General features: G+C 64.3%; 56 protein-coding genes and 2 pseudogenes (2 of these 58 running past the window's edge). 19 read left to right on the top strand and 39 right to left on the bottom strand.

What is annotated here, in order from left to right:
• The 4 genes in view from hpaH to ABIB00_RS11170 are tightly spaced (at most 45 nt apart) and all read right to left on the bottom strand, a layout consistent with a single transcriptional unit that may run on beyond the window.
• Positions 1-134: the 5' end (the start) of a 2-oxo-hept-4-ene-1,7-dioate hydratase gene (hpaH, locus tag ABIB00_RS11185; RefSeq protein WP_354104362.1), read on the bottom strand. 670 nt of this gene lie to the left of the window's left edge; 134 of the gene's 804 nt are visible here — the first part of the coding sequence; the start codon lies at positions 132-134; the stop codon falls past the left edge of the window.
• Between the two features lie 3 nt (positions 135-137).
• Positions 138-998 (bottom strand): fumarylacetoacetate hydrolase family protein, encoded by an 861-nt coding sequence (locus tag ABIB00_RS11180; RefSeq protein ID WP_354104361.1) that lies wholly within the window; start codon positions 996-998, stop codon positions 138-140.
• 45 nt (positions 999-1,043) lie between these two features.
• Positions 1,044-1,661, bottom strand: coding sequence for a flavin reductase family protein (locus ABIB00_RS11175; protein WP_354104360.1), 618 nt, complete (start codon positions 1,659-1,661; stop codon positions 1,044-1,046).
• 3 nt (positions 1,662-1,664) lie between these two features.
• Positions 1,665-2,630, bottom strand: coding sequence for a Bug family tripartite tricarboxylate transporter substrate binding protein (locus ABIB00_RS11170; RefSeq protein WP_354104359.1), 966 nt, complete (start codon positions 2,628-2,630; stop codon positions 1,665-1,667).
• 196 nt (positions 2,631-2,826) lie between these two features.
• Here ABIB00_RS11170 and ABIB00_RS11165 point away from each other — a divergent pair, with 196 nt between their 5' ends.
• Positions 2,827-3,636, top strand: a complete 810-nt coding sequence (locus tag ABIB00_RS11165) for an IclR family transcriptional regulator (protein WP_354104358.1) — start codon at positions 2,827-2,829, stop codon at positions 3,634-3,636.
• Positions 3,637-3,883: 247 nt separating this feature from the next.
• On the opposite strand, the gene ABIB00_RS11160 is transcribed toward ABIB00_RS11165, so the two are convergent.
• Together ABIB00_RS11160 and ABIB00_RS11155 are read right to left on the bottom strand one after the other, a co-directional pair.
• A complete protein-coding gene (locus ABIB00_RS11160) occupies positions 3,884-5,410 on the bottom strand; it encodes an OpgC domain-containing protein (protein ID WP_354104357.1) in 1,527 nt (508 codons plus the stop codon).
• 96 nt (positions 5,411-5,506) lie between these two features.
• Positions 5,507-5,944 (bottom strand): hypothetical protein, encoded by a 438-nt coding sequence (locus ABIB00_RS11155; RefSeq protein ID WP_354104356.1) that lies wholly within the window; start codon positions 5,942-5,944, stop codon positions 5,507-5,509.
• Between the two features lie 757 nt (positions 5,945-6,701).
• Here ABIB00_RS11155 and ABIB00_RS11150 point away from each other — a divergent pair.
• From ABIB00_RS11150 to ABIB00_RS11140, 3 genes are all read left to right on the top strand, one after another.
• A complete protein-coding gene (locus ABIB00_RS11150; protein ID WP_354104355.1) occupies positions 6,702-7,997 on the top strand; it encodes an O-acetylhomoserine aminocarboxypropyltransferase in 1,296 nt (431 codons plus the stop codon).
• Positions 7,998-8,001: 4 nt separating this feature from the next.
• A complete protein-coding gene (locus tag ABIB00_RS11145; RefSeq protein ID WP_354104354.1) occupies positions 8,002-8,784 on the top strand; it encodes an alpha/beta fold hydrolase in 783 nt (260 codons plus the stop codon).
• Between the two features lie 68 nt (positions 8,785-8,852).
• The gene (locus tag ABIB00_RS11140) at positions 8,853-9,356 is read left to right on the top strand and encodes a DUF6496 domain-containing protein (protein ID WP_354104353.1); all 504 of its coding nucleotides are present in this window, start codon (positions 8,853-8,855) and stop codon (positions 9,354-9,356) included.
• Between the two features lie 12 nt (positions 9,357-9,368).
• Here the strand turns inward: ABIB00_RS11140 and ABIB00_RS11135 are convergent, their stop codons facing one another.
• Positions 9,369-10,322, bottom strand: a complete 954-nt coding sequence (locus tag ABIB00_RS11135; protein WP_354104352.1) for an aliphatic sulfonate ABC transporter substrate-binding protein — start codon at positions 10,320-10,322, stop codon at positions 9,369-9,371.
• A gap of 21 nt (positions 10,323-10,343) precedes the next feature.
• Complete coding sequence (locus ABIB00_RS11130; RefSeq protein ID WP_354104546.1) at positions 10,344-10,565, bottom strand: hypothetical protein; 222 nt, start codon at positions 10,563-10,565, stop codon at positions 10,344-10,346.
• A 391-nt stretch (positions 10,566-10,956) separates the two neighbouring features.
• Here ABIB00_RS11130 and ABIB00_RS11125 point away from each other — a divergent pair, with 391 nt between their 5' ends.
• Positions 10,957-11,688, top strand: coding sequence for an SDR family NAD(P)-dependent oxidoreductase (locus tag ABIB00_RS11125; protein WP_354104351.1), 732 nt, complete (start codon positions 10,957-10,959; stop codon positions 11,686-11,688).
• 274 nt (positions 11,689-11,962) lie between these two features.
• On the opposite strand, the gene ABIB00_RS11120 is transcribed toward ABIB00_RS11125, so the two are convergent.
• Genes ABIB00_RS11120 through phnG form a run of 9 tightly spaced genes read right to left on the bottom strand, consistent with a single transcriptional unit; the run spans position 11,963 to position 18,967 of the window.
• Positions 11,963-12,574, bottom strand: a complete 612-nt coding sequence (locus ABIB00_RS11120) for a pyridoxamine 5'-phosphate oxidase family protein (protein WP_354104350.1) — start codon at positions 12,572-12,574, stop codon at positions 11,963-11,965.
• Between the two features lie 25 nt (positions 12,575-12,599).
• Positions 12,600-13,193, bottom strand: a complete 594-nt coding sequence (gene phnN / locus ABIB00_RS11115) for a phosphonate metabolism protein/1,5-bisphosphokinase (PRPP-forming) PhnN (RefSeq protein WP_354104349.1) — start codon at positions 13,191-13,193, stop codon at positions 12,600-12,602.
• A complete protein-coding gene (locus tag ABIB00_RS11110; protein ID WP_247445287.1) occupies positions 13,190-14,347 on the bottom strand; it encodes an alpha-D-ribose 1-methylphosphonate 5-triphosphate diphosphatase in 1,158 nt (385 codons plus the stop codon). The genes phnN and ABIB00_RS11110 overlap by 4 nt, the downstream gene beginning before the upstream one ends.
• 12 nt (positions 14,348-14,359) lie before the next feature.
• Positions 14,360-15,058: a phosphonate C-P lyase system protein PhnL gene (gene phnL, locus ABIB00_RS11105; RefSeq protein ID WP_247445288.1), complete on the bottom strand. Its 699-nt coding sequence runs from the start codon at positions 15,056-15,058 to the stop codon at positions 14,360-14,362.
• Positions 15,059-15,080: 22 nt separating this feature from the next.
• Positions 15,081-15,893, bottom strand: coding sequence for a phosphonate C-P lyase system protein PhnK (gene phnK / locus ABIB00_RS11100; RefSeq protein ID WP_354104348.1), 813 nt, complete (start codon positions 15,891-15,893; stop codon positions 15,081-15,083).
• Positions 15,886-16,776, bottom strand: coding sequence for an alpha-D-ribose 1-methylphosphonate 5-phosphate C-P-lyase PhnJ (locus ABIB00_RS11095; protein WP_354104347.1), 891 nt, complete (start codon positions 16,774-16,776; stop codon positions 15,886-15,888). Before ABIB00_RS11095 ends, phnK begins: the two co-directional genes overlap by 8 nt.
• A complete protein-coding gene (locus ABIB00_RS11090) occupies positions 16,773-17,885 on the bottom strand; it encodes a carbon-phosphorus lyase complex subunit (protein WP_354104346.1) in 1,113 nt (370 codons plus the stop codon). Before ABIB00_RS11090 ends, ABIB00_RS11095 begins: the two co-directional genes overlap by 4 nt.
• A gap of 4 nt (positions 17,886-17,889) precedes the next feature.
• A complete protein-coding gene (phnH, locus tag ABIB00_RS11085; protein WP_354104345.1) occupies positions 17,890-18,498 on the bottom strand; it encodes a phosphonate C-P lyase system protein PhnH in 609 nt (202 codons plus the stop codon).
• 4 nt (positions 18,499-18,502) lie between these two features.
• The gene (gene phnG / locus ABIB00_RS11080; RefSeq protein ID WP_354104344.1) at positions 18,503-18,967 is read right to left on the bottom strand and encodes a phosphonate C-P lyase system protein PhnG; all 465 of its coding nucleotides are present in this window, start codon (positions 18,965-18,967) and stop codon (positions 18,503-18,505) included.
• Positions 18,968-19,086: 119 nt separating this feature from the next.
• Between phnG and phnF the strand changes: the two genes are divergently transcribed.
• Complete coding sequence (gene phnF / locus ABIB00_RS11075; protein WP_354104343.1) at positions 19,087-19,815, top strand: phosphonate metabolism transcriptional regulator PhnF; 729 nt, start codon at positions 19,087-19,089, stop codon at positions 19,813-19,815.
• Positions 19,816-19,847: 32 nt separating this feature from the next.
• Here the strand turns inward: phnF and phnE (ABIB00_RS11070) are convergent, their stop codons facing one another.
• The 4 genes from phnE (ABIB00_RS11070) to phnC all read right to left on the bottom strand — a co-directional run bounded on the left by phnE (ABIB00_RS11070) (position 19,848) and on the right by phnC (position 23,453).
• Complete coding sequence (phnE, locus tag ABIB00_RS11070) at positions 19,848-20,696, bottom strand: phosphonate ABC transporter, permease protein PhnE (protein WP_354104342.1); 849 nt, start codon at positions 20,694-20,696, stop codon at positions 19,848-19,850.
• Positions 20,693-21,577 carry a phosphonate ABC transporter, permease protein PhnE gene (gene phnE, locus ABIB00_RS11065; protein WP_247445295.1) on the bottom strand — a complete coding sequence of 295 codons (885 nt, stop codon included), beginning with the start codon at positions 21,575-21,577 and terminating at the stop codon, positions 20,693-20,695. The genes phnE (ABIB00_RS11070) and phnE (ABIB00_RS11065) overlap by 4 nt, the downstream gene beginning before the upstream one ends.
• A gap of 75 nt (positions 21,578-21,652) precedes the next feature.
• Positions 21,653-22,582, bottom strand: coding sequence for a phosphonate ABC transporter substrate-binding protein (phnD, locus tag ABIB00_RS11060; RefSeq protein WP_354104341.1), 930 nt, complete (start codon positions 22,580-22,582; stop codon positions 21,653-21,655).
• Between the two features lie 61 nt (positions 22,583-22,643).
• Positions 22,644-23,453, bottom strand: a complete 810-nt coding sequence (phnC, locus tag ABIB00_RS11055; protein ID WP_354104340.1) for a phosphonate ABC transporter ATP-binding protein — start codon at positions 23,451-23,453, stop codon at positions 22,644-22,646.
• A gap of 183 nt (positions 23,454-23,636) precedes the next feature.
• Between phnC and ABIB00_RS11050 the strand changes: the two genes are divergently transcribed.
• Genes ABIB00_RS11050 through ABIB00_RS11040 form a run of 3 tightly spaced genes read left to right on the top strand, consistent with a single transcriptional unit; the run spans position 23,637 to position 26,257 of the window.
• Entirely contained in the window at positions 23,637-24,323 is a 687-nt protein-coding gene (locus ABIB00_RS11050) for an LbetaH domain-containing protein (RefSeq protein WP_354104339.1), read from the top strand.
• Positions 24,320-25,513 carry an alpha-D-ribose 1-methylphosphonate 5-triphosphate diphosphatase gene (locus tag ABIB00_RS11045; RefSeq protein ID WP_354104338.1) on the top strand — a complete coding sequence of 398 codons (1,194 nt, stop codon included), beginning with the start codon at positions 24,320-24,322 and terminating at the stop codon, positions 25,511-25,513. Before ABIB00_RS11050 ends, ABIB00_RS11045 begins: the two co-directional genes overlap by 4 nt.
• Positions 25,514-25,531: 18 nt before the next feature.
• The gene (locus ABIB00_RS11040) at positions 25,532-26,257 is read left to right on the top strand and encodes a DUF1045 domain-containing protein (protein ID WP_354104337.1); all 726 of its coding nucleotides are present in this window, start codon (positions 25,532-25,534) and stop codon (positions 26,255-26,257) included.
• Here the strand turns inward: ABIB00_RS11040 and ABIB00_RS11035 are convergent.
• The 7 genes from ABIB00_RS11035 to ABIB00_RS11005 form a co-directional block, all read right to left on the bottom strand.
• Entirely contained in the window at positions 26,235-26,828 is a 594-nt protein-coding gene (locus ABIB00_RS11035; RefSeq protein WP_247445466.1) for a hypothetical protein, read from the bottom strand. The genes ABIB00_RS11040 and ABIB00_RS11035 overlap by 23 nt on opposite strands.
• A gap of 77 nt (positions 26,829-26,905) precedes the next feature.
• On the bottom strand, positions 26,906-28,306 hold the full coding sequence (locus tag ABIB00_RS11030) for a selenium-binding protein SBP56-related protein (protein WP_247351367.1): 1,401 nt from the start codon (positions 28,304-28,306) through the stop codon (positions 26,906-26,908).
• 242 nt (positions 28,307-28,548) lie between these two features.
• Positions 28,549-29,490 carry a dihydrodipicolinate synthase family protein gene (locus tag ABIB00_RS11025; RefSeq protein WP_354104336.1) on the bottom strand — a complete coding sequence of 314 codons (942 nt, stop codon included), beginning with the start codon at positions 29,488-29,490 and terminating at the stop codon, positions 28,549-28,551.
• A 124-nt stretch (positions 29,491-29,614) separates the two neighbouring features.
• On the bottom strand, positions 29,615-31,696 hold the full coding sequence (locus ABIB00_RS11020; protein WP_354104545.1) for a methyl-accepting chemotaxis protein: 2,082 nt from the start codon (positions 31,694-31,696) through the stop codon (positions 29,615-29,617).
• Positions 31,697-31,817: 121 nt separating this feature from the next.
• On the bottom strand, positions 31,818-32,603 hold the full coding sequence (locus tag ABIB00_RS11015; protein ID WP_354104335.1) for an enoyl-CoA hydratase: 786 nt from the start codon (positions 32,601-32,603) through the stop codon (positions 31,818-31,820).
• Positions 32,604-32,614: 11 nt separating this feature from the next.
• Positions 32,615-33,088 (bottom strand): MarR family winged helix-turn-helix transcriptional regulator, encoded by a 474-nt coding sequence (locus ABIB00_RS11010; protein WP_354104334.1) that lies wholly within the window; start codon positions 33,086-33,088, stop codon positions 32,615-32,617.
• A 44-nt stretch (positions 33,089-33,132) separates the two neighbouring features.
• A complete protein-coding gene (locus tag ABIB00_RS11005) occupies positions 33,133-33,741 on the bottom strand; it encodes a TetR/AcrR family transcriptional regulator (RefSeq protein ID WP_354104333.1) in 609 nt (202 codons plus the stop codon).
• Positions 33,742-33,883: 142 nt separating this feature from the next.
• Here ABIB00_RS11005 and ABIB00_RS11000 point away from each other — a divergent pair, with 142 nt between their 5' ends.
• The 3 genes from ABIB00_RS11000 to ABIB00_RS10990 all read left to right on the top strand — a co-directional run bounded on the left by ABIB00_RS11000 (position 33,884) and on the right by ABIB00_RS10990 (position 38,507).
• Complete coding sequence (locus ABIB00_RS11000; RefSeq protein WP_354104332.1) at positions 33,884-35,131, top strand: HlyD family secretion protein; 1,248 nt, start codon at positions 33,884-33,886, stop codon at positions 35,129-35,131.
• Positions 35,079-36,692 (top strand): DHA2 family efflux MFS transporter permease subunit, encoded by a 1,614-nt coding sequence (locus ABIB00_RS10995; protein WP_354104331.1) that lies wholly within the window; start codon positions 35,079-35,081, stop codon positions 36,690-36,692. The genes ABIB00_RS11000 and ABIB00_RS10995 overlap by 53 nt, the downstream gene beginning before the upstream one ends.
• A 108-nt stretch (positions 36,693-36,800) precedes the next feature.
• Positions 36,801-38,507, top strand: coding sequence for an ATP-dependent Clp protease adaptor ClpS (locus tag ABIB00_RS10990; RefSeq protein WP_354104330.1), 1,707 nt, complete (start codon positions 36,801-36,803; stop codon positions 38,505-38,507).
• 33 nt (positions 38,508-38,540) lie between these two features.
• On the opposite strand, the gene ABIB00_RS10985 is transcribed toward ABIB00_RS10990, so the two are convergent.
• The 5 genes from ABIB00_RS10985 to ABIB00_RS10965 form a co-directional block, all read right to left on the bottom strand.
• Positions 38,541-40,202, bottom strand: coding sequence for a tannase/feruloyl esterase family alpha/beta hydrolase (locus ABIB00_RS10985; RefSeq protein WP_354104329.1), 1,662 nt, complete (start codon positions 40,200-40,202; stop codon positions 38,541-38,543).
• An 89-nt stretch (positions 40,203-40,291) separates the two neighbouring features.
• A complete protein-coding gene (locus ABIB00_RS10980) occupies positions 40,292-41,746 on the bottom strand; it encodes a GntP family permease (RefSeq protein ID WP_354104328.1) in 1,455 nt (484 codons plus the stop codon).
• A 3-nt stretch (positions 41,747-41,749) separates the two neighbouring features.
• Positions 41,750-42,769, bottom strand: a complete 1,020-nt coding sequence (locus tag ABIB00_RS10975) for a patatin-like phospholipase family protein (RefSeq protein WP_354104327.1) — start codon at positions 42,767-42,769, stop codon at positions 41,750-41,752.
• 127 nt (positions 42,770-42,896) lie between these two features.
• The gene (gene serA, locus ABIB00_RS10970) at positions 42,897-44,141 is read right to left on the bottom strand and encodes a phosphoglycerate dehydrogenase (protein WP_354104326.1); all 1,245 of its coding nucleotides are present in this window, start codon (positions 44,139-44,141) and stop codon (positions 42,897-42,899) included.
• 99 nt (positions 44,142-44,240) lie between these two features.
• Positions 44,241-45,473 carry a rhodanese-like domain-containing protein gene (locus ABIB00_RS10965; RefSeq protein WP_354104325.1) on the bottom strand — a complete coding sequence of 411 codons (1,233 nt, stop codon included), beginning with the start codon at positions 45,471-45,473 and terminating at the stop codon, positions 44,241-44,243.
• Between the two features lie 193 nt (positions 45,474-45,666).
• On the opposite strand from ABIB00_RS10965, the gene ABIB00_RS10960 reads away from it, so the two are divergent.
• Together ABIB00_RS10960 and ABIB00_RS10955 are read left to right on the top strand one after the other, a co-directional pair.
• Positions 45,667-45,978: a hypothetical protein gene (locus ABIB00_RS10960; RefSeq protein WP_354104324.1), complete on the top strand. Its 312-nt coding sequence runs from the start codon at positions 45,667-45,669 to the stop codon at positions 45,976-45,978.
• Positions 45,979-46,007: 29 nt separating this feature from the next.
• The gene (locus ABIB00_RS10955; RefSeq protein ID WP_354104323.1) at positions 46,008-46,322 is read left to right on the top strand and encodes a hypothetical protein; all 315 of its coding nucleotides are present in this window, start codon (positions 46,008-46,010) and stop codon (positions 46,320-46,322) included.
• An 86-nt stretch (positions 46,323-46,408) separates the two neighbouring features.
• On the opposite strand, the gene ABIB00_RS10950 is transcribed toward ABIB00_RS10955, so the two are convergent.
• On the bottom strand, positions 46,409-47,293 hold the full coding sequence (locus ABIB00_RS10950) for a dihydrodipicolinate synthase family protein (protein WP_354104322.1): 885 nt from the start codon (positions 47,291-47,293) through the stop codon (positions 46,409-46,411).
• A gap of 180 nt (positions 47,294-47,473) precedes the next feature.
• Between ABIB00_RS10950 and ABIB00_RS10945 the strand changes: the two genes are divergently transcribed.
• Both ABIB00_RS10945 and ABIB00_RS10940 read left to right on the top strand, forming a co-directional pair.
• Positions 47,474-48,886 carry an FAD-binding oxidoreductase gene (locus ABIB00_RS10945; RefSeq protein WP_354104321.1) on the top strand — a complete coding sequence of 471 codons (1,413 nt, stop codon included), beginning with the start codon at positions 47,474-47,476 and terminating at the stop codon, positions 48,884-48,886.
• An 8-nt stretch (positions 48,887-48,894) separates the two neighbouring features.
• A complete protein-coding gene (locus ABIB00_RS10940) occupies positions 48,895-49,560 on the top strand; it encodes a GntR family transcriptional regulator (RefSeq protein WP_354104320.1) in 666 nt (221 codons plus the stop codon).
• A 6-nt stretch (positions 49,561-49,566) separates the two neighbouring features.
• Here ABIB00_RS10940 and ABIB00_RS10935 read toward each other — a convergent pair whose 3' ends face one another.
• Positions 49,567-49,731: a hypothetical protein gene (locus ABIB00_RS10935; RefSeq protein ID WP_354104319.1), complete on the bottom strand. Its 165-nt coding sequence runs from the start codon at positions 49,729-49,731 to the stop codon at positions 49,567-49,569.
• 177 nt (positions 49,732-49,908) lie between these two features.
• On the opposite strand from ABIB00_RS10935, the pseudogene ABIB00_RS10930 reads away from it, so the two are divergent.
• Positions 49,909-50,814: pseudogene (locus ABIB00_RS10930) on the top strand (DUF3362 domain-containing protein); the annotation flags it as partial.
• A gap of 217 nt (positions 50,815-51,031) precedes the next feature.
• Here ABIB00_RS10930 and ABIB00_RS10925 read toward each other — a convergent pair.
• The 3 genes and pseudogenes from ABIB00_RS10925 to ABIB00_RS39070 form a co-directional block, all read right to left on the bottom strand.
• Positions 51,032-51,748 carry an MFS transporter gene (locus tag ABIB00_RS10925; protein ID WP_354104318.1) on the bottom strand — a complete coding sequence of 239 codons (717 nt, stop codon included), beginning with the start codon at positions 51,746-51,748 and terminating at the stop codon, positions 51,032-51,034.
• Positions 51,749-52,072: 324 nt separating this feature from the next.
• Complete coding sequence (locus ABIB00_RS10920) at positions 52,073-52,726, bottom strand: DUF3800 domain-containing protein (protein WP_354104317.1); 654 nt, start codon at positions 52,724-52,726, stop codon at positions 52,073-52,075.
• A 33-nt stretch (positions 52,727-52,759) separates the two neighbouring features.
• Positions 52,760-52,899: pseudogene (locus tag ABIB00_RS39070) on the bottom strand (IS1 family transposase); the annotation flags it as partial.
• 66 nt (positions 52,900-52,965) lie between these two features.
• Here ABIB00_RS39070 and ABIB00_RS10915 point away from each other — a divergent pair.
• Together ABIB00_RS10915 and ABIB00_RS10910 are read left to right on the top strand one after the other, a co-directional pair.
• Positions 52,966-53,424 (top strand): Rrf2 family transcriptional regulator, encoded by a 459-nt coding sequence (locus ABIB00_RS10915; protein WP_247445317.1) that lies wholly within the window; start codon positions 52,966-52,968, stop codon positions 53,422-53,424.
• A 27-nt stretch (positions 53,425-53,451) separates the two neighbouring features.
• Positions 53,452-54,135 (top strand): class I SAM-dependent methyltransferase, encoded by a 684-nt coding sequence (locus ABIB00_RS10910; RefSeq protein ID WP_354104316.1) that lies wholly within the window; start codon positions 53,452-53,454, stop codon positions 54,133-54,135.
• 240 nt (positions 54,136-54,375) lie between these two features.
• Here the strand turns inward: ABIB00_RS10910 and ABIB00_RS10905 are convergent, their stop codons facing one another.
• Positions 54,376-54,526: the 3' portion of a hypothetical protein gene (locus tag ABIB00_RS10905; RefSeq protein ID WP_247445319.1), read on the bottom strand. It continues 125 nt past the right edge of the window; only the last 151 of its 276 coding nucleotides appear in the window; its start codon lies beyond the right edge, outside the window — the gene reads right to left on this strand; the stop codon is at positions 54,376-54,378.

Here is a 54,526-nt window from a genome sequence, read left to right as displayed (position 1 = left end):
GCGCGCTGGACGGCGTAGGCATCCTCGATCGCGAAATCGGGATATTCCTTCGAGAACATCGGGATCAGCGTCTTGGTGCGCTCGGCTTCATCGAGGCGCGCGGCAAGACGTTCGATGGTGGCGGTATCCAGCATGGCTTAACTCTCCGCCGCGACGGTGTTGCGCAGCATGCCGATGCGGCTGGATTCGACCTCGACGACGTCGCCGACTTTAAGCCAGCGCGGCGGGTCGAAACGGGCGCCGGCGCCGGTCGGCGTGCCCGTCACGATCATGTCGCCGGGCTTGAGGGTCGCGAACGTGGAGAGATAGGAGATCAGAAAGTCGAACGGGAACATCAGCCGTTCTGTCGTGTCCTGCTGCCGTACCTCGCCGTTGACGCGCGTGATGATGTCATGGGGCCCGCGCGGGTCGAGCTCGTCCGCGGTGACGATCCACGGGCCGATGCTGCCGGAGCGGTCGAAGTTCTTGCCCTGCGTGACGTTGAACTTGCCGTGGCGCAGCCAGTCGCGGATCGTGCCCTCGTTGCACAGCGTCATGCCGAAGATGTGCGCCCAGGCTTTTTCGCGCGGAATGTGACGGCCGCCCTGGCCGATCACGATGACGAGTTCGCCTTCGTAATCGAGCTGATCCGAAACCTTGGGCTTCTCCAGCGGTTGACCGGAGCCTGTCATCGAGGACATGCTGCGCACGAACAGGCTGGGATATTTGGGCAGGTCCGAGCTGTCCTTGTACTCGGCGTTGCGCTCGGCGTAATTGACACCGATGCACCACAGCTTCTCCGGCGCCAGCACCGGCGGAAGCAGCACGAGATCGTCGAGTGCGTGGTCCGGCTTTTGTCCGGCGATGGCTTCCTGCGCGTCCGCCAGCGCGTTGGCCGCAATCAGCGCCCTCACGTCGGAGAAGTCGCGGCCGATCCGCCTGGTCAGATCGACGACACCGCCTTCAACGGCGGCACCATAGCGCGGCTCTCCGTCCAGAAGATAACTCACGAGTCGCATTGTCGTTCTCCAATGGTCTTGACGGCGCGGCCCAAGGCTGCGCGCTTACTCGGTCGATTTGGGAGTCTGGAACACGCCGCGCAGCGTCACGATCTCGCCGAGCCGGGCGTAACGCGGCCCGCCGATGCGCGCGATCGGGTCGAGCGCCGCTGTCTCGACCTTGCCGTCGTTCACGAGGCCGTCGCGAATGTGGAACATCACGACCTCGCCGACGATGAGCCGGCTGCGGGCATCGCCGAATTCGAGGCATTGCCGGAAACGGCATTCCATCGCGACGGGTGCAACGCTAAGCCGCGGCACCTTGATGCGCTCGCTCGGATGCGTCTCCAGGCCAAGCTCCGCGACCTCGCTGATCTCAGGCGGATGCTCGACGGAGCTGTCGTGCACGGCCTGCATCAGCGGGGTATCGGCGATGTGGATGACGTATTCCTCGGTGTCGAGGATGTTGTGCGCGGTGTCCTTGTAGTCCGCGCCCTTGCGGCCGACGCTGATGGCCAGCATCGGCGGCTTCTGCGAGACGAAGGTGAAGGCGCTGAACGGTGCGAGGTTGAGCACGCCTGAGCGCGACAGGCTCGTCACCCAGGCGATCGGACGCGGCACCACGATGCCGGTCATCAGCCGGTAGATGCGCTCGGCGCCGAGCTCAGCGGGGTCGATCCGCATCGATCAATCCGCCTTGATGTTGGCCTTGCGCACGATCGGAATCCATTTGGCGTCCTCGCGCTCGAGATAGGCCTTGAACTCGTCCGGCGTCATCGCGACGGCTTCTCCGCCGAGCTTCTCGAACCTGTCGACCACGGCCGGGTCTTTCAGGATCCCGGTCAGCGCCTCGTGCAGCTTGTCGATAACAGGCGCCGGCGTGCCTGCCGGTGCGAACAAGCCGGTGAAGGTCTGGCCGTCAAAATCCTTGTAGCCGAGTTCAGTGAAGGTCGGCACGTCAGGCAGCGACTTCAGGCGGTGCGGGCTGGTGACGGCCAGCGCCCGGAACAGGCCGGCCTTGATGTGCTGCAGGCTGACCGTGAGCTGGTCGAACGCGAACTGCACCTGGCCGCCGAGCAGGTCGTTGACCGCAGGCGCATTGCCGCGGTAGTGCGCGGTGACCCATTGCAGATCGAGGCTGGACTGCATCAGCTCGCTGAGCAAATGGTTGGTGGTGCCGGGACCGGGCGAGGCCATCGTCAGCTTGCCGGGCTCGCGCTTGGCGAGGTCGATGAATTCCTTGAATGTGGTCGCCTGCACGGAGGGATGAACCTCGAGCACCAGCGGCGTCATCGAGATCGTCGTGATCGGAAGGAAGTCCTTCTTCCAGTTGTAGGCGTCGCGCCTGTTGATCTCGGTTGCGAACAGCACCGGGCCGTTGGCGCCGACGAACAGCGTGTAGCCGTCGGGCGCCGATTTCGCAAAAGCCTCGCCCGCGATCATGCCGCCGGCGCCGGCCTTGTTCTCGATGATGAAGGGCTGGCCGAGCTTTTCCTGAAGCTTGTCGGCGATGATGCGCGCCGCGCTGTCAACATTGCCGCCGGCCGGATAGGGCACGATCAGCTTGACGTTGCGCGCCGGCCATTGCTGGCCCGAGGCAGGTCCCGCCAGCATCGTCGCTGCGGCAGCCATGGCAATCCAGATTAATCTCATGTTAACCTCCCGGCAGCGCTTGCCATTCCAAGCCGCTTGCAATTCCAAGTCGCTTCCAATTCCAAGTCGCTTCCAATTCCAAGTCTTCGAATTCGACGTCGAATGCCCAGACGTTGCTTATGGCATCTCGATCGGAGCGCAATCTCCGAATGCGCGCTTTACCTGTCGAGTGAATTGTGGCGTTCTTGTCCATATTATGGACAGGAGGACTTCCGCAAAATCCGCCCGCCGCATGACGGAACCGCGACAAGGCGCGCAGGCGATCCGGCGCGCGCTGGCGGTGCTGCGTATTCTTGCCGCAGGCCGCGAAGACGGCGTGCCGCTGGCCGAGGTGGTGCGGGCGACCGGCCTCACCCGTCCGACCGTGCATCGCATCGTCCATGTGCTGATCGAGGAAGGCATTGTCGAACGGCACGACAAAACCGGCCGCTACGCGATCGGCAATCAGGTGCCGGAGCTCGCGCTCGCACGGGCCCGACCGTCGCGGCTGCTGATCGCCGCCAATCCGTCGCTGCAACGTGCGTCGACCGAGATCGGCGACATGCTGTTCCTGACGGTACGGACCGGCAACGACACGCTGTGCGTCGATCGCAGGATCGGCGTCTATCCGATCCAGGTGCTGTCGATCGAGGTCGGCGCGCGGCGGCCGCTCGGCGTCTCCAGCGCAGGCGTCGCCATCCTCGCCGCGATGCCGGCGCAGGACGCGCGAAAAATCGTCGCAGCCAACGAGACGAGATTCGAGGCCTATCGGACCGACGTTGCGACGGTACTGGGCGAGGTCACCGCCGCGAGACGGCTGGGATACGGCATGAGGGAGATCGGCCTGGTGCAGGGTACGAAATCGATCTCGACCTGGATCAAGACCCCGGACGGCCGCCCCGCTGCCGCGATGACCGTCTCCGCCGTTCGGACGAGGCTCGGCCCGCGGCGCGAACAGGAGGTCGCGGAGATTTTGCTGCGGGAGGCGCGCGCGATCGAGCAGGCGATCCGGGGCGGTGTTGCCTAGGACGTGTACTCATAACGTCGGCTTGCCAACGCAAACCGGAAGTCTCCCCCCTCGGGCGTGATCCGCGGCTTGTGACCCATCGCCACCGCTGAGGCGGTGCCGCTACATGTCGGTTTAGCGAGGTAGACCGGAAGTTTGCGGTGGAGCGCTAGACCGACGCTTTTGACCCACAGAAGACGTGGGGCTGTCTCGTTGGCAGCCTCTTTTCAGGTCAAATCTCGGCCTCTCTAACCCTCAGGTCTTCAAGTCAATCGTGGCTGCCGCTGGGTTTGATCCGGATTGAGCTCAGCAGCGTTGCGGCGGCGATCATCAGCAGGATGCCTGCGAGACTGAGCGCGATCTGCATTGCAAGACCATTCGAGATGTCGACCAGCGCTATTTGGCTGGCGAGCGCCAGCAGAACACCGAGACAATAGATTGCCAGCGAGTTCTCCCCACAGCGGATCGCTGCGCGCATCAGTGGCATCGGCAGTCCTTGCCAATTGCGAGGTACGAGCCATACCGCCAAAATCGCAAGCGCCAAAAAATGCAGCAGCCGCAAGGGGGCGAGATCCGATTTGTCGACTTGGTAAACCACATAGGCGAGCGCTTGTGGGACCAGATCTTCCAGTACCGTGAGCCACCAACTCAACGCGACGATCAGGCTAAACGTCAGATAGAGAACTGCAAGTACAAGTGCCATGCGACAGGTCATCCAAGGTCCGACTCCCTTGCCCGCAATGACACACCAGGCGCCGAGCACAACCAGCAACTGCCAAGCCAGCGGGTTGAAGAACCACACGCTGTCGGGCCATGCCGGGACGGTCCAGCCGAAGACGTGCACCAGCACATAAAGCAAGAGCGACGCGCCGAGTGTCACGTTCGGCGCTCGCAGCAGCAACCACAATAAGGGTGCAAACAAAAGATGATAAACCACGAAGATCGGCAAGACGTCGGTATTGACCGGACGGTATTGCAGGATCGCCGCATGCGCGAGCGCCGCACCCGGATGTTCCAGCAAAAGGCGCGTGTTGCTCTCGTCCGCGATCCGGCCACCGCCGCTTAGGTAGACCATGATGGCGCAAGCCACGGTGAGCAGTAGAAATGCGGCATAAATATCCCAGCTTCGCCACAGCGTACGGGTGATGACGCCGGGCCAACCGTCGCGCGAGTGTGCGCTGCCGTAAGCCAGTGCGCAGGTCACCCCGGAGACGAACATGAATACTTCCGCGCTATCACTGAAACCGTAGTTCCGAAGCGTCAGCCAGCTTCCGATGTTGTTGGGGAAATGATTCAGAAAGATGCACCAGAGCGCGATGCCGCGGCAAGCATCGATGCGTAGGTCGCGGCCTGGCCCTTTCGGCTCCGGCAGCGCGCCTGCCAATGGCTTCGCAGCGGGTTCAGGCTGCGGATTCAGACTGCGCAACACCTTCGCATTGCGCTCGATTTCCGCCAGCGTCCGGCGAATGTTAATGTTCAGCGCAGTCCGATGCTTGACGAGGTCGACAGGCGCGTCATTAACGGAATACGATCGCATCGGCTCCCGAGCGTCGGACAGATCGATCGAACTGATGGCCACCATCTCGACGAAAGAGCTGCGGGGTGGCGGCGCAGGCACCATCATCATGGTGGCGACAGGCCGAAAGGACGGAAATGATAATTCTTCCATTCCTTCCATTAATTCTTCGTCGGTAATCACTTCATACGAGCCAGCCGGTAATATCCGCTCGAAGCTTGTGATCCGAAATGGGTGCTCGAACTCCACCGTTTCACGTCGTGATCGGGTCATCGTCATGATCATCCTCGCACGTTGGCGAGGACGCGCCGGGACAGCGGATAGCAGCTGGCATATAGAGGCGATCTCCCGGATGCTGAACGCTCAATGACGAGGCTATTCCGCACTTCGGGCGAAAGCGGTTCCACTGCAAACCGAAACCGGAAACTCTGCCTCAGAGCCTTGCGCGTCCGGATTAATAGTTATCGAATATTCGTTGCCGTCCCGGCAGCCAATGCGCCAAGCATCGACCCCAGATTCGCTGCCGCCTTGATACATGGTCCGAACAACAGCACCACAGGCCTGCTTTCTATTCTTCAAAACGGACGTCCAGAAAGCGAGATGCTTAGCCTGATCCAGTGCAAGTATCCTCATCGTCCTTTTGTTAGCGGCGTGGGCCGTTCTGAAAGGCTCGGGAGCTACGACCTCGGGTGGCATGGCTGTTGTTGTAGTGGCAGCCGCATTTCTAAAATACGGATCGGCATCCAGAACAAACCATAGGACGGCGAAGCTCGCGACAGCCGCCAAAGAGAGAATAGGCGATCGCTGCATCATGTCTCTCCCTCCCGGAGATCGAGACATTGGTGGCCATCGCGGCGTCGCGAAGGCCCGAGAAACCTAACGAAATATGGTACTTCGTGAACAGCACTGATCGCTGCAACCGCCCAGGAACTGAGCCCTAAATTTTGATAGGTAGTGGCACAGCGGGGATGTCGCAGTTGCGGCAGCGGGTTCAAGCAGCGGCACTGACGTGTCGCGAAAAGATGCCAAGATGGGGCTGACTGATACCTTTTGGAGCCGCGTCAGCTCGGCTCGAACCTTGCGTGTGGTTGCGTTGCCGAGCGAAGAACCCAGCAGGAGATGTCGGATTCGGCCCCACGCGACCTAGTCGATCGCAAGAGCATGATCTGATCAACGGCAAACACAACTCACGATTTATGAACGCGCGGAGGTTTCACACAACCGCCGGGGCATCGAAGGGCACCGGCGCGCGAGACTGGCTCAGATCGCATGACGCGCAGCACGAGCGAAATGTCTCTTCCTGGCCCATCTGCGACCTCGGAGGCCATCCGCTCTTCGGCCGATGTTGGCGGTAAACCGGACATCAGGCGGCCAGCCGCTTATTGAGTCATGGCCTAGCGGATGGTCCACTCCCCCGCATGCGAGGAGAAAGGAGCGTCCTGCCGTTGCAGCCACGGGCTCGCATCACACTCTCGTTGCGAGCCGCGGCGCGCCGGAGTCAATGGGCTGACGTTCCCCGCCATTTTGTGGCACAAGAGCCGCCTCCGCCGATTGACCAACGAGGCCACGCATGCCCGCGCCAAAACCGCCCGCCTTCGAGACCCTGAGCCTGCATGCGGGCCAGCATCCGGATCCCGCGACCGGCGCCCGCGCGGTGCCGATCTACCAGACCACGTCCTACGTGTTCCAGGATTCCGATCACGCCGCCGCGCTGTTCAATCTCGAGCGTGCCGGCCACATCTATACGCGCATCTCCAATCCCACCACCGGCGTGCTGGAGGAGCGGCTCGCGGCGCTCGAGGGCGGCGTCGGCGCGATCTGCACCGCCAGCGGCATGGCCGCGCTGCATCTAGCCATCGCGACGCTTCTGAACGCCGGCGACCACATCGTGGCATCGAGCTCGCTCTATGGCGGCACGATCAATTTGCTGGCGCACACATTGCCGCGCTTCGGCATCACCACAACTTTTGTGAAGCCGCGCGATCTCCATGCATTCCGCGCGGCGATCAAGCCGAACACGAAACTGGTAATCGGCGAGACCATCGGCAATCCCGGGCTGGAGGTGCTGGACATTCCGAAGGTCGCGGCGATCGCGCATGATGCGAAGATCCCGCTGCTGATCGACAACACCTTTGCCACGCCCTATCTCAGCCGTCCGATCGAGCTCGGCGCCGACCTCGTCATGCATTCGGCGACCAAATGGATCGGCGGCCACGGCATCGCCATCGGCGGCGCCATTATCGACGGCGGCCGGTTTGATTGGCGTTCATCCGGAAAATTCGGCGTGCTGACCGAGCCCTATGGCGGCTATCACGGCATCGTCTTCGACGAGCAGTTCGGCACAGCTGCCTTCATCATGCGCGCGCGCACCGAAGGCCTGCGCGATTTCGGCGCCTGCCTGTCACCGACCAACGCGTTCCAGCTGTTGCAGGGCGTGGAGACGCTCGGCGTGCGCATGGACCGCCACATCCAGAACACGCATCTCGTGCTGGAAGCGCTGAAAGCCAACAAGGCCGTGGATTGGGTGCTGCATCCCTCGCTGGAGGACCACACGGACTACCAGCTCGCAAAGCAGTTGCTGCCGCGCGGCGCCGGCTCGATCGTCTCCTTCGGCATCAAGGGCGGTCGGCCCGCGGGCCGCAAGTTCATCGAATCGCTGCGCATGATCAGCCATCTCGCCAATGTCGGCGACGCCAAGACGCTGGTGATCCACCCCGCCTCGACCACGCACCAGCAGATGGACGCCGCGCAACTCAAGGCGTCCGGCATCGGCGAGGAATTGGTACGGCTGTCGGTCGGCATCGAGGCGGCAAGCGACATCATCGACGATCTTGCGCAGGCGCTGCGCATCTCGCAAAAGGTCTGACACCATGAAGCTTTCCGTCAACGGCGCCGAGGTGTTTGTCGCAACCGGCGGCCGCGACTTCGACAAGTTCCTGCCTGCGGTCGTCTTCCTCCATGGCGCCGGCTTCGATCGTTCGACCTGGGCCCTGCACACGCGCTGGTTCGCCCATCACGGTTTTGCCGTGCTGGCGCCTGATATGCCCGGTCACGGCCGCTCGTCCGGGCCTTCGCTTGGCAGCATCGCCGAGATGGCCGACTGGACGGCCGCGCTGCTCGATGCGGCCGGAGTTACGAAGGCGCATCTGATCGGCCATTCCATGGGATCGCTGATCTCGCTGGAGACGGCGGCACGGCATCCCGAAAAAGTCTCCGCACTGAGCCTGATCGGCACGGCCGCGACCATGACGGTCGGCCCGGATCTGCTGAAGGCCGCCGAGGCCAACGACCAGGACGCGCTCGACATGGTCTCGATCTGGGGCCTCGGCTTCAACGCCGAACTCGGCGGCAGCCTCGCACCGGGCCTGTGGATGCATGGCGGCGCGCAGGCCGTGTTGAAGCATTGCGAGCCGGGCGTGCTGTTCAGGGATTTGTCGGCCTGCAATGCTTACGCGAATGCGCTTCAAGCCGCCGCGAGCGTGAAGGTGCCAGTCACACTCATCCTCGGCGAGCGAGACATGATGACACCAGTGAAGGCCGGCAAGGCGCTCGCGGCGGCGATCCCGCATGCGAAGACCGTCGTCGTGCCGGGCGCCGGCCACATGATCATGGCCGAACGCCCGGATGAATTGCTGGCGGCGCTCAGGAACTGAAAGGATCGATCGTCCATCTTGCGCGTTGCGGTCAGACATCCCTGTGAAATCCAGAGGGAACTGGACCTATGCCAAGACAGCAAGTCATTCGCAAAGCCAGACAAGACAAGCGTGCCGGTAAATCGGCAAGCACGCAGGCCGGCGAATTCGTCAAGGACGAGATCGACAAGATCCGCAAAGGCAAGCACGGCGCGCGCTCGACGCGGCAGGCTGTCGCCATCGGTCTGTCCGAGGCGCGCCGGGCCGGCGTCGATCTGCCGCCGCCGCGAAAAGGACGCGTCAAGAAGGCGACGCGCCGCAGCGCCAAATATGCCTACGAGGTCGGCCAGGGCAAGCGCACTCCGAAGCGCCGGCCGCGCGTGTCGCGGGCCGTCGAGGAGGTTTTGAAAAAGGAGCCGCGCTCGACCGCATCGCGCAGTGCATTGTCGAAGCAGGGCAAGCGTGCCGCGGGCCGGCGAACGGCTGCGTCGCGTTCGGCCGCGGCGCGCAAGGCGAGCCGCACCAAGGGCGCCAACGTCCGCTCAGCCGCCGCAAAGAAGGCGGCACGCACCAGGGTGCGCCGCCGGAGTTGAGTCTCGTTTCGCTCAGGAACCCGGCGTCCACTTCCAGACGATGTCGGACACGTTGACCGGCTTCGGAATCAGGCCAAGCTTTGCAAAACGGTCGGCGACCGCCTGCTGGCTCTTGGTCACCTCGGCGTCGAGCGGCACCACGCGATAGGTGGAGCGATTGACGAAGCGGCGGACCGCTTCGATGTCGACGCCGGTCGCCTCGGCCTGTGCCTTTGCGACCTCCTCGTGATGCGACTCCGCCCACACGCCTTCAGACGCAAAGGCCGTATTGAGCTTTGCGACCAACGAGGGATACTTCTCGACGAAATCGGTGTTGGCGATGTAGTAGGCGTTCGGCTTGTGCACATCCTTGTCGAAGACGAGAACGCGAGCGTTCTCCTTCAATTCGGCGAGCGCCAAATAAGGATCCCAGATCGACCAGGCATCGACCGAGCCCTTGACGAAGGCCGCCGTCGCATCGGCCGGCGCGAGCGGCGCCGGGGTGATATCGGACCAGGACAGGCCTCCCTTTTCGAGCGCCACGACCAGGAGATTGTGTGCGCTCGATCCTTTGCCGAAGGCGATGCGCTTGCCCTTGAGGTCCGCCAGCGTCTTGATCGGCGAATCCTTCGGCACGATGATCGCTTGATTGTCGCCGTCGGACTTCACGGCCGCCACATAGCGGATCCTGGCGCCGCCGGCTTGCGCGAAGATCGGCGGCGTATCGCCGACAAAGCCGAAATCGACGCTGCCGACATTGATGGCCTCCAGCAGCGGCGGGCCGAACTGGAAGTCGATCCATTTGATCTCGATGCCGAGCGGCTTGAAGGCGCTTTCGAGCGTTTGACGTTGGCGAACCGCAGGGAAGAAGCCGCCCTTCTGCGTACCGATGCGGATTTCGACCGGCTTGTCCTCAGCGCGCGCCGGTGCGGCAAAGGCGGCCGCGAGCAGAAGCGTCGTTGCGAGAATGTGTCGTCGATTGATCATGACGTGGCCCTTTCGGTGGGATCAGTTGGCGAAAAGTTGGGAATTCGCGCGCCGGCTTCGTTCGGAGAACACGGCACGGGCAGCACGCTCGGCTTGGCGCGCCGAACGGAACTGCCGGCCTTCGAGACTGTCGAACAGGCGCTCGGAGGAGAAGAAGCGAAAGCCGCGCTGATCCCTCGTGACGATGCCGGCGGCGCGGTCGTGGATTTCGATGATGTAGGCGTTCGACCGAGTTTGGGACATGACTGCTCGCTCGCCGGGGGCTCGGCGTTCCTGTCTTGAGATTTGCTGCGTGAGGTGCTGTGAGGTGGCGCTCAGCAGCAACAACAGGCGCCGGTTGCCGCCGAGAAACAGCGCCGCGTCATGCACGCATGCATATCGTTATTGTTGCGCTGGTGATCGGTTCTCATATCGCGGCTTCGGCTCGAGGAGCAGTTTCGATGCTGCGAATATCGAGGGATTGACGCGTTCGGTCAATGAAATGGGTATCCATATTTGCCACTGGCGCGCATCGGCACTTCTCCCGCTGCGAGCGCAGGTAAACGAATTTATCTCGCGATGAGTTCAACGCCGGTGCACGGCCGGCCGTGGTACTGTCCGCTCCATAAGCAACAGCTGACAGGGAGGCCCGATCATGGCGGAGGTTCTGAAGGGACGCACCGCGCTCGTCACCGGGGGCTCGCGCGGAATCGGTGCTGCGGTCTGCCGCGCGCTGGCCGAGGCCAGTGCGGCCGTGGCGATCAACTGCCGCGAGCGGATCGGGCAGGCCGAGCAACTGGCGGATGAGATCGGCAAGCGCGGCGGCCGCGCCATCGCCGTCGCTGCGGACGTATCGCAGCGCGAGGCCGTGACCGCGATGGTCGACCGCGCCACGGCCGAGCTCGGCCCCATCGACATCCTCGTCAACAATGCGGGTATCGCCATCACGCGCGGCATCGACGATCTCACCGAGGACGATTTCGACCGGACGATCCTGGTCAACCTGAAATCCGTCTTCCTGTGCACGCAGGCGGTGCTGCCGACGATGCGCGCGAAGAAATGGGGCCGCATTGTCAACATCTCCTCCGGTGCCGCGCGCGGCGCCGGCGCGATCGGACCGCACTACAACGCGTCCAAGGCCGGCCTGGAGGGCCTGACGCGCGGCTATGCGGCGCGGCTGGTGAAGGAAGGCGTCACCGTCAACGCGGTGGCGCCGTCGCTGATCGAGACCGACATGATGAGTGGCCAGCCGCAGCTCGTCAGCCGCATTCCGCTCGGCCGCTTCGGCACGGCGGAAGAAGTAGCGAAGGCCGTGATGCTTCTGGTCGACAACGCCTACATGACCGGGCAGACGGTCGCGCTCAGCGGCGGCATGGCGTTCAATTAGGGGCAGCACTCGCAGCGAGCTCCCCCTTCACTCTCTCCTCCAGGACGGGGCTATCGCATATGAAGAAAAACGTGGCGGGGAGCTCGCCTGCGGCCATCCTTCGAGACGCCCGCCTCACGGCGGGCCCTCAGGATGAGGTCGCGTTTCGCGGCGAGATGATCCTCATGGTGAGGAGCCCGCCAAAGCGGGCGTCTCGAACCATGCAGGCCGAGCACGTCACGCGACCTCAGAGCCCCTCTCCCCGCACGAGCAGGACGAGGAAGACGAGAGAGCGTCACCACATCGTCGCGGCCGCGCGCTCCGGCCAGATTCGGTCATACTCCGCACCGCCGATCTTGTTCTCGCTCATCTCGGCGAGGATCTGCCCCGGTGTCGGCAGCGTCTTGGGGTCGATACGCTTGTCGGGATTCCAGAGGTCGGAGCGGACGATGGCGCGGGCGCACTGGAAGTAGATTTCGTCGACCGTCATCACCATGACACTACGCGGCGCCTTGCCTTCGACCTTGAACGAGGCGAGCAATTCGGGATCGATGGAAAGATGCGCCCGGCCGTTGGCTCGAACCGCATTGCCGGAGCCGGCGATCAGGAACATCAGCGACACCCTGGGGTCACGCACGATGTTGCGCAGGGAATCGACGCGATTGTTGCCGCGGCGATCCGGCAGCATCAGCGTCTTCGGGTCATGAATGCGGACGAAGCCGGGGAGATCGCCGCGCGGCGAGCAGTCGATGCCCTCGGGTCCGATGGTGGCAAGCGCGGCGAACGGCGCTTTTTCGATGAAGACCCGATAGAGCGGGGTGACGTGGTCGGCGACTTTCACGGTCGAGGCGTCGTTGGTGACGCCGTAGATGGCCTCCAGCTGCTCGACCGTTTCGATCACCGACATTCCAGCCTCCTTGGTGCGCCGGCCGCTATTCGTGCCAGCATTCATTCCTGATCACGCGCACGAGATGGCCGCTGTGATATTCGGCGCTGCCCGCGTTGAGGATGGTGACATCGGCATTGTCCGACGCGTCGACGCTGCGCGACAGCCTCTCCGCGACGTTGCCGTCGCTAATGCGCGCTCGGGCGGCAAGCCGCTGCGCCAGCACATCCGGCGGCGCCGTGATCGCGACCACGACGACGTTTGCATACGCTTGACGCAGTGCGCCAATGATGGTGCGTGAAACGTTGATGACGACAGCGCGCCCGGCACGGATATCGTCGTTGATCTCAAGCGGCAAAGCGTAGGAATGCCCGTGCGCCTCCCAATGCACGGCAAAATCGCCGTGCTCGCGCGCGCGCCGGAATTCGTCGGCGCTCACCGCGACATTGTCCTCGTCAGCGGAGGATTCGCGCGTCACGACACGGCGCGGAAAGACGACGTCGCGATCATCGACACAAGCCGCCTGCGCGAGCCGCAGCAAGGTGTCCTTGCCGGCGCCGCTGGGGCCGACCACGAGCACGAGCCGCCCGGGTCCAATCCCGCCTGTCGCGTCCTGCGCCATGGTCACAGTCTCGCTCATGCGACACGGCTTCCTTCGCGCCAGACGCTGCGGACGACGGGAACACTGCCCGCGACGTGCACGCGGATCAGATCGGCGCGCTTGCCGATCGCGACCTCGCCGCGATCGGTGAGGCCAACCGCTTCCGCAGGCGCCTTCGTCACGGTGCGAACCGCCGCCGAAAGGCTGATGGCGGGCACGTGCTCAGGCAAATGCAGCGCAGCCATCAGGAGGCTCGAGGGAATGTAATCCGACGACAGAATATCGAGCAGGCCTTCGCGGGCGAGATCGACCGCGGCGATGTTGCCGGAGTGCGAGCCGCCGCGCACGACGTTCGGTGCGCCCATCAGGATGTCGATGCCGGCCTGGTGCAGGCTGCGCGCGGCCTCCAGCGTGGTCGGGAACTCGGCGACCGAAACGCCATCGCGCAGGGCGTCCGCGACGTTTTCCTCGGTGGTGTCGTCATGGCTGGCGAGCGGGATCTTGTACTCATGCGCCAGCGCCACGATCTCACGCATGTTGGCCGCGGCATAAAGCTTCTGATATTCGAAGCGCTTCGCGAACAGCTCGTCGAGCTCGGCATCGGTCTTGCCGCCACCCTTGCCGCGATAATAGTCACGCAGCTTGACCTCGTCGCGGAACTGGCGCTGGCCGGGCGTGTGGTCCATCAGCGACATGAGCCGCACGTCGGGACGGTCGATCAGCTCCTTGGCCTCCTCGACCACGCTCGGCATCGGGATTTCGCAGCGCAGATGCAGGAAGTGGTCGGCGCGCAGCAATTTGGCATCGCGCGCGGTCGCGATCGCGGCGGCAAGCACGCCGGCGCGGCCATCGACTTCTTCAGCGCCGTCCTCGCGCCAGACCCGGAGCGAGTCGAACACCGTGGTGATGCCCGATGTCGCGAGCTGGCCGTCATAGGAGACGACGGCAGCAACCGGATTCCAGAACACTTTTGGCCGCGGCACGTAATGCGCTTCGAGATGGTCGGTGTGGAGCTCGATCAGGCCGGGCATGATCAAATCGCCGCCGGCATCCTCGGCGCCCGCGGGCGCCCTGCCCTCACCGATCTCGGCAATGCGTCCGTCCGCGAGAGCGAGCCAGCCCTGCTCGATCACCCGTTCCGCCAACACGATCCTGGCGTTGGCGATCACGATGTCGTTCGGCTTGGCGTTCATTTCCCTCTTCCTTCAGGCGGCGGCGGCAAAGCTGGTGACGTCGACGATGCGGTCGGCAATCAGATGACGGATTTCGTCGTCATGGACAATGGCGACCATGGCGACGCCCTGGCGCTTCTTTTCGGCGACCAGCTCGACCACGACGGCGCGGTTTGCGGCATCTAACGAGGCGGTTGGTTCGTCGAGCAGCAGGATCGGCAGATCCGAGATGAAGCCGCGCGCGATGTTGACGCGCTGCTGCTCGCCGCCGGAGAAGGTCGCGGGCGGAAGCTGCCAGAGCCGCTCGGGGATATTGAGACGATGCAGCAATTGGCCGGCACGGGCTTGCGCCTCCGCGCGCGCCAGGCCGTTGACGATCAGGGGCTCGGCGACCACGTCGACGGTCGCGACGCGCGGCACCGCGCGCAGGAACTGGCTGACGTAGCCGATGGTTGCGCGGCGGACGTTGAGGATCTGGCGCGGATCGGCCGTGGCGAGATCGATCACCGCGCCGCGATGGCGGATGCCGATGCGGCCGGAGTCGCAGCGATAATTGCCGAAGATCATCTTCAGGATCGACGATTTTCCGGCGCCTGACGGCCCCGACAGCACGACGCATTCGCCGGGATTGACGTGGAAGGTCACGCCGCTGACGACAGGCAGCTCGATGCCACCCTGCAGGTGCATCGTGAAGGTCTTGTTGGCGTCGGCGATGTCGATCATGGCGGTCATTAGAAAACTCTTCCTGGCAGGCTCATGGCGGCAGAATCGAGGAGACGAGGAGCTGGGTATAGGGCTCGCGGGGGTCGTCGAGCACCTGGTCGGCGAGGCCGGTCTCGATGACGCGGCCCCCCTTCATCACCATCACGCGGTGCGACAGCAGGCGCGCGACCGCGAGATCGTGGGTGACGATGATGACGGCCAGACCAAGCTCGGCGACGAGGCTGCGCACGAGGTCGAGCAGGCGGGCCTGGACAGAAACATCGAGGCCGCCGGTCGGCTCGTCCATGAAGACGAGACGCGGCTCGGTGACGAGGTTGCGGGCGATCTGAAGACGCTGGCGCATGCCGCCGGAATAGGTGCGCGGCGCATCGTCGATGCGTGCGGTGTCGATCTCGACGCGACTCAGCCAGTCCGACGCGGTATCACGGATGCGGCCGTAGTGATTCCAGCCCACCGCCATCAGCCGCTCGCCGACATTGGCGCCGGCCGAGACCGCCATGCGCAGACCCTGCGCGGGATCCTGGTGCACAAAACCCCAATCGGTGCGGAACAGGAAGCGCCGCTCGGCCTCGCCCAGCGTGGCAAGATCGCGGGTGACGCCGTCACGCGTCCGATAGGACACCTGGCCGCCGCTGGCTGCGAGCTGTCCCGACAGGAGCTGGAGCAGCGTCGACTTGCCCGAGCCAGATTCGCCGACGATCGCCAGCACTTCGCCGGGATAGAGCGAGAACGACACATCGCGGCACGCGGCGATACGGCCATAAGATTTGCTGAGTGACTTGGCGAGGAGCAGGGGCTGGTCGTTTTCGCGCATGTCGGGATCAGCCAAGTCTTGATCAACCATGTGAGCCCGCCTTCTCCTTGTACGGCGCGGCGCTCAGGCTGCCGTGATGGCCCGCGGCCTGGCGGCCCTCGCAATAGTCGGTGTCGGAGCAGACGAACATGCGCCCGCCTTTGTCGTCGGTCACGATCTCGTCGAGATAGGAATTTTCCGCCGCGCATAGCGCACAGGGCGCGTTGAAGCGATACGGCTCGAAGGGATGGTCTTCGAAGTCGAGCGACACGACCTGCGTATAGGGCGGGATCGCATAGATGCGCTTCTCGCGGCCGGCGCCGAACAATTGCAGCGCCGGGCAATTGTCCATCTTGGGATTGTCGAATTTCGGCGTCGGCGACGGGTCCATCACGTAGCGCGCGTTGACCTTCACGGGATAGGCGTAAGCCGTCGCGATATGGCCGAAGCGGGCGATGTCCTCGTAGAGCTTGACATGCATCAGGCCGTATTCGGCGAGCGCATGCATGCGCCGCGTCTCGGTCTCACGCGGTTCGAGGAAACGCAGCGGCTCCGGAATCGGCACCTGATAGACCAGCACCTGATTCTCGTGCAGCGGCGTCTCCGGGATGCGGTGGCGGGTCTGGATCACGGTTGCATCTTCCGTCGCCGTCGTCGTGGCGACGCCGGCGGTCTTGGCAAAGAACTTTCGGATCGAGATCGCGTTGGTGGTGTCGTCGGAGCCCTGGTCGATCACCTTCAGCACGTCCTGGGGCCCGAGGATCGCAGCGGTCACCTGCACGCCGCCGGTACCCCAGCCATAGGGCATCGGCATCTCGCGACTGGCGAACGGCACCTGATAGCCGGGGATCGCGATCGCCTTGAGGATCGCGCGGCGGATCATCCGCTTGGTCTGTTCGTCGAGATAGGCAAAGTTGTAGGTGGGCGCGTTCATTCCGCGGCCTCCTTCATGGCGTCGGCATTGGCATCGGCGGATGCTTCAGAAAACTCCTGGCGCAGCTTGCGCAACAGGCCGAGCTCGGACTGGAAGTCGACATAATGCGGCAGCTTCAGATGCTCGACGAAGCCGGTCGCCTGGACGTTGTCCGAATGCGACATCACGAATTCCTCATCTTGCGCCGGGGCGAGTGCCTCTTCGCCGAGTTCGCGCGCGCGCAACGCGCGGTCGACCAGCGCCATCGACATGGTCTTGCGCTCGCTCTGGCCGAAGGCGAGGCCATAACCGCGGGTGAAGCACGGCGCTTCCGTCGCAGAGCCCTTGAACTGGTTGACCATCTGGCACTCGGTGAGCTCGATCGAGCCGAGCGGAACGGCGAAGCCGACGTCTTCCGCCGAAAATTCGACTTCGACCTCGCCGAAGCGGATCTCGCCGGCGAAAGGATGATTGCGGCCATAACCACGCTGGGTGGAATAGCCCATCGCCAGCAGAAAACCTTCGTCGCCACGCGCGAGATTTTGCAGGCGCAGGTCACGATCCGCGGGAAAATTGAGCGGCTCGCGGGTGAGGTCGCCGACGCGGGCGCCCTCCTCGGCCTGCGGCGAGGATTCGATAAGGCCGTCGCGGCCGAGGATGTCGGTCACCCGCGGCGTTGGCGCTGTCGACGCTTCGGCCGTCGCGGGCGCTTCCGGCACAAAACCCTCGGCGAGCGAGGGATCGAGCAGGCGGTGGGTATAATCGAAGGTCGGGCCGAGGATCTGGCCACCGGGAATGTCCTTGAACGTCGAGGACACCCGCCGCTGCACCCGCATCGCGCCGGTCTCGACCGGCTCGCTGGCGCCGAAGCGCGGCAGCGTGGCGCGGAAGGCGCGGACCAGGAAGATCGCCTCGATCAGATCGCCACGCGCCTGCTTGATTGCGAGCGCCGCGAGCTCGCGGTCATAGAGCGAGCCTTCGCTCATGACGCGGTCCACGGCGAGGCCAAGCTGCTCCGAGATCTGGTCGAGGGAAATTTCCGCAACGCTTTGGTCGCCGCGCCGCGCACTGGCGAGCAGGCGATGGGCGTTCTCGATGGCGCGTTCGCCGCCTTTGACTGCGACATACATGCGGCTAGCTTCCCTTGTTCACGACACGCGTGGTGCGGGGGATCGCAACCACGGCGTCATCGGCGACCAGCACCACATCGGTGCCGCGCGGAAACAGCGTCTCATTGACACGCAGGCGCTCGAACAGGTCGAACGGCCTGATCGAGGCCTGGAGCGTCGCGACACCGTCGATGCCGGGGCCGCGCAGCTCGAAGCTGCGCCCCGAGTCCAGGCTCTCGACCTGAAGGATCAATGTGGTCGAACGATCCGGATATTCGCTGGTGCCGAGCGCGAAGCGCTCGAGCGAAGGCAGTGCTCCGCCGTCGCTGATCAGCGCGAAGCCTGCGATCGAGGAATCCTGCACCACCGGCGCGCCGGTGTGGAACTTCAGCCATTTTGTCACGTCGGTGCTTTCCGACATGCGCGCATCGAGCCAGAGCGGCGTGTCGTGGTCGAACAGCGTCAGCGCGATCGCGGCGGTGCCGCGCATCATGATATGAGGCGCTCCTGATGTCGGCACGATGCGCTGGACCGACCCCGGCCGCGCCATCGCGTCCATGACCGAACGAAAGGTCGATTGCGCCGACAGCACCTTGTCAGCGAACCCCGGCGGCAGTTCCGCAATCGTGGTCATGATCTCACCCTTCACCGCGCACCATGGTGTAGAAATCAACCTTCGTCGCGGCGGTCTCGGCCGCCGCCTGCTTGCGCCTGACCATAAGCTGCTCACGCAACGGCGCGATAATTTCCCGCTCCACCGCGCCGCCGAAATCGCTGGACTGCACCAGCGCATCGCACAGCGCGATCAGCCGCGCCTTCTCACCGTCGCGACCGAGCGTGTAACCGAAACCGACCTCGCCGCTCGCCAGCCTGACCGCGGCGCGCGACACCGTCGCTTCGCCGAGATTGAACGGCGCACCGTCGCCGCCGACCCGGCCCCGCAGCATGACGAGGCCGTTTTCCGGCGCGCGCAGATCCTGATGCGCCGGCAGGGCGAGAGCGCGGAGGCGAGCGGCGATCTCGCCCGCCTCCGCGTGCGCCAGCACGGCCATTGCGGCCTTGCGCCGGGCTTGCTGATTGTTGTGCTGGGTCACCAAATCCACCGAACTTGTTTGCCGAATTTGCCGAATCCAAGTTGTCTATGATACTAGACAACTTGATACGGGAGCGCCATGACTGTTTCGTGACAAAGGCGTGATTTCTGGAGTAGCTTCCCGGCCACATGAGCATTCAGGACACAGCCTCCTCGGGCGTCGCGTTGTGGCGCCTCGTTGCCGACGGCATCGAGCGCGGCATCGCCGACGGCCGCTTTGTGGCCGGCGACAAGCTGCCGGGCGAGATGGAGATCGCTGAAACCTATCGCGTGAACCGCCACACAGTGCGGCGCGCGCTGGCCGCGCTTGCCGAGCGCGGCATCGTGCGGGCCGAGCGTGGCAGCGGAACCTATGTCGAGGCGCAGAAGCTCGCCTATCCGCTGCGCTCGCGGACCCGCTTCTCCGAGATCGTCGGCGCGGACGGCCGCGAACCGCATGGCCGGTTGATCGAGGCGTCCGATGATGCCGCGACCCGCGAACTCGCGCGGGAACTTGGATTGAAGGCCGGCGCACCACTGGTGCGGATCGAAGCGATGCGCCTCGCCGACCGCACGCCGATCTGCGTCTCCACCACCTGGCTGTCGGCGGAATTGTTTCCGGGGGCGGGCAATGTATTCGCCGCGACGCGCTCGATGACGAAACTGCTCGAGCATTACGGCGTCCGCGACTATCGGCGCGGCGCGACCCGCATCACCGCCGGCATCGTCGACGCAACCGACGCCGCACGGCTCGATCTGGCGCTGGGACGTCCGATCCTGGTGGTCGACGCGACCGACCACGACCTCGACGGCAAGCCGCTGGTGACCAAGCATTCGCGCTTCGCCGCCGAGCGGGTGGAATTTCTGGTGGAGTCGTAGCAACCATGAAATGGAGGCTACGGTGTCTGCGATTAAGCCACCGCCCTTCGCCCGATGATGGCGAAGCGCAGCTTGCTTGAGACGAAATCGATCGCGGCGACTGCCACCAGGATCATCAGGATCAGGAACGACACCTTCTGCCATTCCAGCACGCGGATTTGCTCAGCGAGCTGGAGCCCGATGCCGCCGGCGCCGACGATGCCGATGATGGTGGCCGAGCGCGTGTTCGACTCGATGAAATAGAGTACCTGGCCGGCGATGACCGGCAGGACCTGCGGCAGCAAACCGAAACGGATCTCGTGCAGCGCACTGCCGCCGGACGCGCGGATGCCTTCGACCTGCTTCTGGTCGGCGCCCTCGATCGCCTCCGAGAACAGTTTTCCGAAGGCGCCGAAGTCGGACACGGCTATGGCAAGCACGCCGGCAAACGGGCCGAGCCCGACCACGTTGATCCACACCAGCGCCCAGATCAGGGTATCGACGCCGCGAATCGAATCCAGGAAACGTCGCACCGGGAAGCGCAGAATGCTCGACGGCACCACGTTGCGGGCGGCCAACAGGCTGACCGGAAGCGCGAACACGGCGGCAAGCGTCGTGCCGAGCAGCGCAATCGACAGCGTCTCGCCCAGCGCCTTCAGATAGATCGGCAGCGACGAGCCGGGATCCGGCGGGATCATCATCAGGCTGATCCAGCCGAGCTGGTTGAGGCCCGCGAAGAACCGCGACGGCGAGAAATCGAGATCGACGAGGCCGTAGACCAGGATTGCGAACGCCGCGACGATCATCGCCGGCATCGCAAGCCGCGCGGAGGCCGGCCGGTCGAACATTTCAGGATAGCGCGCGCGAAGCGCTGCGGTGTCGATCTCCTGCCGCCCCGTCACGTCCGCGTCTCCCTGCCGAACAGCTGGCCGCGCAGCCAGCCGGTGCTGATGTCGATGACGAAGACCGCGACGATGATGGTGAGCAGGATCGCGCTGACGTCCGAGTAATAGAACTTGCGGATGGCGACGACGAGCTCCTGGCCGATGCCGCCGGCGCCGACGAAACCCATCACCGAGGCTTCCCGGACATTGACCTCGAAGCGCAGCAGCGCGTAGCTGGCATAGCCCGCGGTCACCTGCGGCACGACGGCAAAGCGCATGCAGGAGAGCCAGCTCGCACCGGTCGAGCGGATGCCTTCGACCGGCTTCATGTCGGCGTTCTCGACGATCTCCGAGAACAGTTTTCCGAGCGCGCCGGTGGAGTGGATCGCGATCGCGAGCACGCCGGCCATCGGCCCGAGCCCGAAGGCGATCACGAAGATCAGCGCGAAGACAATACCGGGCACGGTGCGGGCGAATTCGAGCAGGCGGCGCACCGTGAAGCGCAGCCAGGGCGACGGCGAGGTGTTTTCGGCCGCGAAGAAGTTGAGCGCGAAAGCGAACGTTGCACCGATCAGCGTGCCTACATAGGAGATCAACAGCGTCTCGCCGAGCATCCTCAGCCATTTGCGCCAGCCCCACAGCCACTCGCCGACATCGGTCCAAACCCGCTGGCCATTGTCGAGCGCGAAGATGCGGTCGAAATAGCTGAGGAAATTGCCGTAATGCGCGAACAGGGTGCGCAGGTTCACTTCCGCGCCGATCGCGGCAAGAAACAGTGCTGCGGCGAAGATCACGGCTCCAAACAGGAGTCGGAGCCGCTTGCGCGCGACCGCCTGGCGATAGGCGGCGTTGAGCACGGCGAGCTGCTGCTCGGGGAGGATCGAAACCGCGACGGTCATCTGGCCAGGAAAAATGGTCGATCAAAGAGAAAGAGCCGGGTCCATCGACCCGGCTCCAATGCCATCGTCCTGAAATCAGGACGCCTTCTTCTTACGCAGTGCATCGACGAACTTGATCAGCTCGATCGTGCCATCCCAGTCCTTGGTGGTGGCGGGATGAAAACCTTTCTTCTGGCCGTCCTGGAGACGGTCGAAGGCCGCCTTGTCCTTGGCCGGCGCGTCGAAGAACGCCTTCGCGATGGCCGCCTTCGCCTCTTCCGGCAGGTCTGAATTGTAGGCGTAGGGGCCGTTGATGATCGGCGCCGACTTGTGGATGATGCGGAAATCGTCCTTCTTCATCGGCGAACCGTCGGCATTCTTCAACATGCCCTTGGTCAGCATCTGCGCCAGCGTCGAATCGTCATCGCTGGTCCACTGGTTGGCCGCAACGTCGACGGTGCCCTGCGCGAGCGCCAGGATCGCATTCTCATGGCTGCCGGTGAAGACGACCTTGCCGAAATAGGTGTCGGCGTCCGCGATGCCCATCTTGTCGAGCTCGAAACGCGGCACGTTGTTGCCGGAGGTCGAGTTCGGATCGACCAGGCCAAGGTTCTTGCCCTTGAGCTGATCGACGCTCTTGTAGGGGCTGTTCGCCTTGACGAAGAACACCGAGTAGTAGCCGGTCGAGCCGTCCGCGTTGATGTCGTTGGCGAAGGCGTCGGTCTTGACGCCGGTCAGGCGGGCGCGGGCGAACGAGGCCGAGCCATAGCTCGCGATATGGATGTTGCCGGCGCGCTGGCCTTCGATGACGGCGGCGTAGTCGTTGGCGATGCGCAGCGTGACCTTCACGCCCAGTTCCTTGGAAAGATAATTCATGAACGGCGCCCAGCGCTCGGTAACGCCCGAGGCGTTTTCCGCCGGAATGACCGCGAAGGTCAGTTCAGGATATTTGGCTTTCCAGTCGTCGGCGGAGGCTGAGGTCGTGAACGCGAGCGCGGCGGCGAGAACTAGTCTACGAGTGATCATGATAGCCTCTTCATCGGTTGGGGTCGGTTGACGCAAGAACTGAAAGCCAAACAGGCACGGCTCAGGCGGCGGCCGCCGTTCCAAGTGCCGGAACGCCCTGGAGCACCGGCGCGGGCATGCCGCCCATGATTTCGGCGGCTTCGAGATCGTAGAGCTCGCGCGCAACGTGATCGGTCAACTCAGCCGGCGCGCCGTCGAACACCACGCGACCCTGCGCCATGCCGATCAGGCGGTCGCAATAGCTGCGCGCCAGATCGAGCGAGTGAAGATTGCAGAGCACGGTGATGCCGAAATGCTTGTTGATGCGCAGCAGCGCATCCATCACGATCTTGGTATTGCGCGGGTCGAGCGAGGCGATCGGCTCGTCGGCGAGGATGATGTCGGGCTGCTGCACCAGCGCGCGGGCGATCGCCACGCGCTGCTGCTGGCCCCCGGAGAGCTGGTCGGCACGCTGGGCCGCGAGCGGGGCGATGTCGAACTGCTCGAGCGCGGACATCGCCAGCACCTTGTCCTGCTCGGGCCAGGTCTGCGTCAGGGAGCGCCAGGTCGGCATCGTCGCGAGTCGTCCCATCAGCACGTTGGTGAGCACGTCGAGCCGGCCGACCAGGTTGAACTGCTGGAAGATCATCGCGGAACGTGCCCGCCACTGCCGCAACGCCTTGCCGCGCAGCGCCGTGACGTCGATGCCGTCGAACAGGATGCGGCCCTGCGCCGGCGTCGCCAGGCGGTTGATGGTCCGCAGCAGGGTCGACTTGCCGGCGCCGGATCGCCCGATCACGCCGACGAAGCCGCCGGGGGAAACTTGAAACGAAGCGTCGTCCACCGCGGCTTTCACGCCGAAGCGACACGTCAGACCTTCAACCACCAGCATGCAGGGCTCCAGAGTAGCTTGGGCCCACCGCTAACGCCGGCGCTTGACACTTGTGTGACACGCGCGTTGCGGTGCGGCGATCCTACACACCTCATCGCCTGTTCATCCCCTGTCATCGCGTCGTCATGACATTGTCATCAAGCCGCTCGAAGAGAAATGCCCGCCCTCTCGTTCGGATGCAACATGGCCGCCAAAACTCTTTCGGTCCAGCCGACCATCGATCCCTCGGCCAGGCTGTACGACACCAGGCTTGGGGCCTACACCGAGGTCGGCGCGCGCACGATTTTGCACGACGTGACGATGGGCGATTACTCCTATGTCGTGAACGACGCCCAGATCACCTACACCACCATCGGAAAATTCTGCTCGATCGCGGCGATGACACGGATCAATCCGGGCAATCACCCGATGCACCGCGCCACGCAGGCGCACTTCACTTATCGTTCGAGCGCCTACTTCGAAGGCGAGAGCGACGATACGGAATTCTTCGACTGGCGGCGCCAGCATCACATCCATATCGGCCATGACGTCTGGATCGGCCATGGCGCGATCGTGCTGCCGGGCCGCAACATCGGCACCGGCGCGGTGATCGCGGCAGGCGCCATCGTCACCAAGGACGTGCCGGCCTACACCATCGTCGCCGGCAATCCGGCGCGCATCGTCCGCCGCCGGTTCTCGGAAGAGATCGCCGGGCGGCTCGCCAGGCTCGCCTGGTGGGACTGGGATCACGACAAATTGCGTGAAGCACTGCCCGATTTCCGCAAGCTCGGGATTGAAGATTTCCTCTCGACATATGAAGCACGGGGAAGTTCTCTCGACAGTTCTCTCGACAGTCCTCTTGGCAGCAACAAACGAAGCGCGGTCGCGTGACAGACATTTTCCTTGAAGGCGGCCGGACCTTGATCGGCTCCGAGCTCGTCGAGACTTCACTTCTCATATCCGGAACGGACATTGCGCAGCTCGACGCTTCTCGCGGCCGGACGCGGCTTGCGATCGACGCGCGCAACCTGCTGGTGCTGCCCGGCATCGTCGATCTGCATGGCGATGCCTTCGAGCGGCAGATGATGCCGCGTGCCGGTGTCGACTTCCCGATCGATGTGGCGCTCGCCGACAGTGACCGCCAGGCGATCGGCAACGGCATCACCACGGTGTTTCACGCCACGACCTGTTCGTGGGAGCCGGGCCTGCGCAGCGCCGACAATGCTCGCAGCCTGATGGCGGCGATCGAATGGCAACGCCCGCAATTCGCGGCCGACACCCGCTTTCACCTGCGCCACGAGACCTACAATCTCGATGCCGAGCAGGAGATGAGCCAATGGCTCGCCGAAGGTCGCGTCGACCTGTTCGCCTTCAACGACCACATGGACGGCACGGTCGGGGACATGGCCAAGCCTCGCAAGCGCAACCGCATGGTAGAGCGTACCGGCCTGTCGGGCGAGGAATTCGACCGGCTGGTGGGACACGTGCTTTCGCGCGCCAGCGAGGTCCCGGCTTCCGTGTCGCGGCTTGCCGCGACTGCCCGCGCCGCCGAGGTGCGGATGCTTTCGCATGACGATGCGACGCCTGCGATGCGCCAGGGCTTTCGCGCCATGGGCGCGGCAATCGCGGAGTTTCCGATCAACGAGGAGACGGCGCGGGAGGCAGCCAGCCACGGCGATGCCATCGTCTACGGCGCGCCGAACGTCGTGCGCGGCGGCAGCCACACGGGCTGGACCAAGGCATCCGACATGATCGCCAAGGGGCTCTGCTCGGTGCTGGCCTCGGACTATTATTATCCAGCGCAGCTGCTCGCTGCGTTTCGCCTCGCCGCCGATGGCGTGCTGCCGCTGACCGAGGCCTGGAACCTGGTCTCCGCCGCACCCGCGCGCGCGACCGGCCTTGCCGATCGCGGCGTGCTCGCGGAAGGACGGCGCGCCGACATTCTGCTGGTCGACGACAGCATTCCGCTGCGACCGCGACTCGTGGCCGTCATCGCGGGCGGCAAGCTCGTGCATCTCACCGATGCGACGCGGCTGCTCCCAGCAGTGGCAACGCCGCGCGAGGCTGTCGTTGCGGCCTAAACCGGTTATGCTGAGGCGATGACAGGTCTTTCCCGCTACGCGATCTATTTTGCCGCAGGCAGCAACAGCGCCCTCTCCCGCTTCGGCGCCGAGCTGCTCGGCTACGATGCCCATACCGGCAACGAATTGCCGTTCCCTAACGACACGCTGCATGCCGCGCCCGATTGGCGCGACATCACAGCCGATCCCCGCAAATACGGCTTTCACGGCACGCTGAAGGCGCCGATGGCGCTCGCGCCCGGCAAGACTGAAGCGGAGCTTTTGGCGGCCTGCGCAACCTTTGCCGACGAGGCGCGGACGATCCCGGTGATCCGGCCGATCGTCGATTCCATCAGTGGTTTTATTGCGGTCACTCCGGCCGAGCCGGTCGATGCGCTCCAAGAGCTCGCCGCTGATTGCGTCCGCGCATTTGATTCATTCCGTCCGGCTATGACGGCGGAAGATCGCGGGCGGCGGAAGCCCGAGAAGCTCAGCGAGCGGCAGCGCGACTATCTCGATCGCTGGGGCTATCCCTACGTGATGGAGGAATTTCGCTTCCACATGACGCTGACGGGGCGGCTGGACGCGGAGCGCCGCGGCCCGATTCTGGAGATGCTGCGGGCAAGGTTTGCTGCGCTCGGTCTCAACACGCTAGCGATCGATCGCGTCGCGCTGTTCAGGCAGGGTGACGCCAAGGCTCGCTTCCGCATCATCGGCGAGTGGGCTTTGACGCAGTCAAGCGTCAGTGCCAGCTCGCGAGATTGAAGGCGAGGGCCACAACGCCAACCAGAATGAGGCTGGTCGCCCAGATGACATCCAGATTGAACCAGCTTCGCGAGACGAATTTCAATCCCAGATGGCGGTAGACCAGCCACGCCAGACATCCGCCGGCGCCGACCATGGCGGCAACGTGCACCAAAGACACCAGCACCGCCATCCCGAGACTTGCCTTGATCAGCGCGCCAGCGGCCTCGTGGCCGGCATCGAGTTCGAAGGCCTGGCAGAGCCCGAGATAGATCGGCACAAGCATCAAGGCGGCGCCGTGGGCAATGGCGACGGCAAATGACCAGAGCGCCAATTGCGTTGGCGGAATTCGTGCCAGCGTGCGCGGATGGCGCCGCTCGACCAGCCGATAAACGCCGAAACCAATGACGAGAAGGCTCGCGCCGAGCTGGATCGGACGCTGCCACTCGGCCAGCACGAGCAGGAACGCGAATGGCAGCAGCACGATAAATGTTGCCAGGAGATGTCCGGCCGCCAGAGCCCACAACGCGCGAAAGAGCGCGCGCGGGCTCTTGTCCATGAGCCCGGCCGAAACGGCGAGCGGCCAGCCCATTCCCGGATTGCCCCCGTGATAGAGACCGCTCGCAACAAGAGCGAGCCACAGCCCGCCGAGGCTTGCGTGTGCCCAATCTAGGCCGACGGGTAGCAAAACGAGTCCGTCGAACAATCGCCGCCTTCCAGCCTGATCTGGTGCGCACGATATCCGTCGGGGAAGCTCACGAAGTAGTCCTTGTCGAGCTCGAGGCCGCCATTGCGACCGACATTGGCCATGACTTCCACACCCGGAACGCCATCGGGATAGAACTGGTCATCCCAGGTGGAATAGAGCGAATTGGTCCAGTATACGCGCCTGCCGTCGCGGCTGATCTCGACCATCTGCGGACCGGCCGCAAATGCCTTGCCATTCGGATGGGGGGTGCGGCGCGCGACGCCGCCGATGTGAACCGAGCCCGCAAGCTTCGGCTTTCGCGGATCGCTCACGTCGTACTGGCGCATTTCACCCGTGCCCCAGCACGAGACATAGAGAAACCGGTCATCCATCGACAGGTCGATGTCGGTGACCAGCGGCGGTACGGCGCCAAAGCCCTGGAGCAGCGGCGGGAGCTTCTCTTTTGGCGCGGGCTCGGGCGGGATCGTCGCCGTCTTCTCGGCATGGAATTTTCCGCCTTCGCGCCACCAGGTCCAGATCGAGGCTTCGAGATTCGTGGTGTCGACCACAACGCCCACGAAGCCGTATTCGCGAACCGGATCGTGCGCCGGCCGTACCTCCAGCGCCATCTGATGATTGGCGCCGAGGTCGATGGTCTGCACATTGCGACGGGCGCGAAGATCCCAGAAGTGGAGACGGTGGCCATATTTGTTCGCGAGCAGATCTTCCGGGACAATCCCGTTCTCGAACTGCGGCGGCAACGCCCATTCACTCGTCACCATGTAATCGCGCGGCAGGTTCCACCAGAAATCATAGTGCAGCGTCTGCGGACCGCGGTCGATCTCCCATCGTCCGAGGACCTCGAACGTCTCGCAATCCATGATGAAGACGCCTGGAGGCCCGTTGGTGCCGTCTTTGCCCCCGCCACCCAGCGTGCTCACATAGATGCCGTCCGGCCCGCAATGGATGGTATGCGGCCGCGAGTAGCCGGTCTTTTTGAAGACTTCCTCAGGCTCGATGATCTTGTGGATTTTGGCCTTGGTCGGATCGGGCTTGGTATCGATGATGTAGATCCGCGACGAGCGTATCCCGGGGATGATGAGATAGCGCCGCTCGATGAAGGCATGCCCGGCGAGCGGTGACAAGGCGGAGGAGCAGGCATTCCAGCCGAAGTGATGAAACTCATCGCCCTTGTTGGGCATCGTCACGGTGTGGACGATTTGGCTGTAGGTCGGCGATCCCGGCTTGACGTCGATGACCGCGAGAGCATCCGGTTTCGAGAAATCCGGACTGAGCAGCAACGTGTAGGCAAAGTTCTCCGCAGGTGCTTCCATCGCAAGCTTGGGCGATGCGTGAAAGGTGGGATCCGGCCTCATCGTCATGGCACTGCCTCCCTGTTTCGTCGGCTCGCTCCAGCCTGGCTCGGAATAGCGGCATAATGAAGAGCTGTTGCGCGATGTCTTGAGATGCTCCGCGGGCCTGGTTGGCGAGCGTACAACGAGCGTACAATATGTCATCGCCGGCTTGCGGGAAACCGCGCGAACCGCGTTAATTCGACGCCTTCAACCAGATGGCAGCTGGCGGGATCAGGCCAGGGCGCGCTTGTCCGGGACGACGGCGGAGGCTACTTCCCCCACCGCAATGCCATTGCATCGCGCTCCTTGGCCAACTCCAGCAGCCCTGCCCGTGTCGCCGGATGCAACGGTTGCAACGGATGCCGCACTGCGTCCGACTTGATCACGCCGCCGGCCTGCATCATCGCCTTGCAGGCGATCAGGCCGCATTGGCGGTTTTCGTAGTTGATCAGCGGCAGCCAGCGTTCGTAGGCGGCTTTCGCCTCCTCGCGCTTGCCCGCGAAATAGGGATCGATGATCTGGCGGATGCCGTCGGGATAGCCGCCGCCGGTCATCGCGCCGGTGGCGCCGGCATCGAGATCGGCGAGCAGCGTGATCGCCTCCTCGCCGTCCCAGGGACCCTCGATCGCGCTGCCGCCTGCCTCGATCAGGCTGCGGAGCTTGGAAGCAGCGCCGGGCACCTCGATCTTGAAATAGCGGATGTTGGCGAAATCGCGCGCCAGCCGCGCCAGCAGCTCGACCGACAGCGGCGTGCCGGCCACCGGCGCATCCTGGATCATGATCGGAATGTTGATCGCGCCCGACAGCACTTTGAAGAATTCGACGACGCCTTTCTCGGGCACGCGGAAGGTCGCGCCGTGATAGGGCGGCATGACCATCACCATGGCGGCACCGGCCGCCTCCGCCTGTTGGCTGCGTGCAGCGCATACGGCCGAGCTGAAATGCGTGGTGGTGACGATCACGGGAACGCGGCCCGCGACATGCTCCATCACCGCATGCATCACGGTCTCGCGCTCGGCATCCGTGAGCACGAACTGCTCGGAAAAATTGGCGAGGATGCACAGACCATTCGAGCCGGCATCGATCATGAAATCGATGCAGCGGCGCTGTCCGTCAAGGTCGAGCTCGCCGCGCTCGTCGAAGATGGTGGGTGCAACCGGGAACACGCCGCGATAAGGGCGCTGGGCCGTGTGGTGTGGCGTGACCGGCATCGAACTCTCCATCCCTGATCTTCTCGACATCTGCCGCGGCGCTGGTGCAGCGTCACAGATGTACCCGCCGCGCGCAGCGGCGGCAATGCCGATTGCGCGACGTGGGGATAGAGGATTGTCGAAGCTACGCGGTCTTCACCGCACCCAAAAAGCCCTCGACCGCCACGCGGAGACGATCGGCGTCGGCCGACATCTTCTTCACGGACACCGACAGTACCGAGCCGGCGTTGCCGGTCTCCTGGTTGAGCCTGGCGACGCTGCCGATGGTATCGGTGACCTCGCGGGTTCCCTGCGCGGCCTGCTGGAAGTTGCGCGAGATCTCGGTGGTGGCGGCGCGCTGCTGTTCGACCGCGGCGGCAATCGCCGTCATCTTCTCGTCGATGCCGCTGATGGCGCCTCCGATCGCGCGGATGGCAGTGACCGCCTGGCCGGTCGCGCCCTGGATCTCCGCGACCTGGCGGGAGATTTCTTCCGTCGCCGTCGCCGTCTGCGAGGCGAGGCTCTTGACCTCGCCGGCGACCACGGCGAAGCCGCGGCCGGCCTCACCCGCGCGCGCGGCCTCGATAGTGGCGTTCAACGCCAGGAGGTTGGTCTGCCCTGCGATGGCGTTGATCATCTTCACGACCTCGCCGATGCGGTTAGCGGTCTGATCGAGGATTTCGACCGTCGCATTGGTCTGCGCTGCCTGCGACACGGCTTCACGGGCCTCGCGGGCGCTGGCCTGCACCTGCGCGGAGATCTCGCCAACGGACGCGGAAAGTTCCTCGGTCGCGGCTGCGATGGTCTCGAGATTGTTGGTGGCCTGCTCGGCGGAGGAGGAGACCGCCGCGGTCTGGCTGCTCGATTCCGAAACCAGCGAGCGCACGTCGGTCGCGGTGGCATCGAGTTCTTTCGTCGACGCCGCAACGCTGTGAATGACGGCTTGCACGGTGTCGTCGAAGCTGCGGCAGGCCGCATCGACGGTGCCGGAGCGGGCGAGCTGGAGCGCCTGCTGCGATTCGCGTTCCAGGCCCAGGCGTTCCGCGGTCGCCGCACTCTCGCGCAGGCTTTCGAGCGCGGCCGCCATGGTGCCGAACTCGTCGGGATGTCTGGATTGCGGAACAGGCGTGGCGTAGTCGCGGGCGCTGATCCTGGCGATGGCGTCCAGGATGGCGCGCACCGGGCGCATCAGGCGGTTGCGCACCACGTACACGCCGGCCAGGGTCACGGCCAGCGCGAGCAGGAACGCGAGCGACTGCACGACGAGATTGGTGAGCGCCTTGGCCTGCACCGTCTCCGCCCGCGCGATCGACTGGTCGAGCGCCTTGTTCGCGACCGCGACGATCGACGGGAAGGGTGACTGGCACAGCGTGTTCCATTCCGAGGCGGGAAGCGCGGGCTTGCCGCTGCCGTCGAAATTCTTGGTGAGCTCGCCGATCTGCTTCAGGACGCCATCGGTCTTGGCCTTCGCGTCCGTCGCTGCCGTAACCAGTTCCGCCGTCACGCCGGGCGCAGCCAGCAACTCGCCCATGCCCGCCCAGCCGGAGGCGATCGTGCCATCCCACTGCGCCACTGACCGCTTCTGCGCGTCGTCGAGCGGCTTGCTGCTGTTGACGTTGGATCGAAGGGACGAACAATGGATTCCATAGCGGTCGCGCACCTGCCAGGCGAAGCGGCGGACCTGGATCATGCGCGCGATGTAGGGATCGTCCGTCCAGGCGCGGTTCGACACCGCGGTGGAGGCGAGGTTCGCCGTCTCGATGACTTTGGTGACGGCATCGTACCAGGAACTGGTCCGCTCGATCTTGCGCTCCGCGCGCGGACGCTTGGCCTCGTCGTAGAACAGCTGGAATTGCGGCGCGGCGTCGCTCCAGCGCTGCTTCAATGTGCCCGCGAGTTCGTCGCGGCGGGCGAAGTCGACTGTGGCGAGCGCGGCGCCGATGGCGTCATAGCCGACCTGCTCGGCCTTCTCCGCCGCCTCGAGTTTTGTCCGCGGGTCGTCCTCGCCGAGGATCGCGCTCTGCGCATCGCCGCGATTGTTGCGCAGCGCCAGCACGCCATGGAAGATCGCCTTGTCGGCGGCGGCAAGCCGCGCGGTTTCGAGACTGTCGCTGTAGCGGCCGAACGCCCCGACCATCTGGATCGCCGTGGAGGCCAGCGCACCGGCAGCCAGCAGGGCCATCAATGTCAGGAGGAGCGAACTTACCGATTTCTTGAACATTGCCATGGTGTCGGGGGGCCTGGGTCGGGGGCCTAATCTTTCGAGCGCCACCTTGCCCCGCGACATGCCAATGTTCCGTTAAGGTTTTAATCGAATTGCCGTGAGCTTCCGGCCCGACAAATCTTCATCATGCGGCCCCGATATCAGCAACTTTGGTGAAATCGGGCGGGCGGCGCTCGGCGAAAGCGGTGAAGGCCTCGCGTGCCTCGGCGGTGCGCAGACGCAGTCCGAACTGCTCGCCCTCGGCGTTCATCTGCGCGACGAGCGCCTCGCCATTGCGCATCAGCTTCTTGGTGGCGGTGAGCGCGCCGGCCGGCTGACGGGCAAGACGCTGCGCCAGCGCGAGCGCCTCGGCATCGAGCTTGTCGAGCGGCACCACGCGGTTGGCGAGCCCCCATTCCAGCGCGGATTTGGCCGGCACCGTCTCGCCGAGCGCGAACATCTCGTAGGCGCGCGCGTGGCCGATGCGCGCGGGCATCAGCAGGCTGGACGCGGCCTCCGGCACCAAGGCAAGGCTGACGAAGGGCGTCGACAATTGCGCGTTATCGGCGAGCACGACGAGGTCGCAATGCAGCAGCATCGTGGTGCCGACGCCGACGGCGCGGCCCTGCACGGCGGCAACCAGCGGCCGGGTGCAGCGCGCCAGCGACTGGATGAAGCGCACGACGTTGCGGCTTCCTTCCGACTTGCCCGCTGCGACCGCGGCGAATTCGCCGACGTCGTTGCCGGCGGTGAACATGTCGCCCTCGCCGCGGATCAAGATCACGCGGGCCGACGGATCGAACTCGGCGGATTCGATTGCATCGGCGAGCTTGCCGTACATCGCATCCGTCAGCGCGTTCTTCTTGTCGGAGCGCGCCAGCGTGAGCGTGAGGATTCCGCCGTTGTTCTCGATCCGGACGTGCTCTGTCATGGGTCTCTCCTTTATTCCTCTGGATCTCTTGAAGGCTCTCTTGAAAGCCTTCTTGGAAATTTCTCTTGAATGCTCGCCAGCCAGCGCGCGACGATGTCGATCTCCGCGCTGGTAAATCCGTCCGTCAACGCCGCGTTGACCTCTGCCGCGTTGGCCTTCGCCTGTGCGAGCGCCGTGCGGCCCTTCGGCGTCAGCCAGACGCGCCAGGCGCGCCCGTCCTCGCGATCGGCGCGCCGCTCGATCAGTTTTGCAGCTGCCGTGCGGTCGACGAGGCCGGAAATGCCGGCGGGCCCCAGATCGAGCGCCGCGCCCGCCTCGCCCATCAGCACGCCGTCCTGCTTGCCGAGGATGAACAACAGTCCCGCCTGCGCCGGCGTCACCTCGCTCGAACGCTGCGCCGCCATCCAGCGCTGCAAGCGCCGCTGCGCAACGCTCAGCAGGTAGATCAGCCGATGATGCCTCGCGCCGGCCGCTTTAGTTCGCATGCGAAGTAGATAGCCGAGGCCGACCGAGTTGTCAAAAGGACTTGCTAGGCCGACGCAGCGCGGCAGCCGCCGAGGAACAAAGCCGCGCAGGTCTGCACCCGACGCTCGATCTGCTTGCGTGACGGCAGAGGCAGGCCGCCATAGATCGCCGCGCGCTGCGGCGCCGATGCGACCATGCCGATCAGCATGCCGGCGGCCTCGTCGACGTCGTCGAGCGCGATGAGCTTCTTCTTGACCTGGACCCGGAGCCAGCGCGCGAGCGCAGCGGCGGTTCGCGAAATGCCGTTCCTGTAGAAATTGGCGGCGAGTTCGGGGAAAGCGGCCGATTCCTGAAGCACCATGCGCTGCAACGCCACGACCTCTGGATCGAGCGCAAGATCGGCGCAGGCCAGCAGCGCGGCGCGCAGGCCGACTTCAATGTCGACTTCGTCGCTGGCCTGGAGATCGACGGCAGAGAGCAACCGCTCGAGCCGGTCCGCGCACATCGCCTCGAACAGCACGGCCTTGCCCGGAAACAGCCTATAGAGTGTCTTGGTCGAGATGCCGGCGCCACGCGCCAGCTCTTCGGTGCTTGTCGCGGCATAGCCGTCGACGGCGAAGGCGTGGCGGGCGGCCTCGAAGACGATCTGCTTCGTCTCCTCGTCGCTGCGCAATTGCGGCCGCCCGCGCGGGCGGCATTCACTTGGTGGTTTTGCCTGAGCCATGCTTTTGAATGATGCCTGTCATTCCATTGACAGTCCCAAAGCTAGTTCTATTTTGGAAATCGTCAAGTTTCCTAATTCAGGGGAGCCGGTCATGACCGTGCACACCAACCCGTCCAAGTCCGAAGCCGTCGTGATTCCAGGCGATGCATTGGAGGGCATTCTGCCCGCCACGCAATCCCCCGCCCGCACAAGAAAGCTGAACCTTCGCAAGCTGTTGCTGGCAGGCGCGGCGGCTGCCGCGCTAGCCGGCGCAAGCTGGTACGGCTACGATTATTGGACGGTCGGCCGCTTCCTTGTCTCCACCGATGACGCCTATGTGAAGGCCGACAGCACGACCATCGCGCCGAAGGTCAGCGGCTATCTCGACCGCGTCCTGATTGGCGATAACGAGCATGTGAAGGCCGGCCAGGTACTCGCGAGGATCGACGACCGCGACTTCAAGGTCGCACTCGACCAAGCCAAGGCCGACGTCGCTGCCGCCAATGCAACAGTGACGAGCAAGGAAGCGCAGCTCGACGTGCAGCAGGCCGTGATCGCAGCGGCGAGAGCGACCATCGATGTCGACAATGCCGCGAAACTTTTCGCCAAGCAGGAGAACAAGCGCTACACCGATCTCGCGGCGACGGGCTTTGGCAGCGTGCAGAACGCGCAGCAGGCGCAGGCGCGCGACGCCGGCGCCGATGCGGCGATCCAGCGCGATATCGCCAATCTCACCTCCGCCTTGAAGCAGGTCGATCTCCTGAAGGCCGAGATCCTGCAGGCCAAGGCCGCGGCCGTCCGCGCATACGCGCTCCAGCGCCAGGCCGAGCTCAATCTCGGCTACACCACGATCGTCTCGCCTATTGAAGGCGTGGTCGGCAATCGCAGCTTGCGCGTCGGCCAATACGTGCAGGCCGGAACGCAATTGATGTCGATCGTGCCGGCCGAGGGCACATATGTCGTCGCCAACTTCAAGGAGACGCAGCTCACCAACGTGAAATCCGGACAGGCCGTCGATATCGAGATCGACATGTTCCCGGGCCACGTCGTGCACGGTCACGTCGATTCCATCGCACCCGCAAGCGGCCAGGAGTTCGCGCTGCTGCCGCCCGACAACGCCACCGGCAACTTCACCAAGGTGGTGCAGCGTATCCCCGTCAAGATCGCGCTCGACGCCCGGCACGGGCCCGCAATTGCGCTCCGGCCCGGCATGTCCGTGATCCCGACCATCGCAACACGTTCGACCGCGCCGACCGCCAATGCGGCCGCCGCGCCCAAAGCGAAGCTCGTCTCCGGAGGGTCGTGCCATGTCAAACAGCCTCTCACTTTCGACGCAAGCAACACCGGCCGCGACGTCTGATCGCCCGGTCGCCGATCCCAACCGTGCGAGTGCCGCGACCTGGATCGCCGTGCTTGCCGCCATGATCGGCTCGTTCATGGCGATCCTGAACATCCAGATCACCAACGCCTCGCTGCTCAACATCGAGGGCGGCATCGGCACCGGCGCCGACAACGGCTCCTGGATCTCGACGTCTTATCTGATCGGCGAGATCATCGTGATCCCGCTGACCGACTATCTGAGCCGCGTGTTCTCGTTCCGCCGCTACATGCTGGCGAGCGCGGTACTGTTTGCGGCGTTCTCCGTCGCCTGTGCCTTCACCCACGATCTGCCGTCGATGATCGCGATGCGCGGCTTGCAGGGCTTTGCCGGCGGCGTGCTGATCCCGATGGCGTTCACGCTGGTGCTGACCAAGCTGCCGAAGCCGCAGCAGCCCGTCGGGCTCGCGATCTTCGCGCTGTCGGTCACCTTTGCGCCGGCGATCGGTCCGACCATCGGCGGCTATTTCACGGAAAACTACGGCTGGCGCACCATCTTCTTCGTCAACGTGATCCCGACCGCTGTCATGGTGAGCGCGCTCTATCTGACGCTGGAGCGGCAGAAGATGCAGCTCGGCCTTCTGAAGGATGGTGACTGGGCCGGCATCGTCACCATGGCGATCGGTCTGTCGGCGCTGCAAGCCGTGCTCGAGGAAGGCAACAAGGACGACTGGTTTTCCTCACCCTTCATCATCAAGCTGGCGGTGATCGCGGCCGTCAGCCTCACGCTGTTCATCACGATCGAGCTCACGATCGAGAAGCCGCTGATCCGGTTGCGCCTGCTGACCCAACGCAATTTTGGCTTCGGTACCGTTGCCATGACCATGGTTGGCTTCGCGTTGTTCGGCTCGGTCTACATGCTGCCCGCCTATCTCGGCCAGGCGCAGGGCTACAATGCCGAGCAGATCGGCAATGTGCTGGCATGGACCGGCCTGCCCCAACTCGTGCTGATCCCGCTGATCCCGAAACTGATGCGGCGCTTCGACACGCGTTATATCGCGATCACCGGGCTTCTGATCTTCGCCTACAGCTGCTTCATGAACACGGCGATGTCCCCGGACTATGCCGGCGACCAGCTCTGGATCCCGAACATCGTGCGCGCCGTGGGACAAGCCATGGTGCTGACGCCGCTGACCTCGGTCTTGACCGGCGGCATCGCACCGCAGGACGCGGCAGCGGCCTCCGGCATCAGTAACATGTTCCGCAACCTGGGCGGCGCGATCGGCACGGCGACGCTCGCCACCATCATCACCAAACGCGAGCAATTCCACTCCAACATCATCGGCCAGTCGGTCTCGCTCGGCCGCGAGGAAGTCCGCACCCGGATCGCGCAGATGACCGAGTATTTCATGGCGCACGGCGTCCCCGATCCGAACGCCGCGCGCGAGCAGGCCATTATCGCACTCGGCAAGACCGTGAAGCGCCAGGCGCTGGTGATGGGTTATTCCGACACGTTTGCCGTGATCGGCGTGGTGCTGGTGCTCGCCGCGATTGCGGTGCTGCTGACGCGGCGCGTGAAGGCGGCTGGCGGGCCAGCGCATTAGGACCTCGCCCATCACTCGAAATTTGTCGCAGCTATCAGGCTTGACGGCCGCTTCTTTTTATGTTCCCTTTTCGTTCTTATCTATTTTAAGTTGTGTAAGAGGCATTTAATGAACGAGATTGTGCCGATTCAACTCGTCCTGCATAACGACGGAGACGTTCCGCGCGAGTTTTTCGTCGACCTGTTGCGCCGTATCTTTGGCAAGTCGGAGGACGAGGCAGCCTCCGTCATGGCCAGCATCGAGAAGCACGCGACCGCTGTCTGTGGTCCTTACCCACCATCCGTTGCGGACGCACTACTGGAGTCTGCCCGTCGGCGCATCGCCTTCGCCGGCCATCCTCTCCTGATTACGAGCGAAACGGCGAAGCCGTGCTGCGGGCTTTGCGACCAGCCTACCGCAAAATCGGAAGTTCATTTGACGAACCGCACAGTCTGGCTGTGCGCCGAGTGCGTGCTCGCTGCAGTAGCCGAATCCCAAGAACTACCCGAGGAAGAGTTCAACTATGCGTTCGGTGTCTTGAATTGGCATTTCTCCGACATCTCGCGTAGCCAGCTCGTAACCACGGTCCGCCAGTTTCCCGGCCACATGCGAGCAGACGTCCAGACTGCCATCGACCGCCTATTCGCCTCGCCGATCCGGTTGCTAGGCATCGCCGAGAATCGTCACGAAACGGTATCCATGGCCCGACTGATGCAGAACGATAGTTTCGCGGTGGCGATTGCACCACTTCAGTACAACGACGTGGACATTGGCGAGCAGACACCGGCCAAGTGCCTCGACAATGGTCTCTGGCTTTGCTCTGCATCCGGCCTTCGCTACGCGATGCTGCTGACCGTTCATCGGGAATATGGCCGCGAGACCGGCGTGCGGATCGAAATCATGGTGCCGGCCGGGGTCGCGGGAGCAGCACTTGTCCAACAATGCTTCACCGCACTGGAGGACGCAGTGCAGGCCGCGCGCACCTATCGTGGCAAAATTTTATCGCTCGATGTCGATTCCGACTATCGCGGCCGTTCTCGCGGAATCACAGTGCACAGACTTCCCTCGGTCGGGCGTGACGAGGTGATCCTGCCCGAGCAGACGTTGCGACTACTCGATCGCAACGTATTGAACTTCGTAGGGACGCGAGACATGCTGCGCCACCTCGGGCAATCGACCCGCAAGGGCATTTTGCTCTACGGACCGCCCGGCACCGGCAAAACACACACCATTCGCTATCTTGCGACCCATCTGCCCGGACATACGACGCTAATCATCACGGCCGAGCAGATCGGCCTGCTCGGCGCCTATATGAATCTTGCCCGCCTCTTGCAGCCCGCCATGGTGGTTATCGAAGACGTCGACCTGATCGCACGGCAACGCGAGAGCATGAGCGGCTGCGAGGAACCGCTGCTCAATCGGCTCCTCAACGAAATGGACGGTTTGAAGCAGGACGCCGACATCCTGTTCGTGCTGATCACCAACCGTCCCCAGCAGCTTGAGAGCGCTCTCGCCGGTCGTCCCGGCCGCATCGATCAGGCCATCGAAGTGCCGCTCCCCGATGAGACCGGCCGCGGCAAGCTGGTCCGTCTCTATGGCAGAGGACTGCCGCTCGACGACGCGGTTGTCGCCGAGGCGGCCCGGCGCAGCGCGGGTACAAGTTGCGCTTTTATCAAGGAGTTGATGCGACGGCTGGCGCAGGCGAGCCTCGCGCGCGATGGCGGTAACTCCGTCATTTCCGCCGATATCGACGAGGCTCTGGACGACATGTTGTTTTCCGGCGGGCGGCTGAATGCACAGTTGCTGGGAGGCGCACAGGCGATGGCGGCGGGATGAGACCGCCGCAACCGCGGTCGGCGTCCCCGGACCTCACGGCGCGCAGGTGAAGCTTGCCGCCTCCGTCACCGAGCCGCTCTTGTAGTGCGGCCAGGCCGGCCAGCGGCACAGCGGCAGCGCGCGAAGCGTCGCAAACGATGGTGCTTCGACCTTCTGCTCGGCGACTTCGAGGTCGCCGGGCGCCTTGTCCTTCTCGACCCAGTCGACCAGCGCGCTCAGCATGTCGACATTGGCCGGCGCGCCGGAGCCGACATGGTCGACCCCGGGCGCGGTGTAGAGCCGCGCGAATTCGGCCGTCTCGGCCTTGCCGAGCTTGCGTTCGACGCTCTCGAAATAACGGATGCCGGCATAGGGGCTCTGCGCATAGTCGGCCATGTGCTCGAGCATGATCAGCCGGCCGCCGCGGCTGCGAAAGCGGCTGAGATCGGGATCGGTGGAATCCATCAGGCTGGAGACCTCGAGCAACCGCGCCTTGTGCTGTTCGGGCTTATACGTCGTCACGTCGAGCTTGGGATCGCGCGCGAACACATATTGAATCCCGCCGGCGCCGTAGATCCAGGCGATGCCGTTATTGGCCGCAGGCGGTTGCGCGGGCGGTGCCGTGCCGAGCCACCACGCGACCCAGCCGCCAGTCGGGCCAACCGCGGGCGTGTCCTCACCCGACACGCCCCAGCCCGGATAATCGTCGAGGCCGTTGGCCAGCGCGAACGGGAATTTGTAGGTCGTATGCAGCGTGTCGACCGCCTTGATCTGCGCGTCGGTGAGGCACTGGTCGCCCGTCTTGCCGCTGGTGCAGCGCAGGGTCTCGACCTTGAACGCCGCCTTGCAGGCGACGGGGTCCTGCACCAGCGCGTCATCGGAGCCGTCGGCCTTGTCGCAAGCGGCCCGCACGGCGTCGCCCACGAGCTTCACCTGCTTCGGATTGATCCAGCCGTCGCCCATGGTCGCGAGACCCGAACGGGTGCCGGCATGCTGCAGCCCGACCCAATTGATGACGGGCACGCGGGCAAAAATGCCGTCGAAGTCGTCGGGATAGCGCTGCGCCATCGTCAGGCCTTCGCGGCCGCCTTCGGACGAACCCATAAAGTATATCTTCTCAGGCCTTTTGCCGTAGGCGCGCTCCATCAGCGCCACGGCCACGTCCCGCACCTTCTTGTAAGCGCGGTGCGCAAAATTCTCGAAGGCTTCGTCGTTGAGCGCAAAAAGCTGCGGCGGCTCGCCCGGCTTGGACTCATGTCCGGAATCGGTGCCGTAGGTGACGAAGCCGCGCGCCAGCGGCGACGGCTTGTCGAAGGGGTAGGCCGGCGGCAACGTCAAACCGGTGATCAGCACGCCGTTGAAGCCGCCGCCGCCATATTGCAGCGAGCGGCCGTTCCATTCGACGGGAAGATTGACCTGAAACTTGATCGGCGGCGCCTTGGGATCGGTGGGATCGATATGGCCGAGCACTTTGCAGAAGCCGGGATTGGCGGGCGTGACGCGCCCCGACGGCGTCGGGCCGCGTTCGGCCACGGCCAGTTGCGACGGCGCCTGCAACGTTGCGGAATCGATCTTCACGGCATCGGTCCCGCCGACGAGGCCCTTGCAGACCGTGTCTGCATCCTCGGCCATGGTCACTGCCGACGCGCTGCTTGCGCCCAGCGCAGCTGCCGTACCTACAAGCAATGCACACAGCTTCGCACTCGCTCGCGTCATCGTTTTCACCCCGGCCTGTTGCGTTCGACAGTTGGCCGCATTGAATGCAACCTTCGCTCCTCCGTCAATCGCTCATGCCAGAATTCCGTTCAGAACGATCCCAACGCGCCGCCCAAAACGATCACGGCCACCAGGGCCAGCAGCGACGTCACGATGCCGACCATCACGATGTCGAAATAGCTGTCGCGATGGGTCAGGCCACAGATCGCGAGCAGGCTTACCACGGCACCATTGTGCGGCAGGATGTCCAGCGTCCCCGAGCCGATCACCGCGACGCGGTGCATCAGCGAGAGGTCGACGCCGGTGCGCGCGGCAAGGTCGACATAGGTCGGGCCAAGAGCGTCGAGCGCGATGGTCAGGCCGCCCGACGCCGAGCCGGTCAGCGCAGCGAGAATATTGGTCGCGACCGCGAGCGAGACCAGCGGACCGCCTTCGATCGCAAGCACCCAGTCGCGCACCGTTTCGAAAGCCGGCAGCGCCGCGATGACCGCGCCGAATCCGACGAGGCTTGCAACGCTGAGTGCGGGCAGGACCGATGCATTGGCGCCGGCGTCCATGGTCTGCCGCAACGAGGGAAGCCGGGTCCAGTTCAGCACGATGGTCGCGACGATGGCCGCGCCAAGTGCGACACTGACCGACCATACGCCGGCGACCGCGGCCAACGATATTCCGCCGAAGCGCTGCTCGCTCAGATACGACACATCGAGCCGCGGCAACACCAGGAGTGACATCACGAGATTGACGGCCACGACGACTGCCAGTGGCAGGATGGCGCTCGCCACCGGAGCAGCCCCGTCGCTGCGGCGACCGTGCCGGATCTCGGCCGGATCGAACTCGCGTGCGGTCGTCGCGCGCTCGCGGACCAGCTCGTCATCGGCGGCGTGCTCGGCCGCGCCCCGCACGTCCTCGCCATAACCTTCTCCGGCACGGCGGGCCGCAGCCTCGGCTCGCTGCAGCCACCACAGGCCTGCGCCAAGCATGATGAGGGACGCGACGATACCGAGGCCTGGCGCGGCAAACGGCGTGGTGCCGAAGAACGGCATCGGTATCGCGTTCTGGATCGACGGCGTGCCCGGCAAGGCCGACATGGTGAAGGTCGACGTCCCAAGCACGATCGCGGCCGGAATCAGCCGGCGCGGAATCGCGGCCGCGCGGAACAGCGACTGGGCCATCGGAACGATGACGAAGAACGCGACGAACAGGCTCACGCCGCCATAGGTGACAAGCGCGCCGGCCAGCACGACCGCGAGAATCACGCGTCGCTCGCCGAGGCATTGCGCCATGAAGCCCGCCACAGCCTTCACCGCGCCGCTGTCGTCCATCAACTTGCCGAAGACGGCGCCGAGCAGGAAGATCGGGAAGAACTGCGCCAGAAACCCCGCCGCATTCACCATGAAGATCTGGGTCAGGTTCGCGAGCAGCGGCTCGCCGCCGAACAACGCCGCGACGAGCGCAGCGAACGGCGCGAGCAGCAGGACGCTCCAGCCGCGGAAGGCAAACAGGACGAGCAGACCGAGCCCGACGAGAATACCGAGAAGACCCACGCCTCAGCACTCCGCCAGGAGGACGTCGAGATCGGCGGTCGAACGCTGGCCGACATCGGCGCCGTGCTCGTCGAGAAACGTCTGCGCCGCCAGACGTCCCTCGGCGCGCAGCATCGAGACGAACTCCCATTCCGCGTTGAGCTTCGACGACGCCCCGAACTTCGCCAGCATGTCGCTCTTGACGCGGTGGGTCCGCATCTTTGCCCAGCGCGCGCCCTCGCCGCTGCCGGGGTCCGCCGCCTGGCGCAGCAGCGCGATCATGCGCAGCTCCTTCATCAGCGGCGAATTGAACGAGATCTCGTTCAAACGGTTGAGAATCTCCGCAGCCGTCCGCGGCTCCTCGAACGTTTCAGTCGGATTGATCTGCACCAGGATGGTGTCGTGCGCATCGCTCTCGCGCACCAGCGGCGTGATCGTCGGGTTGCCGGCATAGCCGCCGTCCCAATAGGGCTCGCCGTCGATCTCGACCGCCCGGAACATGGTCGGCAGGCAGGCCGATGCCAGCAACACATCCGCCGTGATCTCCGCGTTGCGGAAGATGCGTCCGCGCCCAGTGCGCACCCGCGTCGCGGTGATGAACAGCTTGATGGGTGAGCTCGCGAGCCGCTCGAAATCGATGCTCTCGGCCAGCACTGCGCGCAGCGGATTGTAACCGGTCGGATTGAGATCGTAGGGCGACAGCACCCGCGACATCAGGTCGGTCAGGATGTAGAAGGGCGACGTGTCGAGCGTCCAGCGCCCCATCAGCCGGTCGAGCGGCGAGCGCTGGAGCGGACTGAAGGCCGCGGCCTTCGAAACGCGGCGCCAGTATCTTTCGAGCGCGTCGCGCGCGCCCTCGGCGCCACCCGCGATCCAGCCATCCGCCAGCACGGCCGCATTCATCGCGCCCGCGGATGTCCCGGAGATCGCGGCGATGGTGAGCCACTTTTCTTCCAGGAGACGGTCGAGCACGCCCCAGGCGAAGGCGCCGTGCGAACCGCCGCCTTGAAGCGCGAGATCGATCAGTACGGCGTCCCGTTCCATGGCGGCACTCACGCAACTGAAACTCAAATTCGACGCGATTTGTCACACGTAGTCGAACACCATGGCATACTGTAGAGAGCTTTTGCTGCGAGATGCAACTGGAACGTGGGACCTCCCGCGATCTAGCCTAGTGCTCGAACACCAGCCGCGCGCCGACCGTGCCGTCGAGGACGCGGATCTGCTCCAGCAGCGCGCCTGAATCCTGGCCGCCGAGGTCGGCGTCGAGCACGACGTAACCGAGGTCGCCGGCGGTCTCCAGATATTGCGCGGCGATGTTGATGTCGCGCTGGAGGAAGACCTCGTTCAGCCGGCGCAGCATGCCCGGCACGTTGCGATGGACGTGGCTGAAGCGCGCGCCGGAGGGCCGCAAATGCAGCTGCACCTCCGGGAAATTCACCGCCCCCGTGGTCGAGCCGGTGATGAAAAAATCGACCAGCTTGCGCGCCACCTCGCCGCCGATGCGCTCCTGCGCCTCCTCGGTCGAGCCGCCGATATGCGGGGTGAGGATGACGTTGCCGAGGCCCTGCACCGGACTCTTGAAGCGGTCCGAATTCGAGGACGGCTCGACGGGAAACACGTCGATGGCGGCGCCGGCGAGATGGCCGTCGCGCAGAGCCGCCGCCAGCGCTTCGAGATCGACGACGGTGCCGCGGCTGTTGTTGATCAGGAGCGAGCCGGGCTTCATCGCCCGCAGCTCTTTCTCGCCGATCATGCCTGATGTCTCCGGCGTCTCCGGCACGTGCAGGCTGACGACGTCGCTCTGCGCCAGCAGCTCTTCCAGCTTCTCGACCGGCTCGGTGTTGCCGTGACGGAGCTTGTCGGTGCGGTCGAAATAGATCACGCGCATGCCGATCGCCTCGGCCAGCGTCGAGAGCTGCGAGCCGATATTGCCGTAACCGATAATGCCGAGGGTGCGGCCGCGTACCTCGCGGCTGCCGGTCGCCGACTTGTCCCAGCCGCCCTCATGCGCCGACACCGAGCGCGGGAAGATGCGCCGAAGCAGCATCACGATCTCGCCGATCACGAGCTCGGCGACGCTGCGCGTGTTGGAGAACGGCGCGTTGAACACGGGAATGCCGCGCTTGCGCGCCGCCAGCAGATCGACCTGGTTGGTGCCGACGCTGAAGCAGCCGACGGCGAGAAGCTGGTCGGTTGCCGCGAGCACCTCATCGGTGATCTGGGTGCGCGAGCGGATGCCGAGCAGCGACACGCCCTTGAGCGCCCGCCGCAAATCTTCGCCGTCCAGCGCCTTGGTCAGGCGCTCGACATTGGTGAAACCCGCAGTTCTGAACAGGTCCACGGCGCTGTCGTTGACGCCTTCGAGCAGCAGCGCCTTCGCGTTCCGCTCAGGGCTTTGGCCTGGGGCTGGCATGAAATCTCCGTGGGTCACAGCTTTGCCGCAGCTCATAGACCGCGGCGGATGCGCAGCACAATAGGGTTTGGATACGGGGAGAAGATGGCGGTGCGGTCGTCAGATCACGTAAAACCCGTGCGTTCCGTCAAGACGCAGTTGTTCGACCAGGCCGTATTCCCATTCGAGATAGGCCTGCATCGCACGCTCGTCGACGCCGGTGCCTTCATAGGGGCGGCGGTAGCGGTGGGCGGGGTCGGGCTTGGGCAGGACGCGCGGCGGACCGATTTCGAGCGCGTCGTCATAGCCGCCTTCCCGCACATGGACCTCCCAGCCCATCTGCGCGAGCCAGGACGCCGTCATGTCAGCGCGGACGCCCTTGTCGTCGGTCAGAACAATGTGCGCGCCGCGCACCGGCGCCGCCATATCGGTTTCCTGCACGAGCTGGCCACCGGGATAGTGGCGGAAGCCCGGGAGATGGCCTGCAGCATATTCTTCCGCGTCGCGCACGTCGAAGCGATAGAGCGTGCGATCGGTCTGCGCGACAAGCGCAGCCATCTCGCGCGCGCCGATATGGCGGACACCGGCGCGATAGGCGACATCGCGTGCATTGGCCGGGCCGCTTTCGAATGGGCCGATCGCGCCGCGCCGGTCGGCACCGTGGTCGAGCGTATGCCGCGCCAAGGTCCAGCCGATGGTGCCATTGCGCAGCGCGCGGACCTTGTTCGGCACGCCGGCATTGATCAGCGATTGGGTGCCGATGATCGAGCGGGTGCGGCCGGCGCAATTGACGATGATGGTGGTCTCGGCATCAGGCACGGCCTGGCCCGCCCGCAGCACCAGCTCCGCGCCGGGCACGCTGACCGAGCCCGGAATGTTCATGGTGGCGTATTCGTCGAAGCGGCGAACGTCGAGGATGGCGATGTTGGCCTTGTCCGCGATGAGTTTTGCCACCTCGTCGGCACTGAACGAGGGCGTGTGCCTGCGCGATTCGACCAGCTCGCCAAAGGCCTTGGAGTAGGAGTTGACGTCCTCGAATACTTGATAACCCGCAGCGCGCCAGGCCTTCAGCCCGCCGTCGAGCGCACAAATATTGGTATAGCCGAGGGCGGCAAGCCGTTCGGCGCCGGGCGCGACGAGCCCCTCCCCGTCATCATAGAGCACGATCGGCACATTTTTACGCGGCAGCTTCACCTCGGCTTCGACCGCGATCCGGTCCGCGGCCATGTTGGCGGCGAACAGCGGATGACCGGTGGCGAAACCAGCCTCATGCCTGAGATCGAGCAGCGCGATTTCCTCGCGCAGGAGCAGCGCGCGGCGGATATCGGCGGGGGTGACGGTGGGAATCGTCATGGGCGGCTAACCATGGAGGGTTTCGGACAGGAGCGTTTTTGGCCGATCGGCGCCCGATTGACCAGCACAATCGAGGCATACTGTCCCTGCTTGGCAATGCCGCAAATCCCAGTCGTCCGCACAACGAATCGTTTTTTCTGCAGGATCAGACGGGCTACAGTTCTGCCTCAGGCTGGGGCGCGAGATGAGAATCATGAAATTCCTGATAATCTTCCTCGTGCTGCCAAGCATGGCGATGGCGACATTGACCGATGCAGAGCGAAAATCACAATTTGAACGAGCGATGGCTGCGATTATCGCGGCGGCAACCCCCGCTTTGAGTACCTCTCGCGATACGCTGATCAAGGACTACGTCGCCTGTAAGTCCAACAAGGGACAAGCAGTGGAGCTTATCGGTGCAAGCTATTTTCGTTCCTGCGAGCATGAAGACGCGTCTGTCACCGGCGACCGTTCGCTTGAAGCGTGTCAGCTGCGTACGGCAAGCCATGCGCTCTGCTGGCTGTGAATGAGGAGATCGTTGTGGAGGGCGAGCTGATGTCGAAAGACATGCCGCGGCTGCACTATGCAGGTAAGTACGACTTGTCGCAGATTCCGATCATCCGGCGGATCACGCGGCAGCGCCCTGAGGTGCAGAACTACGACAAGGCCATGGAGCCCAAGGCGATCGCGATCCATCCCTGGGGCAAGCTGTTCATCTCGGCAGGGGATCCCAGCCTGAAGGACGCTCAAACCTCTGCGCTGGCGAAATGTAACAGCGATCCCGCGCGGAACGGCCGAGATGGCGGCTGCTTCGTCTACGCCATCAACACCGACGTCGTCATCGACGAACGGCGCATGCAGGCGAAATGACATGAGGATGGCGGATTCGGATCACCGTGCCAGGGCCGGCCGGCAGCGCGCGAATTCGCGGCAACGTCTCGCGGTTTTGCGCGATCTCACGCGATGGCGGGAACCATCAGCTCGTCGAGCTTCCGCTTGAGCGCGGTGCCGTCGGACAAGGCCCGGAGCGGCGGCCGCACGCGCAGCCAGCTCGCATCGCCCGTCTGTGCCGCGAGGATGGCTTTCAGCGTCGTGAGGAAGGATGGGGATTTCACCACGATGTCGACGGCGGCCTGCATGCGCGGTTCGACATCCTTGCCGTCGATCATTGCCTTGACCAGCTCCGGCGCGATGTTGGCCATGCCGCAGATGGTGCCGGCACCGCCGGCGGCGATCGCGCGGGTGATGTCAACCTCGTTGCCGACGGTGATGGCGAGCTCGGGGGCGGCGGCACGGAACGCCTGGAACTGCTTGAAGTCGCCGCTGGAGTCTTTCAGCCCAGCAACCATCCTGCCGTAGCGCTTGCGCAAATTCGCGGCGACGCTGGTCGGGATCGCAACACCCGAGATCTGCGGGATATGATAGAGGTAGGCACGCAGGCGATCGTCGGCGACGCCGTCGAGGATCGCAGCAAAGGCATCTTCGATGCCTTCAGGGCTGACGCTACGGTCGAAGTAAGGCGGCAACAGCAGCACGTGGCGCAGGCCGAGACCGAGCACGGCGCGCGTCAGCGCGATGCTGTCGCTGATCGCGGGGAAGCCGCCGCCGATTCCAATTCGTTCCGGCGCCACCCCGGCCTTGAGCACGGCCTCGATGGTCGCGACGCGCTCGGCGACACTGAAGGAGGTGCCCTCGCCGGTGGTGCCGAACAGCACGACGCCATCGACGCCCTTGCCGAAGAGTTGCTTGGCGTGAGCGGCGAGCTTTGCGGAGTCCACGCTGCCGTCGGTTGCCAGCGGCGTTGCTGACGCTACCCAGAACCCGCGAATTGCCTCCGTCATCACACCCACCTGTTGCTGCGGCTTCGGACCAAGCCTCGGATCTCGAAGGATCTGAGGAGGGCTTGCCGAGCCTTGTTTTTGCTTTACTTTTCGTCTTGTACCTTACATACAAGAAAGGTGCAAATCTTTTCCGCCATCCCGGCGCGCATGAGACGCAGCCAGATTCCGAGGAGGTCTCGCATGAACATGGTGACCCCCATTGGGCGGCCCGACCATTTGCTCGGCGCGTTGCGCGACAAGCTCGGCGCCGCCGCCGTGCTTGTTGGCGCCGACGTGCCTGCCCGCAATTGCAACGACTGGAGCGCGAGCCTGCCGCAAACGCCGCTCGCGGTGATCCGCCCGGCCGACGCGCAAGGCGTTGCGGATGCGATCGCGACCTGCCGGCAGGCGCATCTGCCGTTCGTGCCGCAGGGCGGATTGACCGGGCTGTGCCGCGGCGCATCGCCGGAAGCAGGTTGGGTCGCGATCTCACTGGAGCGCATGAGCGGCATCGAGGAGATCGACCATGCGTCGATGACAATGACGGTGAAATCAGGCACGCCGCTGGAGACGATCCAGAAGGCCGCCGACGAAGCCGGTTTTTTCTTTCCGCTCGACCTCGGCTCGCGCGGCTCCTGCGCGATCGGCGGCAACCTCTCGACCAATGCCGGCGGCAATCGCGTGATCCGCTACGGCATGACGCGCGAGCTGGTGCTCGGGCTCGAAGTCGTGCTGCCCGACGGCACCATCATCACCAGCCTCAACAAGCTGATGAAGAACAATGCCGGCTACGATCTGAAACATCTGTTTATCGGCTCGGAAGGCACGCTCGGCATCATCACCCGCGTGGTGCTGCGGCTGTTTCCAAAACCGCGCTCGACCATGGCCGCGCTCTGCGCGCTCAAGGACTATGCCGCCGTGATTGCGCTGCTCGGCGCCGCGCGCAGCGGGCTCGGCCCGCTGCTGTCGGCGTTCGAGGTGATGTGGCCGGATTACTGGGACGTGATCACGAATCGCGCCGGCGTCAAGCCGCCGGTCGCCGCAGGCCACGGCCTCTACGTTCTGGTGGAAGCGCAAGGCACCGACGAGAGCGTCGACGCGCCGCGCTTCCAGAACTGGCTCGAACAGCTGATGGAACGCGGGCTGCTCGCCGACGCCGCCGTGGCGCAATCGCTGGCGCAGACGCAAAGCTTCTGGCGCGTGCGCGACATCTGCGCCGAGTTCGGCCAGGTGCTGGGGCCGCACATCTCCTACGACATCGGGCTTGCGGTGGCGCGGATGGACGAGTTCGTCACGCGCTGCAAGGCCGCGCTGGCTGACGGCATCGAGGGATGCGAGAGCGTCTATTACGGCCATATCGGCGACGGCAATCTGCATCTCGTCTCCTGGGTGACCGCCCTTGCCGTCGAGCAGCAGCCGAAGGAAGCGATGGACGCGATCATCTACGGTCTCGTGCGCGAGATGGGCGGCAGCGTCTCCGCCGAGCACGGCATCGGCACGCTGAAGAAGAAGTGGCTGGGGCATGCCCGGAGCGAGGCCGAGATCGCGCTGATGCGGACGCTGAAGGCCGCGCTCGATCCCGACCATCTGCTCAATCCCGGCAAGGTGATCTGAGGGAGCCTATGCGATCGATGAAGCTCGATGCGCCGAAATCGCTGTCCCAGCGGGTGATGCAGCGGCTGCGTCAGGCCATCATCGACGGCGAGTTCGCGCTCGGCGCCGCGATCTCCGAAGAGATGGTGGCAAACTCCTTCGGAGTCAGCCGCACGCCGGTGCGCGAGGCGATGGGCCAGCTGCAGGCGCAGGGCCTCGTCGTGATCCGGCCGCAGGTCGGCAGTTTCGTGTTCACACCGAGCGCCGAGGACATCACCGCGCTCTGCACCTTCCGCATCGCGCTGGAGCCCAAGGCCGCCGAGCTCGCCTTCCACTGTGATCGCGACGGTGCGATCGCGACGATGAGCGAGGCGATCGCAGCGATGGAGCCGGCAATTGCGGCCAAAGACAATATCGCCTATGGCCGCGCCGACGCCACCTTTCACGAAGGGCTGTTCGCCCATTGTGGCAACCGCTATCTCGCCGAATCCTATCAGCTCGTCTCCGGCCGCGTCGCCGCACTGCGCACCAATTTGACCTCGCCGATCGACGTCCGCACCCGCACGTCCTTCGACGAGCATCGCAAGCTGCTCGAGTTGTTTTCCCGCGGCGAGTTCGCCTCCTTCGCAGCGCTGATGACCACGCACATCACCAATTCGGGCCTGGTCTACGCCAAAGCGCTGAAGGTCGACTGAGCGCTGCTATCGCGCGCCTTTCGAGCCAGGCCTGTCCAGGAATTCCAGCGCGGTGTTGATCTGTTCGAGCTGATGCTCGATTTTGTCGCGGTCTTCGACCGACGGCGCCTTCTCGAGTTGCTCGACGAGCTTTTGCTTTCGCAACAGCAAGTTCTCTATGACTGTACTCACGAGTTCCCCATCCGCCAGAGGCGAAGATCGAGGCAATATCAGATTTTTGACTCGATCGCGCGCGAACCGGGTCCGGCGCAAACCCTGCATCAGAATGTCCGTTGAGACGGATGGTTCCTGCGATTGAACCACGACACATGCATTGGAACCGAAGGCCGCGGCTTGCTTCACGCCCGCCGTCAGATCGAGAAGATCCGCGACAAGACGCCCGGCTTCACCGGCGTCATCTCCGACATCGGCGGTCCCACCGCCAACCTGTACCGGATGGCGTGCAAGGATCCGAAGGTCGAGGCGGCGTGCCGGCGGCCGTCCTGCGTCTTCCCGGAGATCTGTCCGAACCTCAACACCTCGCATGACGATCTGATCAGGCTTTATCGCAAGGTGCGCGAGACCAAGGGCATCAAGAAGGTGATGGTCGCCTCCGGCGTGCGCTACGACCTCGCGGTCGAGAGCCCCGAATACATCAAGGAGCTCGTCACCCATCACGTCGGCGGCTATCTGAAGATCGCGCCCGAACATACCGAGCGCGGCCCGCTCGACAAGATGATGAAGCCGGGCATCGGCGCCTACAACCAGTTCAAGCGGATGTTCGATGCCGCGGCCGAACAGGCCGGCAAGAAATATTACCTGATCCCGTATTTCATCGCGGCGCATCCCGGCACGACCGACGAGGACATGATGAACCTCGCGCTCTGGCTCAAGAAGAACCGCTATCGCGCCGACCAGGTGCAGACCTTCCTGCCCTCGCCGATGGCGACCGCAACCGCGATGTACCACACCGGCGTCAACCCGCTGCGCGGCGTGCGGCGCGGCGGCAGCGACAAGGTCGAGGCGATCAAGGGCCTGCGGCAGCGCCGCCTGCACAAGGCGTTTTTGCGTTATCACGACCCCGACAATTGGCCGGTGCTGCGCGAAGCGCTGAAGGAAATGGGCCGCGCCGATCTGATCGGCTCGCGCCCCGACCAGTTGGTGCTGGCACATCAGCCGCCCGGCACCGGCAAGGCCGCCGGCACAAGACGGCCGGTGCGTCCCGACAGCAAGACGCAGCGGTTCACGACCAACGGCCTGCGGGTGATGAAGTAGCGGGCGAGCCGGATCAGGTCCGGTTCATCCTCAGTCTGTCGTGCTCCCAAAACAAAAATGTCGAAAACAACCCCATGCACAGTAACCGGCATGAGCGGGATCAATGACTTAGGCGCCTTGCTGAGACGTTGATCCGTCCGGACAAAAAGTCGTTGCTCCGTCGGGCAAAACAGGAGCAGGATGCCATCATCGGACGCATTGGCTATTGCGCGGTGGATCAAGCCGCATCGGCTCCGCGGCGCGACTTGCGCCCCGCCCAAAATGCGCAGATCGCCAATCCCTGCACCAGCGCCGCGGCAACATAAAAGTCGGGCGCGGCGCCCGTGCCGGCCGGAAGCCATTCGCGGATCAAACCAAAGACCGCCGGCGCGAATGAGTAGGCGCCTTGCGACATCGCAACGATCAGCGCGACCACACGCGGCACGTCATCCGGAGCGAATTCGACCTGCGCAATCAGCGGCGGAAGGAACGTCCCGTTGCCGAACCCGAGGCCGAACAAGACAACACCGAGGACCAACAGCGGAATGTTCGTTCGAGCCTCGGCGACGAAGGTGATCGAGCCGGTGATTTGAACGGCGTAGCTGGTGCAGGCAACCAGCCGCCGGTCGATGCTTCCAGGCATGAGCCAGCCCAGCAGCGTCCGGCCGGCGATCGCCATGACGCCGATCAACCCCACCACCGGCCCGGTCCATTGCGGACCGAACGCAGGCAGCAGCAGCGAGAAGAGATGCGCAGTCAAGCCGATCTGTGCGAACAGCCCAAGGCTCATGCCGGCCGCGAGCGTCAGGAATTTGCGATCACGCCAGAGTAGCGATCCCGGCAGCGGTCGTGCGCTCTTCGCCGAGACAGTCTCCTCGGCCGGGGCGGCGCCGTCGGGCATCGATCCGGTCTGCTCCGGCGTGCGCGACAGCACGGTGCTCGCAAGTAGCCACACCACCACAATCAAGATCAGGCCGATGGCTGCTGCTGCAACAGCACACCTAAGCCTGGCAATGGCCGCTGCGGAGCGGAGAAAAGATGATCCCGCCGGGTCGTGCCTCAGTTTGAAATTTGGCGGGAATAGGGCCCGGCTGGGATGGAGAAAATATTCCCGTCAGGATAACCCCTTGATATAAAGCGACAATTTATTTCGTTGTAAACGATTCCTTTACCGGTCACCGGGTGTTATATACTTGGACGCGGCCCTTACTTGGTGAATGTGCCCCCGGGCACCGTTTGGCTTACACCCAAACTCAGCCAAGAGCGGGCCGCGTCTCTTTTAGTAGAAGTGCACTTGGCCCAGCGACCACAGGTCGTATTCGGTGCTGATCGATGCCTTGATCAACTTGTGGGACTTGTCGTCCCCGCGTTCCCATTTCCGTTGAATTGCCCAAGCGCAATAGTCCGCAGCCCACAGGAGCGGATCTTTCGCGGAATCTAGAAAGCTTACCTCCCACTGGCTTCGCGGGACGATCTGTTGAACCGTGTTGTTAAGCGCTTGCTTGAATGCTGCCTTTGTCTTGTTTTGCCCGAGGGCAGCCGCCGTGATCAAGAGCTTAGAATCTTTGGTGAGTATCTTCGGTGCTACATGCTTGAAATGATAGTACCACGCGTATTGATAGAACGTGGCGTCACTGGTTCTGGTTTGTGGTTGCGCTTTTGATTTTTCTAGCAGTGTAGCGTCAACACGAAACTTGTGTTGGGCAAGCACCTTGTAGACCTCATCCCGGATTGCCTGCTTATCCTCAGTGCAATGCAGTTTGTCGCACTCGCCACCTGCCGCACATAGCTCGCGACGAATATGGAGCAGTTCGCTTGCCATGCTGCAATCGTCGGTGGTTAACGTGCAGAGCATGAAATATCGGCTCGCACCGTTCTGACGTTTAAAAGTGAAGTCGCCGGCTTCATCGGCAAATACAAATCGTGTTGGCATCAGATTAAGTTAGCACGTGAACCTTAAATTTACCTAAGCATGCGCGATGGCGCTTCGCTTCTTATACGGGCCGCGCTTCTTTGCGGGCCTTCGCGCCGGTCAATCCGCGTAACAACGTCGCTCATTTCCAGCGGGGACGAAACCAGCCCGGCAGCCATGGCCGGGGTCAGGCCGTGAGATCGGAAGGCTCGCGCCGAAATCAGTTGACCTTGCCGCCATCATGTAACATATAAAGTTACATGAAACGAGACAGTCGATTATCCGGCGTGCTGCACGTCATGCTGCACATGGCGCAGCAGCCCGGCACCTTCACATCCGAGACCCTGGCAAAGGCCATGGACACGAACCCGGTGGTGATCCGGCGCATCATGGCGGGCCTTCGGGACCTCGGTTACGTCCGCTCCGAAAAGGGACATGGCGGCGGCTGGACGCTGGCTTGCGACCTCACGAAGGTGACGCTGCGCGACGTCTACACCGCGCTCGGCAGTCCCTCGCTTCTGGCCATGGGCAACCGGACAGAGGCGCCGGGTTGTCTCGTCGAGCAGGCCGTCAACGCCGCCCTCGATCAGGCATTCGGCGATGCGCAGGCGCTGCTGCTGTCGCGCTTTGGCGAGGTGACGCTGGCGATGCTGAGCGACGATCTGCGCAAACGCCTCGGCTCCCGAAAGCTTCAGGGCATGAGCGCACATGGCGCGTGATCGGCTCCATTCAGCAAGGACGACATCATGATCGACGTTCAGAACATGTTTTCCGATCCGCAAGCGGTGGCGAGATACACGGAAGGACCGCCACGGTTCGTCCCGGGCTACAATGCCATGCTGTCCATGGCGGCGATTCTTCTGGCCGAGCGCGCGCGTGACGATGCGCGGATTCTCGTGCTCGGCGCCGGCGGCGGCCTCGAATTGAAGACGTTTGCGCAAGCGCAGCCGCGCTGGAGCTTCGACGGTGTGGACCCCTCCGCGGCGATGCTGGCGCTTGCCGGGCAAACCCTGGGCCCGCTCGCATCGCGCGCGCGCCTTCATCAGGGCTACATCGACGATGCTCCGCAGGAATTGTTTGACGGCGCCAGCTGCCTGCTGACGCTGCACTTCGTCGACGTCGAGGAGCGACGCCGCATCGCCTCGGAGGTCCGCCGACGGCTCAAGCCGCGCGCAGCTTTCGTGATCGCCCATTTAAGCGCGCCCGATGGCGATGAGGAGCGCCCGCTGTGGCTGTCGCGGTACTCTGCGTTCCTGGCCTCCTCCGGCGTCGAGCCCGAGCAGGCCGCGGCCGCGCGGAACGCCGTTACCGACCATCTGGAAATCCTCACGCCCGCGCAGGATGAGGCGATTCTGCGCGAGGCCGGCTTCTCCGAGCCGACCCTGTTCTACACCGGGTTCACCTTCCGCGGCTGGGTGGCCTACGCGTGAGGTGGCCCGGCTTCGCCAACGCGGCTGAGCATCATGCAAAGCCGGATGTATCCGGGGGTGCGGTCACAATCTATGAGTCGCGACATTGGCCGCGTCCGTTCTGCCTTCAATACCGGACATCGCCAGCTCGCCCCTGCGTATCGGCAAGGGGCCAAGAGCCGACGTCAGCGAGCGCGCCGCTGCGATCGATTTTGAGGTCCTCGCTTTCCAATCCGCTATCCACCACCGCCAGCGAGGCAATCAGTTGGAGCGCCGGGAGCGCGAAAGCTTGGTAGCAGCGGTTACAACCCTGTCGTAGGCCTCAAGGGCAGCGTCGGTCGATAGTTCGATCATCTCTCGGAAGCGTGCATCGCTCACCTGCGTGAAGCTTTGGCCTATAGCGTCGGTGAGT

The organism is Bradyrhizobium sp. LB14.3, from assembly GCF_040547985.1.
Classification (GTDB): Bacteria; Pseudomonadota; Alphaproteobacteria; order Rhizobiales; family Xanthobacteraceae; genus Bradyrhizobium.
This window is presented reverse-complemented; position numbering and strand designations above follow the sequence as displayed.

What these genes read in the sequence shown, in the direction of transcription:
- phnC (WP_354104340.1), bottom strand. Translation starts at nt 23,453, where the DNA reads ATGCTGGTGGTTGAAGGTCTGACGTGTCGCTTCGGCGTGAAAGCCGCG.
- phnF (WP_354104343.1), top strand. Translation starts at nt 19,087, where the DNA reads ATGAGCATTCAGGACACAGCCTCCTCGGGCGTCGCGTTGTGGCGCCTC.
- ABIB00_RS11175 (WP_354104360.1), bottom strand. Translation starts at nt 1,661, where the DNA reads ATGCGGATCGACCCCGCTGAGCTCGGCGCCGAGCGCATCTACCGGCTG.
- ABIB00_RS10955 (WP_354104323.1), top strand. Translation starts at nt 46,008, where the DNA reads ATGTCGAAAGACATGCCGCGGCTGCACTATGCAGGTAAGTACGACTTG.
- ABIB00_RS10950 (WP_354104322.1), bottom strand. Translation starts at nt 47,293, where the DNA reads ATGACGGAGGCAATTCGCGGGTTCTGGGTAGCGTCAGCAACGCCGCTG.
- ABIB00_RS11145 (WP_354104354.1), top strand. Translation starts at nt 8,002, where the DNA reads ATGAAGCTTTCCGTCAACGGCGCCGAGGTGTTTGTCGCAACCGGCGGC.
- ABIB00_RS10995 (WP_354104331.1), top strand. Translation starts at nt 35,079, where the DNA reads ATGTCAAACAGCCTCTCACTTTCGACGCAAGCAACACCGGCCGCGACG.
- ABIB00_RS10990 (WP_354104330.1), top strand. Translation starts at nt 36,801, where the DNA reads ATGAACGAGATTGTGCCGATTCAACTCGTCCTGCATAACGACGGAGAC.
- ABIB00_RS11140 (WP_354104353.1), top strand. Translation starts at nt 8,853, where the DNA reads ATGCCAAGACAGCAAGTCATTCGCAAAGCCAGACAAGACAAGCGTGCC.
- ABIB00_RS11170 (WP_354104359.1), bottom strand. Translation starts at nt 2,630, where the DNA reads ATGAGATTAATCTGGATTGCCATGGCTGCCGCAGCGACGATGCTGGCG.
- ABIB00_RS11155 (WP_354104356.1), bottom strand. Translation starts at nt 5,944, where the DNA reads ATGATGCAGCGATCGCCTATTCTCTCTTTGGCGGCTGTCGCGAGCTTC.
- ABIB00_RS11035 (WP_247445466.1), bottom strand. Translation starts at nt 26,828, where the DNA reads ATGGGCTGGCCGCTCGCCGTTTCGGCCGGGCTCATGGACAAGAGCCCG.
- phnL (WP_247445288.1), bottom strand. Translation starts at nt 15,058, where the DNA reads ATGACCGCCATGATCGACATCGCCGACGCCAACAAGACCTTCACGATG.
- ABIB00_RS11090 (WP_354104346.1), bottom strand. Translation starts at nt 17,885, where the DNA reads ATGTATGTCGCAGTCAAAGGCGGCGAACGCGCCATCGAGAACGCCCAT.
- phnN (WP_354104349.1), bottom strand. Translation starts at nt 13,193, where the DNA reads ATGAGCGAGACTGTGACCATGGCGCAGGACGCGACAGGCGGGATTGGA.
- ABIB00_RS11010 (WP_354104334.1), bottom strand. Translation starts at nt 33,088, where the DNA reads ATGCGAACTAAAGCGGCCGGCGCGAGGCATCATCGGCTGATCTACCTG.
- ABIB00_RS11130 (WP_354104546.1), bottom strand. Translation starts at nt 10,565, where the DNA reads ATGTCCCAAACTCGGTCGAACGCCTACATCATCGAAATCCACGACCGC.
- phnH (WP_354104345.1), bottom strand. Translation starts at nt 18,498, where the DNA reads ATGACCACGATTGCGGAACTGCCGCCGGGGTTCGCTGACAAGGTGCTG.
- ABIB00_RS10910 (WP_354104316.1), top strand. Translation starts at nt 53,452, where the DNA reads ATGATCGACGTTCAGAACATGTTTTCCGATCCGCAAGCGGTGGCGAGA.
- ABIB00_RS11020 (WP_354104545.1), bottom strand. Translation starts at nt 31,696, where the DNA reads ATGGCAATGTTCAAGAAATCGGTAAGTTCGCTCCTCCTGACATTGATG.
- ABIB00_RS10985 (WP_354104329.1), bottom strand. Translation starts at nt 40,202, where the DNA reads ATGACGCGAGCGAGTGCGAAGCTGTGTGCATTGCTTGTAGGTACGGCA.
- ABIB00_RS11095 (WP_354104347.1), bottom strand. Translation starts at nt 16,776, where the DNA reads ATGAACGCGCCCACCTACAACTTTGCCTATCTCGACGAACAGACCAAG.
- ABIB00_RS10975 (WP_354104327.1), bottom strand. Translation starts at nt 42,769, where the DNA reads ATGGAACGGGACGCCGTACTGATCGATCTCGCGCTTCAAGGCGGCGGT.
- ABIB00_RS11150 (WP_354104355.1), top strand. Translation starts at nt 6,702, where the DNA reads ATGCCCGCGCCAAAACCGCCCGCCTTCGAGACCCTGAGCCTGCATGCG.
- phnD (WP_354104341.1), bottom strand. Translation starts at nt 22,582, where the DNA reads ATGATCACTCGTAGACTAGTTCTCGCCGCCGCGCTCGCGTTCACGACC.
- ABIB00_RS11050 (WP_354104339.1), top strand. Translation starts at nt 23,637, where the DNA reads ATGGCCGCCAAAACTCTTTCGGTCCAGCCGACCATCGATCCCTCGGCC.
- ABIB00_RS11025 (WP_354104336.1), bottom strand. Translation starts at nt 29,490, where the DNA reads ATGCCGGTCACGCCACACCACACGGCCCAGCGCCCTTATCGCGGCGTG.
- ABIB00_RS10920 (WP_354104317.1), bottom strand. Translation starts at nt 52,726, where the DNA reads ATGCCAACACGATTTGTATTTGCCGATGAAGCCGGCGACTTCACTTTT.
- ABIB00_RS11165 (WP_354104358.1), top strand. Translation starts at nt 2,827, where the DNA reads ATGGACAGGAGGACTTCCGCAAAATCCGCCCGCCGCATGACGGAACCG.
- ABIB00_RS11160 (WP_354104357.1), bottom strand. Translation starts at nt 5,410, where the DNA reads ATGACGATGACCCGATCACGACGTGAAACGGTGGAGTTCGAGCACCCA.
- ABIB00_RS11015 (WP_354104335.1), bottom strand. Translation starts at nt 32,603, where the DNA reads ATGACAGAGCACGTCCGGATCGAGAACAACGGCGGAATCCTCACGCTC.
- ABIB00_RS11135 (WP_354104352.1), bottom strand. Translation starts at nt 10,322, where the DNA reads ATGATCAATCGACGACACATTCTCGCAACGACGCTTCTGCTCGCGGCC.
- ABIB00_RS11040 (WP_354104337.1), top strand. Translation starts at nt 25,532, where the DNA reads ATGACAGGTCTTTCCCGCTACGCGATCTATTTTGCCGCAGGCAGCAAC.
- ABIB00_RS10945 (WP_354104321.1), top strand. Translation starts at nt 47,474, where the DNA reads ATGAACATGGTGACCCCCATTGGGCGGCCCGACCATTTGCTCGGCGCG.
- ABIB00_RS11110 (WP_247445287.1), bottom strand. Translation starts at nt 14,347, where the DNA reads ATGAACGCCAAGCCGAACGACATCGTGATCGCCAACGCCAGGATCGTG.
- ABIB00_RS10915 (WP_247445317.1), top strand. Translation starts at nt 52,966, where the DNA reads ATGAAACGAGACAGTCGATTATCCGGCGTGCTGCACGTCATGCTGCAC.
- ABIB00_RS11030 (WP_247351367.1), bottom strand. Translation starts at nt 28,306, where the DNA reads ATGACGATGAGGCCGGATCCCACCTTTCACGCATCGCCCAAGCTTGCG.
- phnE (WP_247445295.1), bottom strand. Translation starts at nt 21,577, where the DNA reads ATGACCGTCGCGGTTTCGATCCTCCCCGAGCAGCAGCTCGCCGTGCTC.
- ABIB00_RS11125 (WP_354104351.1), top strand. Translation starts at nt 10,957, where the DNA reads ATGGCGGAGGTTCTGAAGGGACGCACCGCGCTCGTCACCGGGGGCTCG.
- ABIB00_RS11180 (WP_354104361.1), bottom strand. Translation starts at nt 998, where the DNA reads ATGCGACTCGTGAGTTATCTTCTGGACGGAGAGCCGCGCTATGGTGCC.
- phnK (WP_354104348.1), bottom strand. Translation starts at nt 15,893, where the DNA reads ATGGTTGATCAAGACTTGGCTGATCCCGACATGCGCGAAAACGACCAG.
- serA (WP_354104326.1), bottom strand. Translation starts at nt 44,141, where the DNA reads ATGCCAGCCCCAGGCCAAAGCCCTGAGCGGAACGCGAAGGCGCTGCTG.
- ABIB00_RS10965 (WP_354104325.1), bottom strand. Translation starts at nt 45,473, where the DNA reads ATGACGATTCCCACCGTCACCCCCGCCGATATCCGCCGCGCGCTGCTC.
- ABIB00_RS11000 (WP_354104332.1), top strand. Translation starts at nt 33,884, where the DNA reads ATGACCGTGCACACCAACCCGTCCAAGTCCGAAGCCGTCGTGATTCCA.
- ABIB00_RS11120 (WP_354104350.1), bottom strand. Translation starts at nt 12,574, where the DNA reads ATGTCGGTGATCGAAACGGTCGAGCAGCTGGAGGCCATCTACGGCGTC.
- ABIB00_RS10960 (WP_354104324.1), top strand. Translation starts at nt 45,667, where the DNA reads ATGAAATTCCTGATAATCTTCCTCGTGCTGCCAAGCATGGCGATGGCG.
- ABIB00_RS10940 (WP_354104320.1), top strand. Translation starts at nt 48,895, where the DNA reads ATGCGATCGATGAAGCTCGATGCGCCGAAATCGCTGTCCCAGCGGGTG.